This is a genomic window from Aeromicrobium sp. IC_218 (assembly GCF_004336805.1).
Taxonomy (GTDB): domain Bacteria; phylum Actinomycetota; class Actinomycetes; order Propionibacteriales; family Nocardioidaceae; genus Aeromicrobium.
On record NZ_SJXM01000012.1, the window covers coordinates 55,093 to 101,570 of the forward strand.

Consider the following 46,478-nt stretch of genomic DNA (forward strand, 5'->3'; position numbering starts at 1 on the left):
CATCTGGGCCGGCTCGAACGAGATCATGAAGGAGCTCATCGGCCGCGACCTCGGCCTCTGACGCACGTCCCCCGGCCACGGACGGCCAGCCCGCACCCCTCCCACACCGAAGGCAGGAACCATGCCGGAAGCAGTGATCGTCTCCACCGCCCGCTCGCCGATCGGGCGCGCGTTCAAGGGCTCGCTCAAGGACATGCGTCCTGACGACCTCACCGTCCAGATGGTCCGCGCGGCCCTGGACAAGGTGCCCGAGCTGGACCCGAAGGACATCACCGACCTCATGCTCGGCTGCGGCCTGCCCGGCGGCGAGCAGGGCTTCAACATGGGCCGCAACGTCGCGGTGCTGGCCGGCTACGACCACCTCCCCGGCACCACCGTGACGCGCTACTGCTCGTCGTCCCTGCAGACGACGCGCATGGCCTTCCACGCGATCAGGGCCGGCGAGGGCGACGCGTACATCTCGGCCGGCGTCGAGACGGTCAGCCGCTTCGTCAAGGGCAACAGCGACTCGATCCCCGGCCAGGACCTGCTCAACCCGCTGTTCGCCGAGGCCGTGCAGCGCACGGACGACTTCACGCACGGCGGCAAGACCTGGCACGACCCGCGCGAGGACGGCAACGTCCCCGACGTCTACATCGCCATGGGCCAGACGGCCGAGAACGTCCAGCAGGTGCTGGGCATGAGCCGCGAGGAGCAGGACCGCTTCGCCGTGCGCAGCCAGAACCTGGCCGAGCAGGCGATCGCCAACGGCTTCTGGGCCAAGGACATCACGCCGGTCACCCTGCCCGACGGCACCGTGGTCAGCGCCGACGACGGACCGCGTGCGGGCGTCACCTACGAGGCGGTCTCGCAGCTCAAGCCCGTCTTCCGCCCCGACGGCACGGTGACCGCCGGCAACGCCTGCCCGCTCAACGACGGCGCCGCCGCGCTCGTGATCATGAGCGACACGAAGGCCGCCGAGCTCGGGCTCACCCCGCTGGCGCGCATCGTCTCGACCTCGGTCACGGGCCTGTCGCCGGAGATCATGGGCCTCGGCCCGGTCGACGCCATCCGCGGCGCGCTGAAGCAGGCCGGCATGGGCCTGGACGACGTCGACCTGTTCGAGATCAACGAGGCGTTCGCCGTGCAGGCGCTCGGCTCGGCCCAGCAGCTGGGCATCGACGTCGACAAGCTCAACGTCAACGGCGGCGGCATCGCCGTCGGCCACCCGTTCGGCATGACCGGCGCGCGCATCACCAGCACGCTGATCAACTCCCTGCAGTGGCACGACAAGCAGATCGGCGTCGAGTCGATGTGCGTCGGCGGCGGCATGGGCATGGCGATGGTGCTGGAGCGTCTGTCGTGACGGGCCGCTTCTCCGGCCAGGTCGCGATCGTCACCGGCGCCAGCCGCGGCATCGGCCTGGGCATCGCCCAGCGTCTCGTCGACGAGGGCGCGCAGGTGTGCATCACCGCCCGCAAGGAGGCCGCTCTCGCCGAGGCCGCGGACGTCCTCGGCGACGGCCGGGCGATCTACGTCGCCGGCAGCGCGGACGACCCCGCGCACCAGGACGAGGCGATCGCCGCGACGCTCGAGCGATTCGGCCGCCTGGACCTGCTGGTCAACAACACCGGCATCAACCCGGTGTACGGCCGCGCGATCGAGGTCGACCTGGCCGCGGTCGAGAAGATCTTCCGGGTCAACGTCGTCAGCGCGCTGTCGTGGGCGCAGAAGGCGTACGCCGCGTCGCTGGCCGAGCACGGGGGTGCGATCGTCAACGTCGCGTCCATCGCCGGGCTCAAGCCGGCCCCGAACATCGGCATGTACGGCGCGTCGAAGTCCGCGCTCATCCACCTCACCGAGGAGCTGGCCGTCGAGCTCGGCCCGTCGGTGCGCGTGAACGCGGTCGCGCCGGCCGTCGTGAAGACCAAGTTCGCCAACGCGCTGTACGAGGGCCGCGAGGCCGAGGTCGCCGCCGAGTACCCGCTCAAGCGGCTCGGCGAGCCCGAGGACATCGCCGCCGTCGTCGCCTTCCTGCTCTCGCAGGATGCCGCCTGGGTCACCGGCCAGACGATCGTCGTCGACGGCGGCCTCACCCTCACCGGCGGCTCGGTCTAGGGCACCGGCCGCGGCGCTGCCGCGCTTCGTGACGACGAGGACCATCTCCGGCGCGGAGGTGGTCCTCTTCGTCACACTTCGGGGCGGCGCGAGCGGAGTGAGGCAGAAAACATGAGGAAACCCTCGGGATAAAGTTGAGGAACCCCTCATGTTCTGGGCATGATGGGGAGACCGACCCCTGCGAGAGGCCCTCACCCCGTGACGATCTTCGACACGCCCCTGTCCGCCAGCGCCACCAGCACCCCCCACCGCGCGTCCCTCGTCGACCGCCTGGTCGGCGGCGAGCCGTACGCCCTGGTGCTCGGGGGACAGGGAGCCGACTGGCTGCGTCCGTTCGCGGACCTGCTGGGCGACTTCGCGCTGACGGCCGAGCTGGACGCGGTGCTGTCGCAGGCCCGCGAGCTGCTCGCCCCGGTGGCCGCGGACCTCACGCGCACCGGACGCACGTTCGACCCGCTGGCCTGGGCCGACGTCCTGGCCGCCGCCCACTCGGCCGAGGACGACGAGGCGCCGGCCGTGCCGTCGGCCGACGCGCTCGCCACCCCGGCGGTGTCGGTGCCCGGCATCGCCCTGACCCAGCTGGCCGGCCTGCGCGCCCTCGCCCGTCAGGGCCTGGACGTCCGTGCCCACGCTCCGGCCGGCGTCGCCGCCCACTCGCAGGGCCGCCTCGCCGCGCCCGTGCTCGAGGGGGCGGACGAGGCCGAGGTCCTGGCCGTCGCGATCCTCGCCGGTGCCGCGATCGAGGTCGTCGGCCGCCGCAAGGGCCTGCTCGGCCGCACGATGCTGTCGGTCTCGCAGACCACCCCCGAGCGCGTCCGTGAGGTCGTCGCCTCCCTGCCCGAGAGCCTGCGCCTGGCGGTGCGGCTGCGCAACGGACGCCGGTCGGTCGTCGTCTGCGGCCCCGAGGCGTCCCTGCGGATCTTCGAGCAGCGCTGCGATGAGGTCGCCGCCGCCGACAAGACCGCGCGCGAGAAGAAGAAGACCGGCGGCGCTCCGTTCGCCCCGGTGATCGAGGCCGTCGACGCCCGCGTGGCCTTCCACCACCCCGAGCTCGAGGACGCCACCGCGCTCGTCGCGCAGTGGGCCGCGGCCTGCGGCCTGGACGGCGACGCCGCCGCCGCGCGCGTCCGCACTGCCCTCGTCGACGGCATGGACTGGGTCGAGGAGCTCGACGGCCTCGTCGCCGCTGGCGCCCGCTGGCTCGTTGACGTCGGCCCGGCCGACCTGGCCACGCGCCTGTCGTCGCGCGAGGTGCGCGGTCTCGGCGTCGGCCTGGTCGCCCCTGCGACCCGCGCGGGCCACCGCGAGCTCGTCTCGCCCGGCGCCGCCCGCAAGGTCGCGCCGGCCTGGGACTCCTACGCCCCGACCGTCGTCTCGCTGCCCGACGGCCGCACCTACGCCGAGACCCGATTCAGCCGCCTCACCGGCAAGTCGCCGGTGCTGCTGGCCGGCATGACCCCGACCACGGTCGACGCGCCGATCGTCGCCGCGGCCGCCAACGCCGGCTACTGGGCCGAGCTGGCCGGCGGCGGTCAGGTGACCGAGGAGATCTTCGCCGCCCGCATGGCCGAGCTCGGCCGCCTGCTCGAGCCGGGCGCGACGTTCCAGTTCAACTCGATGTTCCTGGACCCGTACCTGTGGAAGCTGCACGTGGGCGGCAAGCGCCTCGTCCAGCGCGCGCGGGCCGCGGGCTCGGCGCTCGACGGCATCGTCATCAGCGCCGGCGTGCCCGAGCTCGACGAGGCCGACGCCATCGTCGCCGAACTGCGCGAGTCCGGCCTGTCGCACGTCGCGTTCAAGCCCGGCACCGTCGCCCAGATCCGCCAGGTCGTCGCCATCGCCAAGCAGGTCGGGCCGACCCCGGTCATCGTCCACGTCGAGGGCGGCAAGGCCGGTGGCCACCACTCGTGGGAGGACCTGGACGAGCTGCTGCTCACCACCTACGCCGACCTGCGCGCCTGCGACAACGTCGTGGTGTGCGTCGGCGGCGGCATCGGCACCCCCGAGGCGGCGGCCGACTACCTGACCGGCTCGTGGTCGCGTCGCCACGGCTTCCCGGCGATGCCGCTCGACGGCGTCCTGGTCGGCACGGCCGCCATGGCCACGCTCGAGGCCACCACCAGCCCCGACGTGAAGCGCGCGCTGGTCGAGGCGCCCGGCACCCCGGACTGGATCGGGGCCGGACAGGCATCCGGCGGCGTGGCCTCGGGCCGCAGCCAGCTCGGCGCCGACATCCACGAGATCGACAACACGGCGTCGCGCTGCGGCCGCCTGCTCGACGAGGTCGCCGGTGACGCCGAGGCCGTGGCCGCGCGCCGCGCCGAGATCGTCGCCGCGCTCGACGGCACCGCCAAGCCGTACTTCGGCGACGTCGACGCGATGACCTACGCCGCGTGGCTGGGCCGCTACCTCGAGCTCAGCGCGGACGCGTCGGGCGACTGGCTGGACGTCAGCCTGCGCGACCGCTTCCACGCGATGCTCCAGCGCGCCGAGGCCCGTCTGCACGAGGCCGACCACGGCGAGGTGCCGACCCTGTTCGCGTCCGCGGACGAGGTCCAGGACGGCCGCGCCGCGCTCGCGACGCTGACCGCCGCGTACCCGGCGGCCGCCGACGTCGTCCTGCACCCGGCCGACGTGCCGTTCTTCGTCGAGGTCTGCCGCCGTCCGGGCAAGCCGGTGCCGTTCGTGCCGGTGCTCGACGCCGACGTGCGCCGCTGGTGGCGCTCGGACTCGCTGTGGCAGGCGCACGACCCGCGCTTCACCGCCGACCAGGTCTGCATCATCCCGGGCCCGGTCGCCGTCGCCGGCATCACGCGCGCCGACGAGCCCGTCGCCGAGCTGCTCGGCCGCTTCGAGGCCGCCGCGGTCGACTCCCTGCTGGCCGCGGGTGCCGCGCCGCAGCGTGTGCCCGGCCGCCGCCGGGTCAACTCTGGCTCCGAGGGCGCGCTGTCGCTCGTGCTCGCCGCCCAGGACGTCGTCTGGGCCGGGCGCACCGTCCGCAACCCCGTGCACCGCCTCGGCGAGGCTTGGGTCGTCGTCGACGGCTCGCGCGCCGAGCACGCCGAGACCGGTGCCGTGCTCACCGCCGAGGGGGACGTCGCCACGCTGGACGTCCCGCTGGGCGGCGGTCGTCGCCTGAGCATCCCGATCCACGCGGACGCGTCGGTCGTGCTCGGCTCCGCCCCTGTCGTGGGCACCGCCGACGCCGCCACCGCCATGCGCGGCCTGCTGACCGGCGCCGCGGGCGGCTCGCTCGCCGACGTCGCCGAGAGCCGCGCCGTCCTGGGCGCCGTGCTCGAGCCCGACCTGGTCGCCGACCACGCGGGCGTCACCGCTGCGTCCACCCAGGGCACCGTCCCGGCGCACGCCGTCCCGGACGTGCTCGTGGGCCTGTCCTGGCCCGCCGTCTTCGCGGTCCTGGGCGAGGCCCGCACCGCCGACGGCACCCCCGTGGTCGAGGGCATGCTCGACCTCGTCCACCTGGACCACCAGGTGGCCGTCACCGGCGCGCTGCCGACCACCCGCGCCGACGTCACCGTCGCGGCGACGCTGGCCGGCGTGCAGGACACCGAGTACGGCCGCGTCGTCGCGGTCGACGTCGAGGTCGCCACGACCGACGGCGTCCTGGCGACGCTGAGCGAGCGGTTCGCCGTCCGCGGCCGCGTCGGCGACGTCGCCCTGCCCGACCCGGCCCGCGCCGGCGGCTCGCTCGGCGACGTGAAGGACACCCCGCGCCGCTCGCGCGTCCAGACGTCGTTCGCCGCGCCGGAGGACCTGCGCGCGTTCGCCCAGGTCTCGGGCGACCACAACCCGATCCACACGAGCACCGCCGCCGCGCGTCTCGCCGGGCTCGGCGAGCCGATCGTCCACGGCATGTGGCTCTCGGCCGCCGCCCAGCAGGCGCTCGCCGCCGACGGCCGTCGCGTGGTCGGCTGGACGACGCGCTTCATGAGCCCGCTGCGCCTCGGCGCGACGGTCGAGCTGCGCGCCGACCGCACCGGCCTGGACGCCGGCGCCGAGGTCGTGGACGTGACCTGCCGCGTCGACGGCGAGGTCGTCATGGCCGCCACCGCGAAGGTCGCCGCGCCCCGCACGGCGTACGCCTTCCCGGGACAGGGCATCCAGCACCAGGGCATGGGCATGGCCGGCTACCAGCGCTCACGCGCCGCGCGCGAGATCTGGGACCGGGCCGACGCGCACACCCGTGAGGCGCTCGGCTTCTCGATCCTCACGGTCGTGCGCGACAACCCGACCGTGCTCGTCGCGGACGGCGTCACGCACAAGCACCCGGACGGCGTCCTGTACCTGACGCAGTTCACCCAGGTCGCCATGGCCGTGCTGGGCGCCGCCCAGATGGCCGAGCTCCGCGAGGCCGGCGCCTTCGTCGAGGGCGCGCTGCTGGCCGGCCACTCGGTCGGTGAGTACAACGCGCTGGCCGCGGTGTCGGGCGTCATCCCGCTCGAGGCCGTCGTCGAGGTCGTGTTCCAGCGCGGCTCGGTCATGCACACGCTCGTCCCGCGCGACGCGCAGGGCCGCAGCGACTACCGCCTGGCCGCCATCCGCCCGTCGCAGATCGGCCTCACCGACGCCGACGTCACGGCGTACGTCGAGGGCGTCGCCGAGCGCACCGGCCAGTTCCTGCAGATCGTCAACTACAACCTGGCCGGCTCGCAGTACGCCGTGGCCGGCACGGTCGCCGGTCTCGAGGCGCTCGAGGCCGACGTGGCCGAGCGGCGCAAGCAGTTCGGCGGCAAGGCCGCGTTCATCCTGGTGCCCGGCGTGGACGTGCCGTTCCACTCCACCGTGCTGCGCGGCGGCGTGCCGGACTTCCGGGCCCGCCTGGAGGAGCTGCTGCCGGCCGACGTCGACCCGGACGTGCTGGTCGGCCGCTACGTGCCGAACCTGGTGCCGCGGCTGTTCACGCTCGACCGCGCGTACGTCGAGGAGGTCGCGGCCCTGGTGCCGTCCGAGCCGCTCGACGAGGTGCTGGCCGACTGGGACGCGTGGGCCGCTCGCCCGCACGCGCTGTGCCGCCGCCTGCTCATCGAGCTGCTGGCCTGGCAGTTCGCCAGCCCGGTGCGCTGGATCGAGACCCAGGCGCTGCTGTTCGCCGCCGAGTCCGAGGGCGGCGCCGGTGTCGAGCGCTTCGTCGAGGTCGGCGTCGGCGGCTCGCCGACGGTCGCCAACCTGGCCAGCCAGACGCTCAAGCTGCCCGGCCGCATCGGCCCCGACGTGCAGGTGCTGAACGTGGAGCGCGACGCCGCCGCGGTGTTCTCCACCGACGAGGAGCCGGCCGCCGAGGTCGAGGACGTCGTCGAGACGGCGCCCGCCGCGGAGACCGCCGAGGCGGCCCCGGCCGCCGCGCCCACCGCGGCGCCGGCCTCGTCGGGCGGACCCCGCCCCGCGGATCTGACCTTCGACGCGTCCGACGCCACCCGCGTGCTGATCTCGTGGTGGACGAAGGTCCGCCCCGACCAGATCGGCGCCGCGGACTCGATCGAGGCGCTGACCGACGGCGTCTCCTCGCGCCGCAACCAGCTGCTCGTCGACCTCGGCGGCGAGCTGGGCCTCGGCGCCATCGACGGTGCCGCGGACGCGGACATGACCGCGCTCGGCACGACGGTGAAGGGTCTGGCCCGCGGCTACAAGCCGTTCGGCCCGGTGCTCACCGAGACGTTCGCCGACCACCTCAAGAAGGTGCTCGGCCCGACCGGCCGCAAGCAGTCCGCGATCGCCGAGCGCGTCACGGACGTCTGGCAGCTCGGCCCCGGCTGGGTGTCGCACGTGGTCGCCGAGACCGCGCTGACCACCCGTGACGGCGCGAGCGTCCGCGGTGGCGACTTCGGTGCCGCCGCGCCGGCGACCGCCGCCGACGTGGACGTGCTCGTCGACGCCGCCGTGCAGTCCGTCGCCGCCCGCCAGGGCGTCAGCGTCGACCTGCCGGCCACCGGCGGGGGAGCGGGCGCCACGATCGACGCGGCCGCCCTCGGCGAGTTCACCGAGACGATCACCGGACCCACCGGCGTCCTGGCCTCGGCCGCGCGCCTGGTGCTGGACAAGCTCGGCCTGGCCGACGCCCCGGCCCCGGTCGTGGACGATTCCGACGACGCCCTCGTGCTGGCCCGGGTCGAGGCCGAGCTGGGCAGCGACTGGCCCCGTCTCGTCGCCCCGGCGTTCGACGCGCAGCAGGCGTTCGTGCTGGATGACCGCTGGGCGTCCGCCCGCGAGGACCTGGCCCGCCTGGCCGCCGGCGACGACGTGCCCTGCACGTTCGCCGGCACCGGCGAGGTCGTCGCCCGTCAGGCCCGCTGGTGGGCCGACCGGGTCGACCCGGCGCTGCGCCCGGCCTTCGAGCGCGCCGCCGAGCAGGCGCTCGACACCACGCCGGGCGAGTGGGCCGGCGAGCTGGCCGTCGTCACCGGCGCCAGCAAGGGCTCCATCGCCGCCTCGGTGGTCGGACGCCTGCTGGCCGGCGGCGCGACCGTCGTCGCGACCACCTCGTCGGTCGACGGCTCGAAGCTGGCCTTCTACAAGCAGCTGTACCGCGACCACGCCCGTGGCGGCGCGGCCCTGTGGGTCGTCCCGGCCAACATGGCCTCGTTCGCCGACGTGGACGCGTTCGCGACCTGGCTGACGTCCGAGCAGACGCGCACGGTCCGCGGCGCCACCGAGGTCGTCAAGCCCGCGCTGACCCCGACGCTGCTCTTGCCGTTCGCGGCCGGACGCGTCGCGGGCGACCTGACCGAGGCCGGCTCGCGTGCCGAGGTCGAGATGCGCATCCTGCTGTGGTCGGTCGAGCGGCTCGTCGGCGCCCTGAGCGGCGGTCGCGACCACGACCTGGCCTCGCGCCTGCACGTCGTCCTGCCGGGCTCGCCCAACCGGGGCACGTTCGGCGGCGACGGCGCGTACGGCGAGGCCAAGGCCGCGCTCGACGCCGTCGTCAACAAGTGGCACGCCGAGAAGAGCTGGTCGCAGCGCGTCACGCTGGCCCACGCGGTCATCGGCTGGGTGCGCGGCACCGGGCTCATGGGCGGCAACGATCCGCTCGTCGAGGCCGTCGAGGCCGCCGGCGTCCGCACCTGGGCGCCGGAGGAGATGGCCGAGGCGCTGCTGAGCCTGTGCACCGGCGACGCGCGTCAGCAGGCTTCCGCGGAGCCGCTGCACGGCGACTTCACCGGCGGTCTGGCCGACGCCGACGTGAACCTGGCCGAGCTGGCCGCGTCCCTGGAGCGTCCGGCCCCGGCCGAGCGCACCGACGAGGCGACGATCGCCGCGCTGGCGCCGTCCCCGGCCCAGCTGGCGACCGAGACCACCGAGATCGACTGGGCCGACGTCCCGGCCGCGCCCGAGGACCTCGTGGTCGTCGTCGGTGCCGGCGAGCTCGGCCCGTACGGCTCGGCCCGCACCCGCTTCGAGGTGGAGGTCCACGACGAGCTGTCGGCCGCGGGCGTCCTGGAGCTGGCGTGGACGACCGGCCTGGTCCGCTACGAGGCGCCGGGCGGCTGGTACGACGTCGCGTCGGGCGACCCGCTGGACGAGTCGGACATCTTCGACCGGTACCACGACGCCGTCGTCGAGGCGTGCGGCATCCGCCGCTACGTCGACGAGGGCCCGATGGTCGACAACACCGCGCCGCTGCTGACGAGCGTCTACCTCGAGCAGGACCTGACGTTCACCGTCTCCAGCGAGGCCGAGGCGCGTGCCCTGGCCGCCGCGGACGCCGAGCGCACGGTCGTGACCCCCACCGCCGACGGCGAGTGGAGCGTCACCCGCAAGGCGGGCACCCAGGTGCGCGTCCCACGCCGGATGTCGCTGAGCCGCACCGTCGGCGGCCAGGTCCCGACCGGGTTCGACCCGGCCGCGTGGGGCCTGCCGGCCGAGATGGTCGAGTCGATCGACCGGGTCGCGGCCTGGAACCTGGTCTGCACCGTGGACGCGTTCCTGAGCAGTGGCTTCACGCCGGCCGAGCTCATGCGCTGGGTCCACCCGTCGCGCGTGGCCAACACGCAGGGCACCGGCATGGGCGGCATGCAGTCGATGCAGTCGCTCTACATCGACACCCTGCTGGGCGAGGCGAAGCAGAACGACATCCTGCAGGAGGCGCTGCCCAACGTCATCGCCGCGCACGTCGTCCAGGCGTACGTCGGCTCGTACGGCGCGATGATCCACCCCGTCGCCGCCTGCGCCACCACCGCGGTGTCGCTGGAGGAGGGCGTGGACAAGATCCGCGTCGGCAAGGCGGACGTCGTGGTCGCTGGTGGCTTCGACGACCTGAGCGTCGAGGGCATCGTCGGCTTCGCCGACATGAGCGCGACGGCCGACTCCGCGGCCATGGCGGCCAAGGGCCTGGACCCGCGCTACTTCTCGCGGGCCAACGACCGCCGTCACGGCGGGTTCGTGGAGTCGCAGGGCGGCGGCACGATCCTGCTGGCCCGCGGCGACGTGGCCGCGGCGATGGGCCTGCCGGTCCTGGCCGTGGTCGCCTACGCCGGTTCGTTCGCCGACGGCGTCCACACGTCCATCCCGGCTCCCGGCCTGGGTGCGCTGGCCGCCGGCCTCGGCCGCGACCGGTCGCCGCTGGCCCGGGCGCTGAAGCAGGTCGGCCTGACCGCGGACGACGTCGCGGTGGTCTCCAAGCACGACACGTCCACGGGCGTGAACGAGCTCAACGAGTCCGACCTGCACGAGCGGCTGGCGGCGGCGATCGGGCGCAGCGAGGGCAACCCGCTGTACGTGATCAGCCAGAAGACGCTGACCGGTCACGCGAAGGGCGGTGCGGCCGCGTTCCAGACCATCGGCCTGTGCCAGGTGCTGGCCTCCGGCGTCGTGCCCCCGAACCGCAGCCTGGACTGCGTCATGCCCGACCTGGACGAGCACGAGCACCTGGTGTGGCTGCGCAAGCCGCTGCAGGCCGCCGGCCCGCTCAAGGCCGGACTCGTGACCAGCCTCGGCTTCGGCCACGTCGCCGGCCTCATCGCGCTGGCGCACCCGCAGGCGTTCCTGTCGTCGCTGACCGACGAGGACCGCGCGTCCTACCGCCGCCGGGCGCACGCCCGCGCGGTCGAGGGACGCATGCGAATGGCCCGGGCGATGCTCGGCCAGGCCTCGCTCTACGAGCGTCCCGATGGACGCCGGCTGGGCACAGGCTCGGGCACCAAGGCGCTCGAGGCGGACCTGCTGCTGGACCCGGACGCGCGACTGGGCGACGACGACGTCTACGCGGGCCCGGCCTGCCGATGACGGTCGTGGGTGTCGGGGTCGACCTGGTGCACGTGCCCGGCCTCGCCGAGCAGCTGGGCCGCCCCGGCACCCGCTTCGCCCAGGCCTTCACGGCCGGGGAGCGGCGTGACGCCGTCGAGGCCGTGGACGGCCCGGCGCCGCACCTGGCCGCCCGCTGGGCGGCGAAGGAGGCGCTGGTGAAGGCGTGGTCGGCGTCGATCTTCGGTGAGCCGCCGGTCGCGTCCGAGCACGTCCACCACCTTGTCGAGGTGGTCAAGGACGCCTGGGGACGTCCGCGGCTGCGGCTCCACGGCGAGGTCGCCGAGCACCTGGCGGGGCTCGACGCGCAGGTCTCGCTCAGCCACGACGGCGACTACGCGACCGCCTACGTGGTCCTGTCACGCAGCTGAGCCCCTCGACAGGCCCGTCTGGTCTACCTGGGGCCCCAGGTAGACCAGACGTCCCCAGGTCTGCAGGCCTGGGGGCGTCGAGCACTCCTGGGGCGGTGAGCCTGTCGAAGGGCCCCGCGGCACGCGCGTCCCTGAGAGGATGCGGCGTGCCGATGACTCATCCCTCTCACCGGACGACGCGCGCACGCGCTGCCGTGGGCGGCCTGGCCGTTCTCGTCGCCGTCGTCGCGACCGGCTGCGCCGCCGACGTGGACGTCGACGACTCTCCGTCGTCGTTCCTGATGCGCGAGCTCGGGGACGTCCAGGAGGCGTTCGAGGACGAGGGGCTGGGCGTCTCCGACCTGTCGTCCCGCGTGGGCGGACGACCGGCGACGTACGAGGACGACGGCGACGGGTGGACGATCGTGGCCGCGTGCCGGATGCCCTCGGGAGCGATGAGCTTCGGGATCGTCCCCGAGGACGCGGTCACGTCCACGGTGCGCGGGCGGGCGCTCGACGGCGGGTACCGGCAGGCGCTGCGCCTGTGCGAGTGAGCCGAGACGCTCCCTGAGCCGGCTCCCGCCTACTAAGCCGCCTCCCGCTCCCTGAGCCTGTCGAAGGGACGCGCTATGCCTGGGGCCGGCGCGGCTTGGGCGCGTGCAGGTTCCAGTGCACGCCGGCCAGCCGGATGCCCAGGCACAGCAGCGCCGCGCCCACGGCCGGGGCCGCCCCGTGCAGCCCGGCCCGGTCGCAGACCACCACGACGAGCGAGGCGAGCAGCGCCGGGATGGCGTAGAGCTCGCTGCGCATGACCACCGGCACGCGGCCGATCATGACGTCGCGCAGGGTGCCGCCGCCGACCGCGGTGAGCGCGCCGAGCAGCACCGCCTGGCCCGGTCCCATGCCGAGCTCGAGGGCGCGGAGCGCGCCGGTCACGGCGAACAGGCTCAGCCCGGCCGCGTCCAGCACCTCGATCGAGCGCTTGAGCCGGTCCAGCGACGTGCCCCACGCGAACGCGACCAGGCTGCCCGCCGCGGCGACGGCGAGGTAGCGCCAGTCGTCGAACGTCAGCGGTGGCAGCGCCCCGATCAGCACGTCGCGCAGGATCCCGCCGCCGAGCGCGGTCAGCATCCCCAGCGTGACGACGCCGACGACGTCCAGGCGGGTCACGCGCAGGGCGGTCAGGGCGCCGTTGAGGGCGAAGGCGAAGACGCCGGCCAGGTCCAGCGTCAGCAGCAGGGTGCTCACGGGAGTTGTCTACCGTGCCGGACGCCCCGCGACGAAAACGCCTGCGTGCGTCCGGCAGACTCGGAGCATGGGACGAACGACGCTGGTGACCGCGATCCTCGCCGCCCTGCTGCTGGGCGGCTGCTCGAGCGCCTCGCGGAGCGGGTGCGCGGTGGAGATCGAGCTCGACGGCGTCCGGTACGAGGGCTACAACGCCGAGGACGTCGTCGCCGGCGAGCCGCTGGGGGAGGGCGTCATCGTCGCGTGCGAGGACGGCGCGGGGAAGGCCGAGGACGACCCGGTCGACCTCGTGTCCGTGAAGGGCGGCGACCCCGCCGAGGTGATCGCGCGCGACGGCGTCACCGACGAGCTGTTCCTGGCCCCGGGCGTCGAGCCGGACGACCTGCCGGCCGGGGTGCGGAAGATGCTCGGCCGCGGCTGACGCTAGGCATCGACCTGCTCGGCGCTGAGCAGGTAGGCGGCCAGCAGCCGCTTGAGCTCGATGACCGCCTCGGTGTGCTCCTGGCCGTCGCGGATGGAGAAGTTCAGCATCGAGTAGGCGACGTGGATGATGACCTCGGCCATGATCTTGCGCCGGGCGCGCGGCGTGCGCGGGGTGAGCGGAGCCAGGATGCGGGCCGCCTCGGCGGCCAGCTCGCGCTCGGTCAGCGCGGCGGTGGCGCGCGTCGCCGGCGTCGACTGCACGGCGTGCCAGACCGCCCGCCGCGACGGGTCGGTGACCCACAGCTGGGCGACGTGGTCGAGCAGCCGGTTGAGGAACTTCAGCCAGTCCAGCGACGGGATCTCGGCGGCGAACTCCTCCAGCGCCTCCTTGACCGGCACGGCGTCCTGGCGGTCCAGCTCGCACACGATGACGTACTTGTTGGCGAAGAACTGGTACAGCGTGCCGATCGGCAGGCCGGCGCGGCTGGCGACCTCCTCGCAGGTGAACGACTCGAAGCCCACCTCGAGGAGCAGCTGGCGGGAGACCTGCAGCAGCTGCTCGAACTTGACCCGGCTGCGCTCCTGCGTGGGGCGGCGCCGCGGTTCGAGGATCTCGGCCGTCATGGCCGCCACCGTACTAGGCGGGACGCCCCAGGGACGCCAGTCCGTACGCGACGAGGGGCTCGATCAGGTCGCCGATCCCGTCGAAGCCGCTGCCCAGCGTCTGGCCGTGGCTGTGCCGGAAGTGGATGCCCTCCAGGATCACGGCGAGCTTGAAGTAGGCCAGGCCGAGGTGGAAGTCGAGCGTGCCCACGTCGCGCCCGGACGCCGTGGCGTACCGCTGCACGACGTCCTCGCTGCTCGGGAAGCCCGGGGCGCGCGCCGCGTCGGTGACCATGGCCGCTCCGGCGCCACCGCCCGCGGACGCGAGCTCCTGGTAGGCCAGCAGGACGGCCAGGTCGGTGAGCGGGTCGCCGAGCGTGCTCATCTCCCAGTCGAGCACCGCCGTGACGGTGTCGGAGTCGTCGACGAGCAGGTTGTCCAGGCGGTAGTCGCCGTGCACGATCGTGCCGGGCCGGTCGGCCGGGACGGACGCGGCCAGGCGCGAGGCGAGCTCGTCGATGCCCGCGACCTCGCGGCTGCGCGAGGCGTCCAGCTGCTTGGTCCAGCGCCGCACCTGGCGCTCGAGGTAGCCCTCGGGCCGGCCGAAGTCCTGCAGCCCGACCGAGGCCGGGTCGACCGCGTGCAGCGTGGCCAGGGTGTCGACCATCCGGTCGGCGATCGCGCGGGTGCGCTCGGCCCCCAGGGCCTCCAGGTCGGACGCGCGGGCGTAGGGGGTGCCCTCGACGCGCTGCATGACGTAGAACGGCGCGCCGATGACGTCGACGTCCTGGCACAGGCCGTACGTGCGCGGCACGGGGACCTCGGTCGGCGCGAGCGCGGCCATGACGCGGTGCTCGCGGGCCATGTCGTGCGCCGTGGCCAGCACGTGGCCGAGCGGGGGACGCCGGACGACGAGGTCGGCCGAGCCGCCGCGCACGGCGTACGTCAGGTTCGACTTGCCGCCGGTGATCAGCCGCGCCTCGAGCGGTCCGTCGACCAGGCCGGGGACGGAGCGGTCGAGCCAGCCGGCGAGCGCGTCGAGGTCGAGGCCCTGGGGGGAGTCGGTCACGTCAGTCCTTCGGGCCGCCGGCGACGTAGATGACCTGGCCCGAGACGAAGCCGGCACCCTCGCTGGCCAGGAACGACACCGTGTGGGCGATGTCCTCGGGCTGGCCGACGCGCTGCACCGGGATCTCCTTGGCCGAGAACGCGATGAAGTCGTCGAACGGGACGCCGACGCGCTCGGCGGTGGCCGCCGTCATGTCGGTCTGGATGAAGCCGGGGGCGATCGCGTTGGCGGTGATGCCGAAGCGGCCGAGCTCGATCGCGAGCGTCTTGGTGAAGCCCTGGATGCCGGCCTTGGCCGCCGAGTAGTTGGCCTGGCCGCGGTTGCCCAGCGCGCTGGTGCTGGACAGGTTGACGATGCGGCCGAACCCGGCCTCGGTCATGTGCTTCTGCGCGGCCTTGGTCATGAGGAACGCGCCGCGCAGGTGGACGCCCATGACGGCGTCCCAGTCGGCGGTGCTCATCTTGAACAGCAGGTTGTCGCGGATGATGCCGGCGTTGTTGACCAGGATGGTCGGGGCGCCGAGCTCGGCGACGACGGTCTCGAACGCCGCGGCGACGGAGGCCTCGTCGCTCACGTCGGCGCCGACGGCGATCGCGCGTCCGCCCGCGGCCGTGATGGCCTCGACCGTGCCCGCGCAGGCCTCGGCGTCGAGGTCGAGCACGGCGACGGCGTGACCGTCGGCGGCCAGGCGCTGGGCGGTGGCGGCGCCGATGCCGCGGGCGGCTCCGGTGACGATGGCGGTACGGGACTCGGTCATGTCTCTCCTGTGGTGCTGAGCCTGACGGCGGTCGGTGCGGGGCCTCACGGCGCGCTAAGCGCTTGCTTAGGTCACGGTAGCGCACGACGAGGTGCAGGACACGGCGGCCAAACCCGAGGGGTTCCTCATGTTCGTGCTATGTTGAGGGAACCCTCATGTTTTGGAGACTCTCTTGACGCAGCCCGCCGTGACCACCGTCCAGGACACCGCCCCCGCGGGGCCCCGTGACGTCCTCCTGCAGCGCCGCGCCGAGCGTGCGGTGCGCGTCGAGCCGCGCGGCCGACGCGAGCACACCGCCCGCGAGCGCGCCGAGATGCTGCTCGACGCCGGCACGTTCGTCGAGATGACCCCCATGCGGTCGTCCGGCGGCGCCGGCTCGGGCGTCGTCGCCGGCTGGGGCCTGGTCGAGGGACGCCCGGTCGTCGTGGCCAGCCACGACGCCGCGGTCGCGTCCGGGGCCATCGGCCCGGTGCTGGCCGAGGGCGTCATGAAGGCGCAGCGCCTGGCCATCGAGCGCGGCTACCCGATCGTCTACGTCAACGACTCCGGCGGAGCGCGCATCCACGACGGCATCTTCGCCCTGCACGGCTGCGGCGGGATCTTCAAGCTCAACGTCGAGGCCCAGCAGGTCGTCCCGCAGATCTCGGTCATCGTCGGCCCCTGCGCCGGTGCCGCGGCCTACTCGCCGGCCCTCACGGACTGGACGATCATGGTCCGCGAGCAGGGACACATGTTCCTGACCGGCCCGGAGATCGTCCGCGCCGCGACCGGTGAGGACGCCACCGCCGAGGCCATCGGCGGCGCCGACATGCACGCGATCGAGAGCGGCGTGGCCCACCTGGCCGTCGACTCCGAGGCCGAGGCGCTGGACGCCGCGCGCCGCCTGCTCTCCTTCCTGCCCAGCCACAAGGGCGGTGCCCAGAACGTCCAGGAGGCGCGCCCGACCGACGAGGTCGCCGCGCAGGCGCTGCCGCACCTGGTGCCCGAGAAGTCCAGCATCGTCTTCGACATGCACAAGCTGCTCGACGGCGTGCTCGACGCCGGCGACCGGCTCGAGCTGATGCCCGACCACGGCCGCAGCATGCTCACCGTCCTGGGCCGGCTCGACGGCCGTCCGGTCGGCGTCGTCGCCAACCAGCCCGCCGCCCGCGGCGGCATCCTCGACGCCATCAGCGCGGTCAAGGCCGCCCGCTTCGTCGAGTTCTGCTCGCGCTTCGGCCTGCCCGTCGTCACGTTCGTCGACGTCCCCGGCTTCCTGCCCGGCACCGTCGAGGAGCGTCGCGGCGTCATCACGCACGGCGCCAAGATGCTCAAGGCGTACGCCGAGGCCACCTCGCCCGTGCTGACCGTCGTGGTCCGCAAGGCCTACGGTGGCGCTTACATCGCCATGGGCGCCAGCTCGCTGGGCGCGGACGCGTCCTGGGCCTGGGCCAGCTCCGAGATCGCCGTCATGGGCCCCGGTGGCGCCGTGGCGCTGCTGCACCGCCGCGCGCTGCAGGCCGCCGAGGACCCGGCCGAGCTCCGCGACCGCCTGGCCGCCGAGTACCGCGAGAACGTCGCCCGTCCGTACCTGGCCGCCGAGGCCGGCATCGTCGACGACGTCATCCTTCCCGAGGAGACCCGCTCCACCATGGTCGAGACCCTGCGCATGCTGACCCACGAGGCGGGCCACCGTGGCTGAGGTGCGCGCCGAGATCGTCGGCAACGTCTGGAAGCTGCTCGTCGCCCAGGGCGACGCCGTCTCGGCCGGCGACACGCTCGCCGTGCTCGAGTCGATGAAGATGGAGATCCCCGTGCACGCGCCGGTCACCGGTGTCGTCGGCGAGGTGCCGGTGGCCGAGGGCCAGATCGTGCAGGAGGGCGACGTCGTGGTCGTCATCGAGGGGTCCTCCACCGACGCGTGACGGGCTGCGGCAGGATGCCCGGGTGACCGAGCACCTCGTCCCGCTGCGCTGGTCGGACCTCGACTCCCTGCGCCACGTCAACAACGTCAAGTACGCGGTGATCGCCGAGGAGGTGCAGTCGCGCCTCGTCGCCGAGGGGCTGCTGCCCGCCGCGCGCACCGTGACGTCGGCCGAGGTGACGTACCGGGCGCCGATGCACCTGTCGACGCGTCCGGTCGTCGTCACCAGCACCCTGGACGGCGACGTCCTCGTGCAGGACCTGGCGATGGACGACGCCGACGGCGTGCGGCACGAGCACGCCCGGGTCGAGACCCGCTTCGGCGTCCGTGAGGACGTCGAGCCGTCCGCCCCCGACGTGGCGCTGCGGACGTCCTACCGGCTGCGCGAGGTCGACGGCGGCCCCGACGGGGTGCTGGGCGTCGCGGGGCTGCTCGAGCTCGCGCAGGAGAACCGCATCGCGTTCATCCACCGCTCGGGCATCGACACGGTCGGCTCGGTCGTGGTCGTCTCGACGGCCCTGCAGCTGCACGACGACCTGCCGGCGGCCGCCGGCGAGGTCACCACCGCCACCTGGATCGGGCACGTCGGCACGTCGTCCTACACGGTGGCGTCCGAGCTGGTCCACGACGGACGTGTGGTGCTGCGCTGCCGGGCCGTGCTCGTCGGGTTCGACCTGGAGGCCGAGCGCTCACGGCCGCTCGACGACGGGACGCGGGCCCGCCTGCTGGCGCTGATCGCCGGCTAGCTCACTCGTGCGTGTTGACCATGAAGGTCGCCGCGTGCTGCACGTACGCCCAGAACTGCGCGTCCAGTTCGGGGGAGAGGTTCGCCTCGTCCAGCCCGGCGCGGAAGTGCTTGAGCCACGCGTCGCGGGCCGCGGGCGTGACGGCGTAGGGCGCGTGCCGCATCCGCAGCCGCGGGTGGCCGCGCGTCTCGGAGTAGGTGCCCGGGCCGCCCCAGTACTGGGTGAGGAACAGCGTGAAGCGCTCCGCCGCCGGCCCGAGGTCCTCCTCGGGGTACATCGGCTTGAGCAGCGGGTCGGCCGCGACGCCCTCGTAGAACGTCGTCACGATCTGCTTGATCGTGTCGTGCCCGCCGATCGCCTCGTAGAAGCTGACCTCGTCGTTGGGGGTGGTCACTGCTGTCCCTCCGTGGCCATGGGGGCCGTGATGGTCGCCGGGATGCGGATGCCGGCGGCGTCGAACCGGATCTTGACCCGCTCGCGCAGCGCCCGTGAGACGTCCCACTGCTTCAGCGGGGCGGTCTTCACGAGCACGCGCAGCACCGGGCCGTCCTTGTCGAAGCGCTCGATGCCGGGCACCTCGGGCTCCTCCAGGATGTCGCCGGCGAAGGCGGGGTCCTCGTACACCTCGTGGGCGACCTGCTTGAGGATCGCCTGCACGTGGTCGAGGTCGGACTCGTAGCCGACGGTGATGTCCAGGACCGACCGCGCCCAGTTCTGGCTCAGGTTGCCCACGCGCAGCACCTCGCCGTTGCGGACGTACCAGACGGTGCCGCTGACGTCGCGCAGGCGGGTGACGCGCAGGCCGACCGCCTCCACGGTGCCGCTGGCCTCGCCCAGGTCGATGACGTCGCCGACGCCGTACTGGTCCTCCATGATCATGAAGACGCCGGAGAGGAAGTCCTTGACCAGCGTCTGGGCGCCGAAGCCGACGGCCACGCCGACGATGCCCGCGCTGGCGAGGAGCGGCGCGATGTTCACGCCGAGCCGGGGCAGGACCGTCAGCACCGCGATGGCGCCGATGACCCCGGTGACGATGCTCTTGAGCAGCGACCCCATCGCCTCCGCGCGCTGCGCCCGACGGGCGTTCGCCCCCGGGCGCAGCTCGTTGAGGAAGCCGCCGGCCTTGCCGTGGCGCAGGACGCCGGGCACCGCGCCCTTGGACGCGCGCCGGACGACGCGGTCGATCGCGCGGTTCAGCAGCCAGCGCGCCACGACGGCCAGGACCACGATGAGCAGCACGCCCAGGGCCCCGGCGGCGACGTCCTCGAGGGTCACCTTCCGGGACAGGTCGAAGTCGAGGTACGGCATGGCTCCACTCTACGGGCGGCTACGATGAGGCCCATGAGCACCAAGCGCCTCGCTGCCGTCCTGGCCACCGTCGTCGTCTCGCTCGTCGCCACCGCCGGCCCCGCCGCGGCCGACGCCCCCTCCACGTGGGAGGACGCGCCGGAGCAGTCGCTGCTCGACATGCTCATCCTGCTGTTCGGCATCCCGATCGCTCTGTTCGTCGTCATCGGTCTGCTGGCCGCCCTCATGTCGCGCAAGAACTACGTGCCGCCGGCGCCGGAGACCGCCCTCGTCCCCGCGGGCGACAAGGCCCCCGTCCAGCACCACTGAGCAGTCAGGCGTCACCTCCTCGCTGAGCGTGACGTTGTGTACGTATCGACCGGCGTGTCGCGTGCACAACGTCACGCTCAGTGCGTTGTGGACGTGGTCCGTCGTGGGGGACCGGACGCGGACACGATCAGACGATGGACCGGTCACGACGCGTCACCCGGCTCGAGGCTCTCGGCCTCACCCGACGTCAGCGCGATGCCGACGTCTGGGAGCGCCCGTACCGCGGTATCAGACGCCCCGCGTCGCTCGACCCCGCTGACCCGGACGTCCGCATCGCCGACGCCCTCGGCGCGATGGAGCCCGGGGCCGTCCTGACCGGTTGGGCGGGCGCCCGGCTCCACGGCGTCCTGGCGTTCGAGGGAAGGCATCGAGACGCGATGCAGGCCGTCACCGTCGTGAGTCGAGCGGGCCAGCAGCGCAGCCGACCGGGTCTCCAGGTGTCGCGACGTGTCCTCCACGACCACGAGGTGGAGGAGGTCGAGGGCGCCCGAGTGGCCTCGCTCGCTCGTTGCGCCTACGACATGGCGCTGGAGGCGCGGTCGCTCGGCGAGGCGGTCGAGGTCCTCGACGCGTGCTGCTCGACCGTCACGGCAGGCTCGCGCACCACACCGTCCCGCATCCGATCCGTGCTCGAGAGCCATGCCAAGACACGCGGCATCGCGACCATCCGGCGCGCCCTGCCGCTGGTGAGCACGCGATCGGCGAGTCCGCTCGAGTCGAGCACGCGGCTGGTCGCCGTGCAGGACGCGGGATATCAGGACGTCCGGGTCAACGAAGCGGTCTTCGACCTGGACGGGCGACTGCTCGGGATCGCGGACCTGCTGGACGCCGAGCGCGGCATCGTGGTCGAGACCGACGGTGACGACCATGCGTCTCGTTCGCGGCGGACCCGCGACAACCGCCGTCAGGAAGACATGACACGGGCCGGCCTGGTGACCGTACGGGTGACCGCGGACGACCATCGCGAGCGGCGTCGACTGGCCGCTCGTCTGGCGCGGATCCGGCGTGAGGCGGTCCCGAAGGGGACGCCTGGCTGGACCCTCGAGCGTCCGCCGTGGTGGTGGACCTGGGCACCCGGCCGCCGCTGGGACTGACCCCCAACGCGCTGAGCGCGACGTTGTGCACGCGACACGCCGGGAGAGGCGTACACAACGTCACGCTCAGCGAGGAGGTGACGCGACGGCGGACTCTCAGCGGTCGAGGACGCCCTGGGCGTGCAGCGCCCGGGCCAGGTCGTCGCGACCCTCCAGGACGTAGCGGCGCGAGGCGGCGCCGGCCTGGGTGCCCGCGAGCCACTCGTCGACCTTGGCGAGCGTCTCGACCGACGGGTTCGCCAGCGGGAACAGGTGGATCAGCGCCACCTGCCCGATCCAGACGCCCTGCTCCTCGATGATCGTCTCGGCCATCTGCAGGTACTGGTCGACGAACGGGTCGAGCACGTCCGCCTGGCCCGGCACCTGGAAGGCGCCCGCGATGGAGCGCCGGGTCTCGTTCGGCACCGACGGGTCCTGCGTGACCTGGCGCCATGCCTCGGCCTTGGCCGCGGCGTCCGGACGGATGGTGCGCGCCGCGGCGGCGTGCTCCTGGCCCGAGATGGTCGGGTCGGCCTCGAGCTCGGACGCGATCGCGGCCTCGTCGGCGGCGCCGAGGCGGGCCAGCGCGATGGTCAGCGTCCAGCGCAGGTCGGCGTCGACGGCCAGGCCGGGCAGCGCGCCGTCCAGCAGCGAGCGCACCTGCTGGGGGTCGCTGGACGCCGAGGCGTACGCGCGGGCCAGCGCCAGCTGGTGGTCGCCACCCGGCTCCGCGGCCTGCAGCAGCGCCAGCACGCCGGCCTCCCAGCGGGCGGCCAGCTCGGGCCGCGCGTCCGGGTGGGCGTACAGGTGCACGGCCGTGCCGGCCTGGCGCAGCAGCGACCCGACCGCGGTGAGGTCGGACTCCGAGCCCACGCCGGACAGGACGAGCGAGACGAACGCGTCGGCCGACAGCTCGCCGTCGCGGGTCATGTCCCACGCCGAGCCCCAGCACAGCGCGCGGGCCAGCGGGTCGGCGATCGTGGCGATCGACTCGATCAGCGTGGCCGAGGAACGCTCGTCCAGGCGGATCTTGGCGTAGGTGAGGTCGTCGTCGTTGAGCAGCAGGAGGGCCGGCTGCGGACGTCCGACGAGCTGCGGCACCTCGGTGCGCTCGCCCTCGACGTCCAGCTCCAGGCGGTCGGTGCGCTGCAGGCGGCCGTCGACCTCGTCGTACAGGCCCACGGCGATGCGGTGGCGGCGGATGGTCGGGAACGCCTCGATGGCGGACTGCTCGATCGCGAACGAGGAGTAGGCGCCGTCGGCGTCCAGCTCGAACGACGGACGCAGCGTGTTGACGCCGGACGTCTGCAGCCACTCCTTGGCCCAGGAGCCCAGCTCGCGGCCGGACGCGGCCTCGAGCTCGACGAGCAGGTCCTCGAGGGTGGTGTTGCCGTAGGCGTGCTTGGCGAAGTACGCACGCAGGCCGGTGAAGAAGTCGTCCTCGCCGACCCAGGCCACGAGCTGCTTGAGCGACGACGCGCCCTTGGCGTACGTGATGCCGTCGAAGTTGGCCTCGACCGCGTGCAGGTCGTAGTTGTCGGCCGCGATCGGGTGGGTCGAGGGCAGCTGGTCCTGGCGGTAGGCCCAGTTCTTGCGCGCCGCGGTGAAGGTCGTCCACGCGTCGGGGAAGCGGGTGTCGCCGTTGACCAGGGCGTACGTGGCCGCGAACTCGGCGAACGACTCGTTCAGCCAGAGGTCGTCCCACCACTTCATGGTCACGAGGTCGCCGAACCACATGTGGGCCATCTCGTGCAGGATCGTGTTCGCCCGCGACTCGTAGGCCGAGACGGTCTGGCGGCTGCGGAAGATCATCTCGTCGCGGAAGGTCACGCAGCCCGCGTTCTCCATCGCGCCCATGTTGTACTCGGGCACGAAGAGCTGGTCGTACTTGCCGAACGGGTAGCCCATCTGGAACTTGCCCTCGAAGAACGCGAAGCCCTGCTTGGTGATCTCGAAGATGTCGTCGGCGTCGAGGTGCTCGCGCAGCGACTGGCGGCAGAAGACGCCCAGCGGGATCTCGCCGTACTCACCGGCGTAGACGTCGCGGACCTCGACGTACTCGCCCGCGACGAGCGCGGTGATGTAGGTCGACATGCGCTTGGTCGGGGCGAAGTGCCACGTGGCGACGCCGGGCGCGGTGTCCTCCGGCGCGGGCGTGGGGGAGTTCGACACGACCGCCCAGTGCGCCGGCGCGGTGACGTGGAAGGTGAACTCGGCCTTGAGGTCGGGCTGCTCGAAGGTGGCGAAGACGCGACGCGCGTCCGGCACCTCGAACTGCGTGTAGAGGTACACGCGCTCGTCGACCGGGTCCACGAAGCGGTGCAGGCCCTCGCCGGAGCGCGAGTAGGCGCAGGTGCCCTCGATGCGCAGCTCGTTCTGCTCGCGCAGGCCGCTGATCGGGAGCCGGCTGTCGGCGTAGGCGGAGACGTCGACGGGCTCACCGTTGAGCGTCGCCGAGCTGATCTCGCCGTCGACGAGGTCGACGAAGGTGGACGCCCCGGGGGTCGCCTGGAAGCGGATGACGGTCGTGGACCCGAAGCGCTCGGTGGAGTCGACGGAGAGGTCCAGCCACACCTCGTAGGTGGAGGGCGTGACGACGGTGGCGCGCTCGACGGCTTCGGCGCGCGTGAGGTTGGTGCCTGGCATGCGGTCCATGCTGTCACGGGGTGTGGCACGTCACGAGAGCGGACCGTGCGACGTCAGGGGATTCGGGCAGGATGGTCGCCATGGAGATCCCCTTCGCCGCCTCCGAGCGGTCGACCCTGGGCATCGAGTGGGAGCTCGCCCTGGTCGACGCGGACAGCGGCGACCTGCGCCAGGTGGCGCAGACCGTCCTGGACGCCGTCGAGCCGCCGGGCGGGGGAGAGCACCCCACGATCCGTCAGGAGCTGCTGCTCAACACCGTCGAGGTCGTCACCGGCGTGTGCCGCACCGTCAAGGAGGCGGGCGAGGACCTGCAGCGCAGCATCGAGCGCATCCGCGAGGTCACCGACCCGCTGCGCGTCGAGCTCATGTGCGCGGGCACGCACCCGTTCGCGCACTGGGGCCACCAGAAGGTCACCGACAAGGAGCGGTACGCCACGCTCATCGACCGCACGCAGTGGTGGGGCCGCCAGATGCTCATCTACGGCGTCCACGTCCACGTCGGCATCGAGGACCGCGACAAGGTGCTGCCGATCAGCCGCGCGCTGCTGACGTTCTTCGGCCACCTGCAGGCGCTCAGCGCGTCGTCCCCGTTCTGGGGCGGCAAGGACACCGGCTACGCCTCGAACCGCGCGCTCATGTTCCAGCAGCTGCCCACCGCCGGCCTGCCGTTCCAGTTCGAGCAGTGGTCGCAGCTCGAGGGCTACGTCGACGACATGCTCAAGACCGGTGTCATCGACGTCTTCGACGAGATCCGCTGGGACATCCGGCCGTCGCCGAAGTTCGGGACGCTCGAGGTGCGCGTGTGCGACGGCATCCCGAGCCTGCAGGAGCTGCTGAGCGTCTCGGCGCTCATCCACTGCCTGGTCGAGCACTTCTCGCGCGAGCTGGACGCCGGCCGCGAGCTGCCCCACCTGCCGCCGTGGTTCGCGCAGGAGAACAAGTGGCGCGCCGCCCGCTACGGCATGGAGGCCATCCTCATCCTCGACCACACCGCCGAGGAGGAGCTGGTCACGACCCACCTGGAGCGCGTCCTGCCGATGCTCGAGCCGGTCGCCGCCGACCTCGGCTGCAGCGGGGAGCTCGCGGGCATCGCGAGGATGGTGACCGACGGAGCGTCCTACGAGCGCCAGCGCGCGGTCGCCGCGCGGCACCAGGGCGACCTCGGTCCGGTGGTCGGCGCGCTGGTCGAGGAAATGCGCGCGGGCCGTCCGGTGTTGCCCCAGTCATGACTGCCACCGAGAAGGTCGACTTCTGGTTCGACCCGCTGTGCCCCTGGGCCTGGATGACGTCCCGCTGGATGCTCGAGGTCGAGAAGGTCCGCGACGTCGAGACCGTCTTCCACGTCATGAGCCTGTCCGTGCTCAACGAGGACAAGGACGTCCCCGAGGAGTACCGCGAGATGATCCAGCGCGGCTGGGGCCCCGTGCGCCTGGCCATCGCCGTCGAGCAGCAGCACGGCAGCGACAAGGTGCGCGAGCTCTACACCGCGCTCGGCACCCGCAAGCACAACCAGGGCCGCGAGTACGACCGCGAGCTCTACGTCGAGGCGCTCGAGGAGGCCGGCCTGCCCGCCGAGCTCGCCGACGCCGCCGACGACGCGTCGCTGGACGACGCGGTGCGCGCGTCCCACCAGGACGGCATCGAGCGCGTCGGCCAGGAGGTCGGCACCCCGGTCATCTCGATCGGCGGCACCGCCTTCTTCGGCCCCGTGCTGAGCCCGGCCCCTAAGGGCGAGGACGCCGGCAAGGTGTTCGACGGCGCGCGTCTGCTCGCCGGCTACGACGGCTTTTACGAGCTCAAGCGGACGCGCGACCGCGACCCGATCTTCGACTGATCGCGGCCGGCGCTCACTACGCTGAGCGCCATGACGCTGCACCCCCAGTCCGTCGCGTTCCTGACCGACCTCGGCGAGCCGACGGTGCCGGACGCCGACCAGGTGCCGGCGGTGCGGGCCCAGGCCCGCGCCGCCGCCCTGGCGCAGAGCGACCGGATCGGTCTCGACGCCGTGCTCGACCTGGACGCCGACGGCGTGCCGGTGCGGCTGTACCGTCCGGCGCTCGGCGCACCCGCGGCGCTGTACGTCCACGGCGGCGGCTGGGTGCTGCACGACCTGGAGACGCACGACGCCTTCTGCCGCCACCTGGCCCACCGCACGGGCTGGGCGCTGCTGGCGGTCGACTACCGCCGGGCGCCCGAGCACCCGTACCCCGCGCCGCTGGACGACGTCGAGACGGCCGCCCGGTGGTTGCGCGAGCACGCCCGCACGCACCGCGTGGACGCGTCGTTCGTGCCGGGCATCGGCGACTCGTCCGGCGCGAACCTCGTCGCCGGGCTGACCGTGCGCGACGCCTCGCTGCTCGACATGCAGGTGCTGCTGTACCCGGCGACCGACCGCGAGGGCGTCCTCGACCCGGCCCTGGACACGAACGCGCTGACCGCCGAGCAGATGGCCTGGTTCTGGCGCCAGTACGCCGACGGCTCCGCCTCGCCCGAGGTCTCGCCGCTGCGCCACGCCGACCTGGCGAGCACGCCGCCCACCGTCGTGGTGACCGCCGAGCACGACGTCCTGCGCGACCAGGGCGAGGCGTACGCGTCGGCGCTGTCGCAGGCCGGCGTGCCGGTCAGCGCCTGGCGCGCACTGGGCGTCCCGCACTCGTTCTGGCGCATGCCCGACCGCTTCGACCTGTCGCGCGCGACGGTGCTCGCGGTCGGCGCGCTCATGGACGCCCGCCGCACCGCGCACCTGTAGGGCGGGTCGTCGCCGCGCCCCCGACCTGGGAGACTGACGCCATGCGCGTCCACATCGGTGCCGACCACGCCGGCTACGACCTGAAGACCCACCTCGTCGAGTGGCTGACCGCGAACGGCCACGAGCCGGTCGACCACGGAGCCCACGAGAACGACCCGGCCGACGACTACCCGCCGTTCTGCATCGCCGCGGCCGAGGCCGTCGTCGCCGAGCCGGGCAGCCTGGCCATCGTCGTCGGTGGCTCGGGCAACGGCGAGCAGATCGCCGCCAACAAGGTCAAGGGCGCCCGCGCGGCGCTGGCCTGGAGCGTCGAGACCGCGCAGCTGGCCCGCCAGCACAACAACGCGCAGGTCGTCTCGATCGGCGCGCGCATGCACTCGCTGGAGGAGGCCACGGCGATCGTCGAGGCGTTCCTGACCGCCGAGTGGAGCGACGAGGCGCGTCACCAGCGCCGCATCGACATGCTGCTGTCCTACGAGGAGACCGGCGAGATTGCCTGAGGGGCACACCCTCCACCGGCTCGCCGGTGACCTGCTCGAGCGGCTCGGCGGACACGCCGTCCGCTCGTCCAGCCCGCAGGGCCGGTTCGCCGCAGATCTGCTCGACGGCCGCGAGCTGACCGGCGCCGAGGCGCACGGCAAGCACCTGCTCGTGGCGTTCGCCGACGTCGCGGAGCAGGTGCACGTCCACCTCGGGCTCTACGGCACGTTCACGTTCCTCGACGGCACCGACCTGCCCGTGGTCGGGCAGGTGCGTTGGCGCCTGGGGACGTCCGACGTCACTGCCGACCTCCGTGGTCCCACGGCCTGCGAGCTGCTGGACCCGGCGCAGGTGGACGCGCTGACGTCGCGCATCGGGCCGGACCCGCTGCGCGACGACGCCGATCCCGACCGGGCCTGGACTCGCATCTCGCGCAGCCGGACGCCCGTCGCCGCGCTGCTGATGGACCAGGCCGTCCTCGGCGGCGTCGGCAACGTCTACCGCGCCGAGGTGCTGTTCCGGCTCGGGCTCGACCCGATGACGCCGGGCCGCGAGCTCGACCGCGCCACGTGGGACGCGATCTGGTCCGACCTCGCCGGTCTCATGCGCGAGGGCGTGCGTCTCGGCCGTATCGACACGGTGCGCCCCGAGCACGAGCCCGAGGCGATGGGCCGCGAGCCGCGGCAGGACGACCACGGGGGAGAGGTGTACGTCTACCGTCGCGAGGGGCAGCCGTGCCTGGTCTGCGGGACGCCGGTGCTGCGAAAAGATTTGGCGAACCGGAACCTGTTCTGGTGCCCGAGGTGCCAAAACTCCCACTAGAGTGCGGCCCGTGAACGTCGTCGCGCGCCGCCCGGGAGCCGTGGGCTCCTGGTTGCACCGCCAGGTGCTCGAGTGGCGTTCCGGCACGCGCGCGAGCCAGGTGACGGCGACCGTCGTCCTGCTCGCCGTCGTCGCGCTGTCGCTGGCGCTGTCCATCCACGACTACGCGCTGATGCCGATCGCGGCCTACTTCTTCTACCTGTTCGTGGCGATGATCGTCCTGCGGTTCTGGCCGCTCGTGGTCGTCAGCGTCGCCGCCACCCTGGCCGGGTTCCTGAGCGTCGAGCTCGGCGCCTCGCCGACGCTGGCCCGGACGATGGCGGCGTGCATCCTCGTCGCCTCGGCGCTGCTCGTCGTCTTCCAGGCCAGCCTGCAGCGCACCGGCCTGCCGAGCGTGCTGGGCCAGGCGATGCTCGCCGACCTGCGCGACCGGCTGCAGCGCCAGAGCCGCGTGCCGGTGCTGCCCGCGGCGTGGCACTGCGAGACGTCCATGCTCAGCGCGGGCGGGTCCGGCTACGCGGGGGACTTCCTGGTCGCCGAGCTGAGCGAGGACCGCCGGCACCTGGAGATGGTGCTCGTGGACGTGTGCGGCAAGGGCGTCTCGGCCGCGACGCAGTCGTTGCAGTTCGCCGGTGCGCTCGGCGGTCTCATCGGGGCGCTGCCGCCCCAGGCGCTGATGGCCTCGGCCAACGACTTCCTGCTGCGCCAGGACGCCGAGGACGCGCTCGCCACCGCGGTGCACGTGCTGGTGAACCTCGAGACCGGTGCCTACGAGGTGACGAGCGCCGGTCACCCGCCCGCCCTGCGCTGGTGCTCGAAGGAGAGCCGCTGGGAGGTCGACCCCGCGCGCGGGCTCGCGCTCGGGGTGGCCCGTCGGCCGGAGTTCCACCGCAGCACGGGGGAGCTCGCGCCGGGCGAGGCGCTGGCGTTCTACACCGACGGCGTCGTCGAGACGCGCGACCGCTCGTTGACCGACGGCATCGCCTGGCTCCAGGACGCCGCGGCTCGCGCCGTCGAGCCGGGGTTCGAGGGCGCCGCCGCCCGACTCATGAAGCGCGTGCCGAGCGGCGACGACGACCGGGCCGTGCTCGTCCTGTGGCGCGACCCGGCCTGACGGTCACCAGGTGCGGTCGACCTTGCGGTGGAACCGCTGGCCGGCCTTGCCGCCCAGGACGGCGAACACCAGCATCACCGCGAGCGCGGCGACGATCGTGATCGCGCCGCCGATGCTCAGGTCGTCCGTCGGGATCGGGACGTCCGGCACGTCGATGCGGTCCAGGACGTTGTACTGCGCCCCGAAGATCGCACCGACGATGGCGGCCACGATCACGACGAGCAGGCCGACGAGGAAGACGCCGACGCCCTGCTTGCCGCCGTCGAAGCGGGCCATGCGCCCGGCCACGTAGCCGCCGGCGAAGTAGCTGATCGCCAGCACCACGAGCAGCACGACGGCCGCCCCGATGCCGATGGTGCCGCTCTGGCGCTCCAGGTCGGACTGCGTCACGTCGTTGGCGTTCCCGACGCCCGTGGCGATGGCGCCGACGATGCCGGACAGGATGATCGCCAGGCCCACGGCGACCAGCCAGCCGAAGAAGGCGACCACGAGGTGCATGCCGCCGAAGCGCTCGCGGCGTCGTTCGTGGACGTCCGCCTCGACGCGGCGTGCGTCGACGGCGGGGTCGCGGTGCGCCGGTGCCTCGTGGGCACCGTGCCGGCCGTGGTCGTGGGCGGTGGTCTCGGTCGGGGGCACGTCCGTCGTGCGGTCGTCCTGCCGGGGGTCGTCGTGGGAGTGGGTCGTCATGGTGGCCTCCGGTGCCTCGGGCCGCGTGCGCGGCTTGTGCTCCGCAGGACGTACCCGATGGGGAGCGGCGTAATCAGCGGCCCCGGGAACGACGAACGCCGGCCCCTTGGGGGACCGGCGTTCCGTGGAGCGGACGACGAGACTCGAACTCGCAACATTCTGCTTGGAAGGCAGAGACTCTAACCAATTGAGCTACGTCCGCGTTGCTGCCGAGGCAGCGCGACCATGATGCCACATGGCCCCCGGGGCGCTCGTCAGGCGGTCGCCACCACGAGGTCCGCGGCCTCCCGAGTGCGCTCGCGGGCGAAGTGCTCGCGCTCCTGCTCCGCCCACACGTCCCACCACGGCTCGTACGTCGCTCCGTCGCGCTGCAGCGCCCGACGCTTGCGGACGGCCTCGGGCGCCTCGAGCCACAGCAGCCCGGACAGGTAGGTGCGGGCCAGGGACGCGCCGGACCCCACGCCGTCCAGGATCAGCACGCCGCCGGGCTCGACCGGCACCGGCTCGCCCGGAGCCGACGCCTCCCAGTCCCAGCGGCGGAAGGTCGCGGTTCGGTCCTCGGCCAGGCAGCCCAGGATCTGCCCGACCAGCACGGGCGTCGACGCGTCCAGCCCCTGCCAGCCGCGGTACAGGTCCTCCATGCTCAGGACGCGGGCGTCCAGGCGCGGCGCGAGCGCGGCGACGACGTCGGTCTTGCCGCTGCCGCTCGGGCCGTCGACGGCGATGACCGTCGTGCTCCCGCAGCGGGCCCCGCGCAGGTCGGCGAGGAGGGTCAGGGGTGCCGCCAGCTCCTCGTACCGTGGTGGTGCTGGGGGCAAGACGGGTCCTCTAGAGTGAGACGCCGGCTCGGCCGGCACCGGGATGTAGCGCAGCTTGGTAGCGCATCCGCTTTGGGAGCGGAGGGTCGCAGGTTCAAATCCTGTCATCCCGACCAGAGGGCCCGAGGAGGGGTCCGTGAGTGGTTGCGGCCCCGCACCGCCCCCGAAAGGCTCAGGGATCGGTCCGCCCCTCGGGGCTCGGGCGAAGGAGCCTTCGACAGGCTCAGGCAGCGCCCTTCGACAGGCTCAGGGATCGGGAATCAGGCGGGTTCGAGGGCCCGTGGTTGGTGCTTGACGTGGCGGGCGTGGCGCAGTGGGCGCTGTTGCGGGTCGATCCGTGACGGCGGGATGACTTCGACGACTCCGTCCGGACTCAACCTGGCTTGCCAGTCTGAGTCGTGGAGCAGGTGGTGGTGGAAGAAGCAGAACAGGGCCCCGTTGTCGATCGACGTCTCGCCGCCTTCGCTCCATGGTCGGAGGTGGTGTGCTTCGCACCAGCCGGGTGGTCGGTCACAGCCCTTCCACGAGCAGCCACCGTCCCGTTTCGCCAATGCGATGCGCTGGGACCTGTCGTGCAGGCGCTTCTGCTGACCGACGTCGAGCGGCTGGCTCGCGCCGTCGAGAACCATGGGGATGAGGTTGGCGCTGCAGGCGAATCGGCGGGCCTCGCTGGCGCTCATCGTGGCGCCGGTCGAGAGCGTGGCCCGCGAGATCCGGTCACGAAGGTCGTCCAGGTCGATGTTGATCGTGACGGTGGCGGCGACTCCGCCGGCCTGAGGGAAGCACTCACTGGGCAGGTGCTCGACGAGCTCGCAGAGGGCGAGTCCCATGCGACGGGCGTGGTCGAGGCGGCCGAACTCCTGGTCGGAGTGCTCGCCGTCGACGTCGCGGAAGATCGCGCCGTCGCGTCGGGGTGAGGCGAGGCCTTCGAGGACGGTCTTGAGCATGTCGGCCTGCACGTCGGGCAGCACCCCACGGATGCTGCTGCGGCCCTTGCCCATGCGGGTGATCGACAGGTGGGTGTCGTCCCAGGCCTGTTTCTCCTGGCGCTCCAGCTGCGCGCCGATGATCTCGTCGGCCGAGTCGGGGTCGACGACCTCCACGATCCGGTTGGCCAGGCGGCGCAGATCGTCGGCCCCGAACTCGGACGCGTGCTCCAGGAGGGTGGCCTCGGCGTCGTCGTGCTGCTCGTCCACGAACCACTCCGGCAGAGCATCGAGAGACTTCAGGATGATCGAGGCCTGTTCGGTCGTCAGTCGGCCCGTGCTCCAGCGCTCCTGCGTGATGCGTCCCCGGGTCGGATCGAGACGAGTCAGTGAGACGAGCTTGGAGGCTTCCCGCTTGGAGACGTTCGTGGTGCTGGCCAGCCAGACCGTCGGCGACGTGCAGCCGTCCTCACGGGGAAGGCCGCGATCCTCGGCCGCAGCCGTCAGCTTCACCGTCAACGCTTGGAGCGCGGACGCAGCCTGAGCGGCCGCCTGCAGCTCGGCACGGATCTCACGGTCGGTCAGCGTCCACGGCTCGAGCGCGCTGGACTCCGCCAGCAGTGCCTGAACCTGGTCGCTGATCATCCGAGACCCCCCGTGTCGAACGTTTGTTCTAGTCTACCTCGTGAAGGTGGCAGGAGCAACGCGATATCCACTGAAATCACAGTCTTTTTGGCGCTTCGACAAGCTCAGCGAGCGAGGGTCGGGCGATCCGACGAACCAACCCTGCACGCACCCAACCCCTTCGTCGTCAGCCCCTCGGGTGACCGAGCACTGAGGCTCCTTTTCGACAAGCTCAAACAGCGCTCGCAGCCCGCACTTCCCGCGGTGACTGTCCCCACCAGCGGCGGGCGCACCGGGTGAGGGCCGACTGCTCGGACAGGCCGAGCGCGGCGGCCACCTGGGTCATCGGCATGTCGGTGGTCGTCAGGTAGGTCCGGGCCCGCTCGCGGCGCAGGCCGTCGAGGACGCGGGCAAACGTCGTGCCCTCGGCCTCGAGCCGTCGCTGCAGGGTGCGCGGGTGGACGGCGAGCAGCGAGGCCACCGCGGCGACGTCGACGGTCGTCGTGCCGAGCGACTCCTCGAGGACGGCGCGGACGCGCATCGTCACGTCCGAGCCGGGGGAGTCCGCGTACCGGCCGAGGTGCTCGAGCGCGAGGGTGCGCACCGTGACGTCGGCGTCGTCCAGCGGCCGGGTCATGAGGCTGGCCGGGACGCGCAGCAGCGCCTGGGCCTCGCCGACCCGCACGGGCGCGCCGAACCACTCCTCGTAGCGCGAGACGGGCGCGAGCGGCCGGTGCGGAAGCTCGACGCCGCGCAGCCCGTACCCGCCGCCGTGCAGGGCGCAGATCGAGCGGTGCAGGAAGCCCAGCCCCACGTCGGCCCCCTGGCGGAAGACGTCGCCGGCCGGCGTCCCGTAGCGCAGCGCCACGAGCCCCGGCGTGCCGTGCGGGTCGGGCACGGCCTCCAGGCTCAGCCCCCGGGCGTGGACGAACAGGTAGCGCGCGCTGCAGGCCAGGGCGTCGCCGAGCGTGGGCGAGTTCTGGATCGCCACGGCCAGCGGCCCGAGCATGGCCAGGTCCTGGCGCTCGGCCAGGCGCAGGCCGAGGTCGGGCAGGTCGAGCTCGGCGGCGGCGAGCTCGAGCACGCGGGCGAGCGCGAGGTCCTCCACCAGCAGCTCGTCGTCGTGCAGGGCCTGGAGCGGGAGCCGGGCCCGGCGGGCCATCGCCTCGGGGTCGCCGCCGTGCTCGGTGACCAGCCGCGCGAACCCGCGCAGGCCGGCGGAGCGGATGTACGACATGTCGTCCAGGGTCAAGTAGTTGTCGCGCAGGGTCAAGTGCCACCCGACGCCAGCCACGCATGCTGGAACCCATGAGCGAGAGCACGCAGCACGTCGACGTCGTCATCGTCGGAGCCGGCCTGTCCGGTGTCGGCGCCGCCTACCGCCTGCAGACGCAGGCGCCGGGACGCACCTACGCGATCCTCGAGTCGCGCGAGGCGATGGGCGGCACGTGGGACCTGTTCCGCTACCCGGGCGTCCGCTCGGACTCGGACATGTACACGCTCGGCTACGCCTTCAAGCCGTGGCGCGACGGCAAGTCGCTCGCCGACGGCGCCTCGATCCTGCAGTACATCCGCGACACCGCGGACGAGTTCGGCATCGCCGACCGGGTCCAGTACTCCAGCAAGGTCGTCGGTGCCGACTTCGACACCACCACCTCCCGCTGGACGCTGACCATCGAGGACCCGCGCACGGGCGAGACGCGCACCATGACGTGCGGCTTCCTCTACTCCTGCGCCGGCTACTACGACTACGAGCAGCCGCACGCCCCCGTCTTCGAGGGCGTCGACGACTTCGCCGGCGAGGTGCTGCACCCGCAGTTCTGGCCCGAGGACGCCGACCTGGGCGGCAAGCGCGTGGTCGTCATCGGCTCCGGCGCCACCGCGGTCACGCTCGTCCCGTCGATGCTCAAGGGCGAGAACCCGGCCGCGCACGTGACGATGCTGCAGCGCACCCCGACCTGGATCAGCGCCGTCCCCTCGACCGACAAGAACGCCGAGCGGCTCAAGAAGGTGCTGCCGCCCGCGCTCGCGCACCGCGCCGTCCGGGCCAAGAACATCGCCTTCAGCACCGCGTTCTACCAGTTCTGCCGCCGCCGGCCCGAGACCGCGCGCAAGCTGCTGACCGGCCTGGCCACGAAGGTCGTCGGGGACGCGCAGACCGTCGCCGACCACTTCACCCCGACGTACGACCCGTGGGACCAGCGCCTGTGCGCCATCCCCAGCGGCGACCTGTTCCGGGCCGTCAAGGCCGGCGACGCGTCCGTCGTCACCGCCCACGTCGACCGGTTCGTGCCCGAAGGCATCCGCCTGACGTCCGGCGAGGTGCTCGAGGCGGACGTCGTCGTGACCGCCACCGGGCTCAGGCTGCTCGCCTTCGGCGGCATCGAGCCGCACGTCGACGGCGAGCGGGTGCCGCTGGCCGACCAGTACGTCTGGAACGGCGCCATGATCACCGGCGTGCCGAACTTCGCGGTCTGCATCGGCTACACCAACGCGTCCTGGACGCTGCGCGCCGACCTCACCCACCGCCTGGTCGCGAAGGTCCTGAGCTGGATGGAGGAGCGCGGCCACACCGCCGTCGCGCCGCAGCCGGACGCCTCGCTGGCCCCGCAGCCGCTGCTCGACCTGGCCGCCGGCTACGTGCAGCGCTCGATCGACGCGTTCCCGCGCCAGGGCGACAAGCGGCCGTGGCAGGTGCGCCAGAACTACGTCCTGGACTCCGTCCACACGCTGCGCACCGACCTGGACCGGACCCTGGGCCCGGTCTCACCGCGCCCGGCCACCACCGACCCCGCCACCGACCCCGTCCCCGTCGGCGCCTGACTGAGAGGCCCACCATGGCTCTTCCTCCCTTCTCCTTCGGCGGTGCCCGCGCCGTCGTCACCGGTGCCGCTAGCGGCATGGGCGAGCAGATGGCGCTCCAGCTCGCCGACCGCGGCACCCACCTGGTGCTCGTGGACCGGGACGGGCCGCGGCTCGATGACGTCGCGCGCCGCCTGCGCACGGCCCACCCGGCGCTCGAGGTGACCACCCACGTAGCCGACCTGGCCGACGCGGACGCCGTGCAGGCGCTCGCCGCGGACGTCCTGGCCGCGTCCGACCGGCTCGACCTGCTGGTCAACAACGCGGGCGTCGCGCTGGGCGGTGGGTTCCTCGACGTCACCAAGGAGGAGTTCGACTGGGTGATGGCGATCAACTTCCAGGCCCCGGTCGACCTGACCCGCGCGCTCCTGCCCGCGCTGCTGCGCTCGTCCGGTGGCCACGTGGTCAACGTGTCCAGCCTGTTCGGGCTCATCGGCCCGGCCGGGCAGTCGGCGTACTCGTCGAGCAAGTACGCGATCCGCGGCTTCAGCGAGGTGCTGCGCCACGAGCTCGAGCCGCACGGCGTCGGCGTCACCACGGTGCACCCCGGAGGCATCAAGACCCGCATCGCCGAGACGGCGCGGGTCGCCGCCAGCGCCACGGAGGAGGAGGCGGCCCGCGGCAAGCGCGCCTTCGCCAAGCTGCTGACCTACCCGGCCGACAAGGCCGCCGCCCAGATCCTGCGTGGCGTCGAGCGGCGCAAGGCGCGCGTGCTCATCGCCTACTCCGCCGTGGTGCCGGACGTGCTGGCCCGGCTCATGCCCACGGGCTACGGACGCGTGCTGGGCACGGTCGTGAAGGCGCCCACCGCGACGCGCGCGCCGGAGCCGGCCGAGCCGGTGGCCTGAGCGGCTAGTCGCCCTCGGCGCCCCAGCCGTCGTACTCGCCACCGTCGACGTGGGCGGCCAGCGACTCGAAGAACGTCCGCGCCTCGGGGACGGTGGAGGCGTCGACCGGCAGGTCCGCGCGGCTGGCGACGATGCCGTGGCCCGACGCGACGGCCGCGACGTCCCACCCGGCGTGCCGGGCCCGCGCCTCCAGGAAGCGCTGGCCGGCGGCGTCGGCGCAGTAGAGGAAGTGCTCCCACAGCCGCGGCCGCGTCAGGTCCACCCGCAGGCGGACGAGCTGGGCGAGGGTCGCGTCGTCCCCGGCGTGCCCGGTGACCGGGGCCGGCGGGCGGCGCTTGAACAGTCCCATGGCGCGCGACCCTAGCGCCGTCCGGTGCCGCGCGGGCCGGATTCGGCCCGTCCGTCCGGTCCCGTACACTGGATCGTCGCCCGTGTGAGCCGAGATTCCACGGCGCCCGAACGCATCCGACCAACAGGAGTCCACATCGTGAAGAGCAGCACCGAAACGCTGAGCCCCACCCGGGTCAAGCTCACCATCGAGGTGCCCTTCGACGAGTTCCAGCCGAGCCTCGACGCGGCGTACCGCTCGATCGGCTCGCAGGTCACCGTCCCCGGCTTCCGCAAGGGCAAGATCCCCGCCGCGATCATCGACCAGCGCGTCGGCCGTGCCGCCGTGCTCGACGAGGCGATCAACAGCGCGCTCCCGAACTGGTACAACGAGGCCGTGCAGGAGCAGGACCTCATGCCGCTCAGCCAGCCCGAGATCGACCTCACCAAGTTCAACGACGGCGAGCCGATCGAGATCACCGCCGAGCTGGACGTCCGCCCGGCCATCGAGCTGCCCGACATCTCCTCGATCGAGGTCACCGTCGAGACGGCCGAGGTCGCGGATGCCGACGTCGACGAGCAGGTCGACGGCCTGCGCGAGCGCTTCGCCACCTTCACCGAGGTCGACCGCGCCGCCGCCGAGGGCGACGCGCTGACGATCGACCTGTCCGCGGCCAAGGACGGCGAGCCGATCGAGGCCGCGCAGGCCGACGGCATGCCCTACACGGTCGGCAAGATCACGATGCTCGACGGCCTCGACGAGGCCGTCCAGGGCCTCAAGGCCGGCGAGAGCGCGACCTTCTCCACCCAGCTCGCCGGTGGCGACCTGGCCGGCGAGGAGGTCGAGGTGACCGTCACGGTCAAGGACGTCAAGGAGCAGCACCTGCCCGAGCTCGACGAGGAGTTCGCGCAGATGGCGTCGGAGTTCGACACCGTCGAGGAGCTGCGCGCCGACCTGGTCGAGCGCCTCACGCGCGGCAAGCGCCTGGAGCAGGCCGCCGAGGCCCGCGACGCGGTGCTCGAGAAGATCGTCGAGCAGATCGAGGTCCCGCTGCCCGAGGACCTGGTCACCTCCGAGATCGGCGCCCGCCGTCAGCAGATGGAGGCCGAGCTGGCCGGCATCGGCATGACGCTCGAGGACTACCTGAAGGACCAGGAGAACGGCCAGACGGTCGAGGAGTTCGAGGCCGAGCTCGACCGCAACGTCCGCGACGCGATCGTGGCCCAGTTCGTCCTGGACGAGATCATCCGCCGCGACGAGATCCAGGTCGACGACGCCGAGCTGACGCAGCACATCCTGCGTCGCGCGCAGCAGTCCGGCCAGGACCCGCAGTCGTTCATCCAGCACATCATGGAGCACAACCACGTGCCCGAGATGATGAACGAGGTCATGCGCGGCAAGGCCCTGGCCCAGCTGGTCGAGAACGCCAAGGTCGTCGACGGCAACGGCGACAGCCTCGACCTGGCCCGCCTGCAGGCCGACGGCTCGTACGCCGACGAGGAGTCGACCGAGGCCTGATCCTCGCCGCATCTCACGAAGGGAACCTCGCTCGCGCGGGGTTCCCTTCGTCGTTCCCGGCGGGCAGGATGACCGCCATGCCCGCCCGCACCCCCGACGCGCTCGCCTGGCTCGCCGACCAGGGGGAGCGGCGCCTGCTGCCCCGCGTGCGCGACGCCCACCTCGGGCTCGCCGACCGGCTGCTCGCCCCCGTCCCGCCGCTGCGTCACCTGCACGAGTCGGCGGCCGGCACCGCGTACGCCGCGGGGTCCCGGGGGTTGCGCGGGTCGGCCGCCGGCCTGCGGCTGCTGGGCCGGCACGGCGTCGGTCCCCGCCTCGACGGACGCGCGTCCGGCCTGCTGGCCGCGCTCGACGCGCTCGACCCGGCCGCGCCGCTCGGCCCCACGATGACGGTCCGCGCCGACGGACGCGACGTCCCGCTCCGGCCGGACGCGCTCGCCGCCGCCTTCCCGCGCCCGAGCGGGCACGTCGTCGTGCTCGTCCACGGCCTGCTCGAGCACGACGGGTCCTGGGGCCCGGGCTCGGGCGCCTGCTACCCGGCCGCCGTCGCCGCGCGTACCGCGGCGACGCCGGTCGTCGTCCGCTACGCCACCGGGCGCGCGCCCGGCGAGACCGGACGTGAGCTGGCCGGCCTGCTGACGTCCCTCGTGGGTGCCTGGCCCGGCGGCGTCACGCGGCTGAGCCTGGTCGGCCACGGCCTGGGCGGACGCGTCGTCCAGGCCGCGGCGCGGCACGGGCTGGCCTCGGCGGCCGACTGGCCGGCCCTGGTCCGCGAGGTCGTGCTGCTCGGCGAGCCCGAGTCCGGGGCGCCGGGGGAGAAGCTGGCCCGGCTCGCCGAGCCGCTGCGTCCCGCACCGGCCCGAGCGCTCGGCGCCGGCCGCGCGGCCCTGCTCGTCGGTACCCTCACCCCGACGGCGGTGGAGGGGGCCGACGCCGTCACCGCCTGGGGTCCCGACCGTCGCGCGGTCGCCCCGCTCCCACGCACCACCGTCCACGTCGCCCGGCGTCCCGGGCACCGCCTGCTGCACGACCCGCGCGTCGCCGACCTGCTCGTCAGGTGGCTCGGCCCGCGTCCTGCGCCCATGCTGGGCCCCACCCCGACCGAAGGAGAACCAGATGGCCGAGCGTGAGCTCATCGAGGCGAGCACCGAGGTCGACGCGTCGCCCGCGTCGGTGTGGGAGGTGGTCGCCGACCTGCGCCGCATGGGCGAGCGCAGCCCGCAGTGCAAGAAGATGTTCATCCTGCGCGGCCCGGTCAGCGAGGGCACGGTCACGGTCAACCTCAACAACCGCGGCCCGCTGTGGTGGCCCACGACGTCGAAGGTCACCCGGTTCGAGCGCGAGCGCGTGCTCGCCTTCCACGTGCCGATCAACGGCACGACGTGGACGTACGAGCTCGAGCCGACCGCCACCGGCACCCGCCTGACCGAGAGCCGCCGGGTGAAGGCGCCGGGCAAGGCGATCTCGAACTTCCTGATCAACCGCTTCATGGGCGGGGTGCCCGCCTTCGAGGCCGAGCTGCAGCGCGGCATCGAGGACACCCTGGCCCGGATCAAGGCCGAGGCCGAGCGCGCGCCTACCACCGCGTAAGGTGGGCGGGCCGTCGCGACGCCGCGACGGCGCACGCCCCCGATCGACGGCACCCGCCTGATCCACCAAGGAGCACCACCCATGACGAAGCTGAAGCTCGCCGCGGCAGTCCTCGCCGCCGGCACCCTGCTGGGTGCCTGCAGCGGCACGGGCCAGGAGGAGACCGGCGCGTCCACCGAGACCGGCGACCTGACCTACGCGGTCATCACGCACGCCGCCGCCGGCGACACGTTCTGGGACCGGGTCAAGTCCGGCGCCGAGCGCGCGGGCGACGACTACGGCGTCAGCGTCGACTACTCCAGCTCGAACGACCCGGCCGAGCAGTCCCAGCTCATCGACAACGCGGTGGCCAAGGACGTCGACGGCATCGTGGTGTCGATGGCCAACCCCGAGGGCCTGCAGTCCAGCATCGAGAAGGCCGTCGCGGCGGGCGTCCCCGTCGTGACGATCAACTCCGGCCAGGAGAGCTCGAAGGCGTTCGGCGCCATCACGCACATCGGCCAGTCCGAGACGATCGCCGGCACCGAGACCGGCGAGCAGCTCAAGGCCGCCGGCTGGAAGAACGCCCTGTGCGTCATCCACGAGGCCGGCAACGTCGGCCACGAGGCCCGTTGCAAGGCGGCGGCCGAGGCGCTCGGCGCGAAGATGACCAACCTGCAGGTCGACGGCACCAACGACGCCGAGGTCAAGGCCACGATCAAGGCCAAGCTGCAGTCCGACACGAGCATCGACGGCGTCCTGACCCTCAGCGGCCAGTACGGCATCGACGCGGTCGGCGCGGTCGACGAGGCCGGCTCGCAGGCCCAGGTCGCGACGTTCGACATCACCGAGGACGTCATCACGGCGATCGAGGACGGCTCGATCCTGTTCGCGGTCGACCAGCAGCCCTACGTCCAGGGCTACCTCGGCGTGACCACGCTGTACCTCAAGGACATCAACGGCAACGACGTCGGCGGCGGCCAGCCGGTCAACTCGGGCCCGGCCTTCGTCACCAAGGAGAACGTCGGCCAGGTCGCGGAGTTCGCCAAGAACGGCACGCGCTGACGCATGACCGACGCCTCGCTCACGTCGAGCACCTCGCCGGTCCGCCGCCTGCTCGCCCGTCCCACGACGGGCGCGTGGGTGGCGGCCGTCGTCGTGCTCGTGTTCTTCAGCGTCCAGACCGACACCTTCATGACCGCCGCCGGCGCCGGCGTGTGGCTGGAGTCTGCCTCGCGGTTCGGCATCATGGCCGTCGCGGTGGCGCTGCTCATGATCGGCGGTGAGTTCGACCTCTCGGCCGGCGTCATGACCGGCTTCACCGCGCTGTGGGTGGGCGTCTGCACGACGCAGTACGGGCTCAACGTGTGGGTCGCGGTGCTGCTCTCGCTCGTCGTCGCGCTGGCCGTCGGAGCGCTCAACGGCGTGCTCGTCGTCCGCACCGGGCTGCCGAGCTTCATCATCACGCTGGGCACGTTCTTCGTGCTGCAGGGCGTCGACCTGGCCGTCACCAAGGCGCTCACGGGCGAGGTCGCGATCCAGGGCATGACGAAGGTGCCGTACTACGACTCGGTGCAGCCGATCTTCGGCGGCTCGGTCGAGATCGGTGGCGGGACGTTCTACGTCTCGATCCTGTGGTGGCTGGCGTTCACCGCCCTGGCCAGCTGGGTGCTGCTGCGCACGCGCGCCGGCAACTGGATCTTCGCCGTCGGCGGCGACCTGCCCGCGGCCCGCGCGGTCGGCGTCCCGATCATCAAGACCAAGATCGGCCTGTTCATGCTCACCGCGGGCGCCGGCTGGCTGGTCGGCATGATCTCGCTGTTCCGCACGTCCACCGTGCAGGCGAACACCGGCGTCGGCCAGGAGTTCATCTACATCATCTGCGCCGTGGTCGGTGGCTGCCTCATGACCGGCGGCTACGGCTCGGCGGTCGGCGCGTCCCTCGGCGCGCTCATCTACGGCATGACGTTCATGGGCATCAACGCGGCCCAGTGGGACAACAACTGGCTGCGCACGTTCCTCGGCGCGATGCTGCTCGGTGCCGTGCTCATCAACCTGTGGGTGCGCAAGCAGGCGGAGGCGACCCGATGACCACTCCCTTGATCGAGGTCCGCGAGATCGGCAAGCGCTACGGCGGGGTCACCGCGCTGGAGGGCGTCTCGACGACCGTCCACGCCGGCGAGGTCACCTGCGTGCTGGGCGACAACGGCGCGGGCAAGTCGACGTTCATCAAGATCCTGTCCGGCGCCCACCAGCACACCGACGGCGAGCTGCTCGTCGACGGCGAGCCCACGTCGTTCGCCAACCCGCGTGCGGCGCTGAACGCCGGCATCGCGACCGTCTACCAGGACCTCGCGGTCGTCGGGCTCATGCCGGTGTGGCGCAACTTCTTCCTCGGCTCCGAGCTCACGAAGGGCCGCGGCCCGTTCCGCCGCCTCGACGTCGAGCGCATGAAGCGCGTGACCCTGGACGAGATGGCGTCCATGGGCATCCAGCTGCGCGACGTCGACCAGCCGATCGGGACGCTGTCGGGCGGCGAGCGCCAGTGCGTGGCCATCGCCCGCGCCGCGTACTTCGGCGCGCGCGTGCTGATCCTGGACGAGCCGACCGCCGCGCTGGGCGTCAAGCAGTCCGGCGTCGTGCTGCGTAACGTCGCCGCGGCGCGTGAGCGGGGCCTGGGCGTCGTGCTCATCACGCACAACCCGCACCACGCCTACCCGGTCGGCGACCGCTTCCTGCTGCTGCGCCGCGGGCGCAGCATGGGCGAGTACGCCAAGGCCGACATCACGCTCGAGGAGCTCACCTCGATGATGTCCGGCGGCGCCGAGATGGAGGCGCTGACGCACGAGCTGCAGCGGCCCGGAGCGCCGGTCGTGGCGCCCGCGTCCGACGAGGCCTGAGCGTCGTCTGCCGACAGCGAACAGGCGCGGGTCTCGCGTGTGTTCGGGAGGGTGGCCGTCTAGGGTCGACAACGTGAACCCTGAGACGACACCCCGCATGGCCGCCGACGCCGGCCCCTCGGACCTCGACGGCCACATCTACAACCGTCTGCTGAAGGAGCGCATCGTCTTCCTCGGCTCGGAGGTGCGCGACCAGAACGCGAACGCGATCTGTGCGCAGATGCTGCTGCTGAACGCCGAGGACCCGACGGCCGACATCTTCCTGTACATCAACAGCCCCGGTGGCTCGGTCGACGCCGGCATGGCGATCTACGACACCATGCAGTTCATCTCGAACGACGTCGCGACCGTGGGCATGGGCCTGGCCGCCTCCATGGGCCAGTTCCTGCTCGCCGCCGGCACCAAGGGCAAGCGCTACGCCCTGCCGCACGCGCGCATCATGATGCACCAGCCCTCGGGCGGCATCGGCGGCTCGGCCTCCGACATCCGCATCCAGGCCGAGCAGAGCAAGCTGCTCAAGAAGCAGCTCACCGAGCTGCAGGCTCAGCACACCGGCCAGAGCGTCGAGCAGATCGACCTCGACTCCGACCGCGACCGCTGGTTCACCCCGGCGCAGGCGAAGGAGTACGGCTTCATCGACCACGTGGTCACCCGCGCGGCCGACGTCACGACAGGAGAAGTGCAGTGAGCTACTACATCCCGCAGTGGGAGGAGCGCACCTCCTACGGCTTCCGCCGCATCGACCCGTACGCGAAGCTCTTCGAGGACCGGATCATCTTCGTCGGCACCCCGATCAGCGACGACGTCGCCAACGCCGTCATGGCCCAGCTGCTGTGCCTGCAGCAGATGGACCCCGACCGCGACATCCAGCTGTACATCAACAGCCCGGGTGGCTCGTTCACCGCGATGACGGCGATCTACGACACGATGCGCTACCTCAAGCCGGACGTGCAGACCGTGTGCCTCGGCCAGGCCGCCTCGGCCGCCGCGGTGCTGCTGGCCGCCGGCACGCCGGGCAAGCGCTACGCGCTGCCGAACAGCCGCATCCTCATCCACCAGCCCTACACCGAGGGCACCGGCGGACAGATCTCGGACCTGGAGATCCAGGCCAACGAGATCCTGCGCATGCGTGAGCTGCTGGAGTCGATGCTGTCCGAGGCGACCGGCAAGGACGCCAGCGAGATCAGCCGCGACGTCGAGCGCGACAAGATCCTGACCGCCGAGCAGGCCGTCGAGTACGGCATCGTCGACCAGGTCTTCGACTCGCTCAAGGTGCCGGCCGTCTGAGCCGAGCCACACCGAACGAAGGGCCCCGGACGTCACCGACGTCCGGGGCCCTCGTGCGTCAGACCGCGCAGGGCGCCGCCGCGGTCGGTGCGAGCGCGAGCCCGAACGGTGCCGGACGCCGGTCGTCGCGCACCGCCCAGGTGCCGCCGTCCTGCACGTAGTCGCCCTGCACGTCGCCGGCCACCCAGGCCCGCACCCCGTCGAGCAGCCGCCGCACGTCCGCGGCCGAGCTCGCCAGCCCGACGCTGGCCCGCACCGCGCCGGCGCCCCAGCCGAGCGAGTCCAGGAGCGGGTGGGCGCAGAAGCGTCCGTCGCGCACCGAGACCCCGTGCTCGGCGGCGAGGTAGGCCGCGAGCAGTCCCGGGTCGGTGCCCTCGAGGGCGAAGGTCACCACGCCGACGCGGGCGGCCGAGTCGGGCCAGAGCCGGGCGACGCGCACGCCGGGCACGGCCGAGAGCCCACCGACCAGGTCCTCGACCAGCGCCTGCTCGTGCTGCTGCGCCTCGGCGCCGTCGAGCGCCGCGAGCGCGTCGGCCGCGGCGGCCAGGGCCACCGCGCCGAGCAGGTTCGGCGTCCCGGCCTCGTGGCGGGCGGGGGCGTCCGCCCAGGTGACGTCGGTGGCGGTCACCCGGCGCACGGCACCACCGCCGGCCAGGTACGGGGGAGCGGTGTCCAGCCAGTCGCGGCGACCGACCAGCGCGCCGGAGCCGAACGGGGCGTAGAGCTTGTGGCCCGAGAACGCGACGTAGTCCGCTCCCGTGCCGGCCAGCGAGAAGCGTCGGTGGGCGAGCAGCTGCGCCCCGTCGACGACGACCCGGGCGCCGTGCGCGTGGGCCGTGGCGACGACCGCGTCGAGCGGCAGCGCCTCGCCGGTGACGTTGGACGCGCCGGTGACGGCCACGAGCGCGTGGCCGCCGGCGACCAGGGCCGCCTCGAGCCGCTCCAGGGTCTGCGCGACGGTCGGCGCGGTGGCGAGCGTCTCGACGCCGCCGGCGGCGTCGCGCCACGGGAGCAGGTTGGCGTGGTGCTCGAGGTCGAGCACCAGCACCCGCCCCGGCACGGCCGAGGCGAGCAGGTTGAGCGCGTCGGTGGTGTGGCGCACCAGCACGGTGACGTCGTGCGCGCGGGCCCCGACGAACGCGCCGACCGTCGCGCGGGCGTCCTCGTAGAGGCTCGTGCTGACCTGGGACGCGTAGCCGGCCCCGCGGTGGACGCTCGCGTAGTAGGGCAGGGCCGCGGTGACGCGCTGGGCGACGGACTCCAGCGCCGGGGCGCTGGCCGCGTGGTCGAGGTTGACGTGCCGCACGCGCCGCCCGTCCAGGAGGGGGACGTCGACGTCGGCGCCGACGACGGACAGCAGGGGTCGGGACATGGCAGGGGCCTTCCGCTCGCGCTTGCCCACGCCGGTCGGCGCGGGCCGGGTCGTCACCCGGAGCACCCCGCCGCGAGGGAGGGTTGCCGACCAGCAAGCCGGGGCTGTGCGTCGTAGGACGCCGCTGGTGCTCATGACCTGGGAGGACCCTGCCACGCGCGACACGCCGGACGCAATCGGATTGTGAGACACCTTCCCACGATGTGAGACGAACGCCGAACCGGTTGACGCACCGACACGCTTCACCTCGTCCGGCGGTCGCACCCGCTCCGCCGGCGCGGCACCGGCCCCACCACGGCCGGGCCGCCGGACGAGGAGGAGCACGCACGTGGAGCAGTGGAACCTGATCGGGCTGGGGCTGGCCCTCGGCCTGTTCGCCGGCCTGTACGTGCTGGGCCGGGTGGGCGTCGGCTTCACGACGCGCACCTTCCTGGCGCTGTTCGTGGGCGTCGGGCTGGGCATCGTGCTGCGCGACCACGTCGACTACCTGCGCCCGCTGGGCCGGGTCTACATCAACCTGCTGCTCACCATCGTCGCGCCGCTGGTCGTCGTCTCGATCCTGGCCAGCATCACCGCGCTCGGCTCGACCCGCGCGCTGCGCAGCATCGGCACGCGCTCGGTGGTCTGGCTGCTCGGGCTCAACCTCATCGCGATCCTGCTGACCCTCGGCCTCGCGCTCGAGGCGGGCGTGGGCAAGGGCGCCGACCTGGCCTCCCAGGGTGTCGACACCCGGTCGCTGGACGCGATCAAGAAGCCGTTCTCGGAGGTGTTCATCGGGTTCTTCCCGACCAACGTGGTGGAGGAGGTCGCCGACAACGACATCATCCCGATCATCCTCATCAGCGTCGTGGTGGCGATCGCGTACGCCCTCGTCGCCGAGCGGACGCCCGAGAAGGTGGCGCCGTTCAAGGCGCTGATCGACGCCGCGCGCGAGATCGTCTACCGCGCGGTCGGCTTCGTCATCGCGCTCACCCCCTACGCCGTGCTCGTGCTCACCGCCGTCGCCGCGTCCAGCGCGACCGGGCGCCGCGACCAGCTGCTCTCGCTGCTCGGCCTGCTGGTCGTCTCCTACGTGGCGTGCTTCGCCAGCGCGTTCGTCGTCAACGCGATCGTGCTGCGCGTGGCCGCGGACGTGTCGCCGGTGCGCTTCTTCCGCAAGATCGCCCCCGCGCAGCTGACCGCGTTCACGACTCAGAGCAGCGCCGGCACGCTGCCGCTCACGACCCGCCTGCTCGTCCAGCGCGTGGGCGTGCCCGCGGACGTCGCCGGGTTCACCGCGCCGCTCGGCACGACGATCGGCATGCCCGGCTGCGCCGGCGTCTGGCCAATCGTCCTGGCCGTCTACGCCGTCAACGGGCTCGGCCTGGACTACGGCCTGCGCGACTACGCGCTCCTGGTCGTGCTCGGCCTGCTCGTGTCGGTCGGCACCGCCGGCGTGCCCGGCACCGCGACCGTCACCGCCACGACCGTCCTCACGGCCGCCGGCCTGCCGCTCGAGGTCGTCATCCTCACCCTCCCGATCAGCGCGATCGTCGACATGGCCCGCACGATGAGCAACGTCACCGCCGCCGCGGTCGCCGCGACCGTCGTCGCCCGCCGCGTCGGCCGCCTCGACGACGCCGTGTTCGACGCGCCCGACGCCGACGACACCGAGGACGAGCCCGCCGGCCGTCACGCGGCGTCCTCCAGCCTCCCGTCCGCCCCGGTCACGATCGACCCGTCGGTGCCTGTGGGTGCCTGCGCGATCGACGACCGTCCCGCCACCCCCGCCCGCGCCCGATGAG

General features: G+C 72.9%; 42 protein-coding genes, 2 tRNA genes and 1 riboswitch (1 of these 45 running past the window's edge). Of the genes, 30 read left to right on the forward strand and 14 right to left on the reverse strand.

The features are described from left to right. The 6 genes from E0W78_RS13095 to E0W78_RS13120 form a co-directional block, all read left to right on the forward strand. Nucleotides 1-61: the 3' portion of an acyl-CoA dehydrogenase family protein gene (locus E0W78_RS13095; protein ID WP_131404399.1), read on the forward strand. It extends 1,085 nt beyond the left edge of the window; the window shows 61 of its 1,146 coding nt (coding positions 1,086-1,146); the start codon falls outside the window, past its left edge; its stop codon occupies nt 59-61. 60 nt (nt 62-121) lie between these two features. Then, nucleotides 122-1,345 (forward strand): acetyl-CoA C-acetyltransferase, encoded by a 1,224-nt coding sequence (locus E0W78_RS13100; RefSeq protein ID WP_131404400.1) that lies wholly within the window; start codon nt 122-124, stop codon nt 1,343-1,345. Beyond that, a complete protein-coding gene (locus E0W78_RS13105; RefSeq protein WP_131404401.1) occupies nt 1,342-2,097 on the forward strand; it encodes an SDR family oxidoreductase in 756 nt (251 codons plus the stop codon). The genes E0W78_RS13100 and E0W78_RS13105 overlap by 4 nt, the downstream gene beginning before the upstream one ends. Before the next feature lie 198 nt (nt 2,098-2,295). Then, nucleotides 2,296-11,337, forward strand: coding sequence for a type I polyketide synthase (locus E0W78_RS13110; RefSeq protein ID WP_242686350.1), 9,042 nt, complete (start codon nt 2,296-2,298; stop codon nt 11,335-11,337). Further along, nucleotides 11,334-11,726: a holo-ACP synthase gene (locus E0W78_RS13115; protein WP_131404402.1), complete on the forward strand. Its 393-nt coding sequence runs from the start codon at nt 11,334-11,336 to the stop codon at nt 11,724-11,726. Before E0W78_RS13110 ends, E0W78_RS13115 begins: the two co-directional genes overlap by 4 nt. Nucleotides 11,727-11,878: 152 nt before the next feature. Further along, entirely contained in the window at nt 11,879-12,259 is a 381-nt protein-coding gene (locus E0W78_RS13120) for a hypothetical protein (protein WP_131404403.1), read from the forward strand. Nucleotides 12,260-12,332: 73 nt separating this feature from the next. On the opposite strand, the gene E0W78_RS13125 is transcribed toward E0W78_RS13120, so the two are convergent. Further along, the gene (locus E0W78_RS13125; RefSeq protein ID WP_131404404.1) at nt 12,333-12,953 is read right to left on the reverse strand and encodes a trimeric intracellular cation channel family protein; all 621 of its coding nucleotides are present in this window, start codon (nt 12,951-12,953) and stop codon (nt 12,333-12,335) included. A 67-nt stretch (nt 12,954-13,020) separates the two neighbouring features. Between E0W78_RS13125 and E0W78_RS13130 the strand changes: the two genes are divergently transcribed. Next, complete coding sequence (locus E0W78_RS13130) at nt 13,021-13,374, forward strand: DUF6281 family protein (protein ID WP_131404405.1); 354 nt, start codon at nt 13,021-13,023, stop codon at nt 13,372-13,374. Nucleotides 13,375-13,376: 2 nt separating this feature from the next. Here E0W78_RS13130 and E0W78_RS13135 read toward each other — a convergent pair whose 3' ends face one another. The 3 genes from E0W78_RS13135 to fabG are packed head-to-tail and all read right to left on the reverse strand — an operon-like array spanning nt 13,377 to nt 15,805. Next, on the reverse strand, nt 13,377-14,000 hold the full coding sequence (locus tag E0W78_RS13135; RefSeq protein ID WP_131404406.1) for a TetR/AcrR family transcriptional regulator: 624 nt from the start codon (nt 13,998-14,000) through the stop codon (nt 13,377-13,379). Between the two features lie 13 nt (nt 14,001-14,013). Beyond that, nucleotides 14,014-15,048, reverse strand: coding sequence for a phosphotransferase family protein (locus E0W78_RS13140; protein WP_131404407.1), 1,035 nt, complete (start codon nt 15,046-15,048; stop codon nt 14,014-14,016). 1 nt (nt 15,049) lies between these two features. After that, entirely contained in the window at nt 15,050-15,805 is a 756-nt protein-coding gene (fabG, locus tag E0W78_RS13145) for a 3-oxoacyl-ACP reductase FabG (protein WP_131404408.1), read from the reverse strand. 187 nt (nt 15,806-15,992) lie between these two features. Here fabG and E0W78_RS13150 point away from each other — a divergent pair, with 187 nt between their 5' ends. From E0W78_RS13150 to E0W78_RS16625, 3 genes are read left to right on the forward strand one after another with little or no spacing between them, the layout of a single operon-like run. Continuing rightward, nucleotides 15,993-17,486 (forward strand): carboxyl transferase domain-containing protein, encoded by a 1,494-nt coding sequence (locus E0W78_RS13150; protein WP_242686351.1) that lies wholly within the window; start codon nt 15,993-15,995, stop codon nt 17,484-17,486. Further along, entirely contained in the window at nt 17,479-17,709 is a 231-nt protein-coding gene (locus tag E0W78_RS13155) for a biotin/lipoyl-binding carrier protein (protein WP_131404409.1), read from the forward strand. The genes E0W78_RS13150 and E0W78_RS13155 overlap by 8 nt, the downstream gene beginning before the upstream one ends. A 22-nt stretch (nt 17,710-17,731) precedes the next feature. Next, nucleotides 17,732-18,454 (forward strand): acyl-ACP thioesterase domain-containing protein, encoded by a 723-nt coding sequence (locus E0W78_RS16625; protein ID WP_165570509.1) that lies wholly within the window; start codon nt 17,732-17,734, stop codon nt 18,452-18,454. Between the two features lies 1 nt (nt 18,455). Here the strand turns inward: E0W78_RS16625 and E0W78_RS13165 are convergent, their stop codons facing one another. Together E0W78_RS13165 and E0W78_RS13170 are read right to left on the reverse strand one after the other, a co-directional pair. Beyond that, nucleotides 18,456-18,848 (reverse strand): globin, encoded by a 393-nt coding sequence (locus tag E0W78_RS13165; protein WP_131404410.1) that lies wholly within the window; start codon nt 18,846-18,848, stop codon nt 18,456-18,458. After that, nucleotides 18,845-19,762, reverse strand: a complete 918-nt coding sequence (locus E0W78_RS13170) for a mechanosensitive ion channel family protein (protein WP_131404411.1) — start codon at nt 19,760-19,762, stop codon at nt 18,845-18,847. Before E0W78_RS13170 ends, E0W78_RS13165 begins: the two co-directional genes overlap by 4 nt. Nucleotides 19,763-19,795: 33 nt before the next feature. Between E0W78_RS13170 and E0W78_RS13175 the strand changes: the two genes are divergently transcribed. Both E0W78_RS13175 and E0W78_RS13180 read left to right on the forward strand, forming a co-directional pair. Continuing rightward, nucleotides 19,796-20,071, forward strand: a complete 276-nt coding sequence (locus E0W78_RS13175) for a hypothetical protein (protein ID WP_131404412.1) — start codon at nt 19,796-19,798, stop codon at nt 20,069-20,071. Between the two features lie 467 nt (nt 20,072-20,538). Beyond that, nucleotides 20,539-21,165 carry a hypothetical protein gene (locus E0W78_RS13180; protein WP_165570510.1) on the forward strand — a complete coding sequence of 209 codons (627 nt, stop codon included), beginning with the start codon at nt 20,539-20,541 and terminating at the stop codon, nt 21,163-21,165. Between the two features lie 96 nt (nt 21,166-21,261). Here E0W78_RS13180 and pepN read toward each other — a convergent pair whose 3' ends face one another. Continuing rightward, the gene (gene pepN, locus E0W78_RS13185) at nt 21,262-23,790 is read right to left on the reverse strand and encodes an aminopeptidase N (protein WP_131404414.1); all 2,529 of its coding nucleotides are present in this window, start codon (nt 23,788-23,790) and stop codon (nt 21,262-21,264) included. 80 nt (nt 23,791-23,870) lie between these two features. On the opposite strand from pepN, the gene E0W78_RS13190 reads away from it, so the two are divergent. Genes E0W78_RS13190 through E0W78_RS13215 form a run of 6 tightly spaced genes read left to right on the forward strand, consistent with a single transcriptional unit; the run spans nt 23,871 to nt 28,955 of the window. Beyond that, nucleotides 23,871-25,019: a glutamate--cysteine ligase gene (locus tag E0W78_RS13190; protein ID WP_207392762.1), complete on the forward strand. Its 1,149-nt coding sequence runs from the start codon at nt 23,871-23,873 to the stop codon at nt 25,017-25,019. Next, a complete protein-coding gene (locus tag E0W78_RS13195; protein WP_131404416.1) occupies nt 25,016-25,624 on the forward strand; it encodes a DsbA family protein in 609 nt (202 codons plus the stop codon). Before E0W78_RS13190 ends, E0W78_RS13195 begins: the two co-directional genes overlap by 4 nt. A gap of 30 nt (nt 25,625-25,654) precedes the next feature. Next, the gene (locus tag E0W78_RS13200) at nt 25,655-26,539 is read left to right on the forward strand and encodes an alpha/beta hydrolase (RefSeq protein ID WP_131404417.1); all 885 of its coding nucleotides are present in this window, start codon (nt 25,655-25,657) and stop codon (nt 26,537-26,539) included. A 41-nt stretch (nt 26,540-26,580) separates the two neighbouring features. Continuing rightward, on the forward strand, nt 26,581-27,039 hold the full coding sequence (locus E0W78_RS13205; RefSeq protein WP_131404418.1) for a ribose-5-phosphate isomerase: 459 nt from the start codon (nt 26,581-26,583) through the stop codon (nt 27,037-27,039). Next, on the forward strand, nt 27,032-27,841 hold the full coding sequence (locus E0W78_RS13210; RefSeq protein WP_131404419.1) for a DNA-formamidopyrimidine glycosylase family protein: 810 nt from the start codon (nt 27,032-27,034) through the stop codon (nt 27,839-27,841). Before E0W78_RS13205 ends, E0W78_RS13210 begins: the two co-directional genes overlap by 8 nt. Nucleotides 27,842-27,851: 10 nt before the next feature. Beyond that, the gene (locus E0W78_RS13215; RefSeq protein ID WP_131404420.1) at nt 27,852-28,955 is read left to right on the forward strand and encodes a PP2C family protein-serine/threonine phosphatase; all 1,104 of its coding nucleotides are present in this window, start codon (nt 27,852-27,854) and stop codon (nt 28,953-28,955) included. 3 nt (nt 28,956-28,958) lie between these two features. On the opposite strand, the gene E0W78_RS13220 is transcribed toward E0W78_RS13215, so the two are convergent. The 3 genes from E0W78_RS13220 to E0W78_RS16630 all read right to left on the reverse strand — a co-directional run bounded on the left by E0W78_RS13220 (nt 28,959) and on the right by E0W78_RS16630 (nt 30,460). Continuing rightward, nucleotides 28,959-29,642, reverse strand: a complete 684-nt coding sequence (locus E0W78_RS13220; protein ID WP_131404421.1) for a YIP1 family protein — start codon at nt 29,640-29,642, stop codon at nt 28,959-28,961. Between the two features lie 125 nt (nt 29,643-29,767). Then, nucleotides 29,768-29,844, reverse strand: a tRNA-Gly gene (locus E0W78_RS13225). Between the two features lie 52 nt (nt 29,845-29,896). Continuing rightward, the gene (locus tag E0W78_RS16630; RefSeq protein ID WP_165570511.1) at nt 29,897-30,460 is read right to left on the reverse strand and encodes a (d)CMP kinase; all 564 of its coding nucleotides are present in this window, start codon (nt 30,458-30,460) and stop codon (nt 29,897-29,899) included. Nucleotides 30,461-30,499: 39 nt separating this feature from the next. Here E0W78_RS16630 and E0W78_RS13235 point away from each other — a divergent pair. Then, nucleotides 30,500-30,576, forward strand: a tRNA-Pro gene (locus tag E0W78_RS13235). Nucleotides 30,577-30,720: 144 nt separating this feature from the next. Here the strand turns inward: E0W78_RS13235 and E0W78_RS13240 are convergent. Then, nucleotides 30,721-32,031, reverse strand: a complete 1,311-nt coding sequence (locus E0W78_RS13240; protein ID WP_131404422.1) for an HNH endonuclease signature motif containing protein — start codon at nt 32,029-32,031, stop codon at nt 30,721-30,723. A gap of 211 nt (nt 32,032-32,242) precedes the next feature. Further along, entirely contained in the window at nt 32,243-33,304 is a 1,062-nt protein-coding gene (locus E0W78_RS13245; RefSeq protein ID WP_207392763.1) for an AraC family transcriptional regulator, read from the reverse strand. A gap of 14 nt (nt 33,305-33,318) precedes the next feature. Between E0W78_RS13245 and E0W78_RS13250 the strand changes: the two genes are divergently transcribed. After that, nucleotides 33,319-34,833: an NAD(P)/FAD-dependent oxidoreductase gene (locus tag E0W78_RS13250; RefSeq protein ID WP_131404423.1), complete on the forward strand. Its 1,515-nt coding sequence runs from the start codon at nt 33,319-33,321 to the stop codon at nt 34,831-34,833. A gap of 14 nt (nt 34,834-34,847) precedes the next feature. Continuing rightward, nucleotides 34,848-35,720, forward strand: coding sequence for an SDR family NAD(P)-dependent oxidoreductase (locus tag E0W78_RS13255; protein ID WP_131404424.1), 873 nt, complete (start codon nt 34,848-34,850; stop codon nt 35,718-35,720). A 4-nt stretch (nt 35,721-35,724) separates the two neighbouring features. On the opposite strand, the gene E0W78_RS13260 is transcribed toward E0W78_RS13255, so the two are convergent. Then, complete coding sequence (locus E0W78_RS13260; protein WP_131404425.1) at nt 35,725-36,069, reverse strand: ribonuclease E inhibitor RraB; 345 nt, start codon at nt 36,067-36,069, stop codon at nt 35,725-35,727. A gap of 138 nt (nt 36,070-36,207) precedes the next feature. Between E0W78_RS13260 and tig the strand changes: the two genes are divergently transcribed. From tig to E0W78_RS13300, 8 genes are all read left to right on the forward strand, one after another. Then, nucleotides 36,208-37,566 carry a trigger factor gene (gene tig, locus E0W78_RS13265; protein ID WP_131404426.1) on the forward strand — a complete coding sequence of 453 codons (1,359 nt, stop codon included), beginning with the start codon at nt 36,208-36,210 and terminating at the stop codon, nt 37,564-37,566. Nucleotides 37,567-37,643: 77 nt separating this feature from the next. Further along, nucleotides 37,644-38,696, forward strand: a complete 1,053-nt coding sequence (locus E0W78_RS13270) for a hypothetical protein (RefSeq protein WP_131404427.1) — start codon at nt 37,644-37,646, stop codon at nt 38,694-38,696. Next, a complete protein-coding gene (locus tag E0W78_RS13275) occupies nt 38,683-39,156 on the forward strand; it encodes an SRPBCC family protein (RefSeq protein WP_131404428.1) in 474 nt (157 codons plus the stop codon). Before E0W78_RS13270 ends, E0W78_RS13275 begins: the two co-directional genes overlap by 14 nt. Before the next feature lie 81 nt (nt 39,157-39,237). Then, nucleotides 39,238-40,200 carry a sugar ABC transporter substrate-binding protein gene (locus tag E0W78_RS13280; protein ID WP_131404429.1) on the forward strand — a complete coding sequence of 321 codons (963 nt, stop codon included), beginning with the start codon at nt 39,238-39,240 and terminating at the stop codon, nt 40,198-40,200. A gap of 3 nt (nt 40,201-40,203) precedes the next feature. Beyond that, a complete protein-coding gene (locus E0W78_RS13285) occupies nt 40,204-41,226 on the forward strand; it encodes an ABC transporter permease (RefSeq protein ID WP_131404430.1) in 1,023 nt (340 codons plus the stop codon). Next, nucleotides 41,223-42,035 (forward strand): ATP-binding cassette domain-containing protein, encoded by an 813-nt coding sequence (locus E0W78_RS13290; RefSeq protein ID WP_131404431.1) that lies wholly within the window; start codon nt 41,223-41,225, stop codon nt 42,033-42,035. The genes E0W78_RS13285 and E0W78_RS13290 overlap by 4 nt, the downstream gene beginning before the upstream one ends. Nucleotides 42,036-42,132: 97 nt before the next feature. Then, nucleotides 42,133-42,723: an ATP-dependent Clp protease proteolytic subunit gene (locus E0W78_RS13295; RefSeq protein ID WP_019146047.1), complete on the forward strand. Its 591-nt coding sequence runs from the start codon at nt 42,133-42,135 to the stop codon at nt 42,721-42,723. Further along, nucleotides 42,720-43,322 carry an ATP-dependent Clp protease proteolytic subunit gene (locus E0W78_RS13300; RefSeq protein ID WP_019146048.1) on the forward strand — a complete coding sequence of 201 codons (603 nt, stop codon included), beginning with the start codon at nt 42,720-42,722 and terminating at the stop codon, nt 43,320-43,322. Before E0W78_RS13295 ends, E0W78_RS13300 begins: the two co-directional genes overlap by 4 nt. A 58-nt stretch (nt 43,323-43,380) precedes the next feature. Here E0W78_RS13300 and E0W78_RS13305 read toward each other — a convergent pair whose 3' ends face one another. Then, complete coding sequence (locus E0W78_RS13305) at nt 43,381-44,694, reverse strand: aminotransferase class V-fold PLP-dependent enzyme (RefSeq protein WP_131404432.1); 1,314 nt, start codon at nt 44,692-44,694, stop codon at nt 43,381-43,383. Between the two features lie 13 nt (nt 44,695-44,707). Next, nucleotides 44,708-44,833: riboswitch (SAM riboswitch) on the reverse strand. A 189-nt stretch (nt 44,834-45,022) separates the two neighbouring features. Here E0W78_RS13305 and E0W78_RS13310 point away from each other — a divergent pair. Continuing rightward, nucleotides 45,023-46,477 carry a dicarboxylate/amino acid:cation symporter gene (locus E0W78_RS13310; protein WP_131404433.1) on the forward strand — a complete coding sequence of 485 codons (1,455 nt, stop codon included), beginning with the start codon at nt 45,023-45,025 and terminating at the stop codon, nt 46,475-46,477. Nucleotide 46,478 lies beyond the last annotated feature (1 nt).

Bases quoted from the DNA above. Each gene is read 5' to 3' on its own strand.
- E0W78_RS13100 (WP_131404400.1), top strand. From the start codon at position 122: ATGCCGGAAGCAGTGATCGTCTCCACCGCCCGCTCGCCGATCGGGCGC.
- E0W78_RS13115 (WP_131404402.1), top strand. From the start codon at position 11,334: ATGACGGTCGTGGGTGTCGGGGTCGACCTGGTGCACGTGCCCGGCCTC.
- E0W78_RS13120 (WP_131404403.1), top strand. From the start codon at position 11,879: ATGACTCATCCCTCTCACCGGACGACGCGCGCACGCGCTGCCGTGGGC.
- E0W78_RS13130 (WP_131404405.1), top strand. From the start codon at position 13,021: ATGGGACGAACGACGCTGGTGACCGCGATCCTCGCCGCCCTGCTGCTG.
- E0W78_RS13135 (WP_131404406.1), bottom strand. From the start codon at position 14,000: ATGACGGCCGAGATCCTCGAACCGCGGCGCCGCCCCACGCAGGAGCGC.
- fabG (WP_131404408.1), bottom strand. From the start codon at position 15,805: ATGACCGAGTCCCGTACCGCCATCGTCACCGGAGCCGCCCGCGGCATC.
- E0W78_RS13170 (WP_131404411.1), bottom strand. From the start codon at position 19,762: ATGCCGTACCTCGACTTCGACCTGTCCCGGAAGGTGACCCTCGAGGAC.
- E0W78_RS13175 (WP_131404412.1), top strand. From the start codon at position 19,796: ATGAGCACCAAGCGCCTCGCTGCCGTCCTGGCCACCGTCGTCGTCTCG.
- pepN (WP_131404414.1), bottom strand. From the start codon at position 23,790: ATGCCAGGCACCAACCTCACGCGCGCCGAAGCCGTCGAGCGCGCCACC.
- E0W78_RS13190 (WP_207392762.1), top strand. From the start codon at position 23,871: ATGGAGATCCCCTTCGCCGCCTCCGAGCGGTCGACCCTGGGCATCGAG.
- E0W78_RS13195 (WP_131404416.1), top strand. From the start codon at position 25,016: ATGACTGCCACCGAGAAGGTCGACTTCTGGTTCGACCCGCTGTGCCCC.
- E0W78_RS13200 (WP_131404417.1), top strand. From the start codon at position 25,655: ATGACGCTGCACCCCCAGTCCGTCGCGTTCCTGACCGACCTCGGCGAG.
- E0W78_RS13205 (WP_131404418.1), top strand. From the start codon at position 26,581: ATGCGCGTCCACATCGGTGCCGACCACGCCGGCTACGACCTGAAGACC.
- E0W78_RS13220 (WP_131404421.1), bottom strand. From the start codon at position 29,642: ATGACGACCCACTCCCACGACGACCCCCGGCAGGACGACCGCACGACG.
- E0W78_RS13240 (WP_131404422.1), bottom strand. From the start codon at position 32,031: ATGATCAGCGACCAGGTTCAGGCACTGCTGGCGGAGTCCAGCGCGCTC.
- E0W78_RS13250 (WP_131404423.1), top strand. From the start codon at position 33,319: ATGAGCGAGAGCACGCAGCACGTCGACGTCGTCATCGTCGGAGCCGGC.
- E0W78_RS13255 (WP_131404424.1), top strand. From the start codon at position 34,848: ATGGCTCTTCCTCCCTTCTCCTTCGGCGGTGCCCGCGCCGTCGTCACC.
- E0W78_RS13260 (WP_131404425.1), bottom strand. From the start codon at position 36,069: ATGGGACTGTTCAAGCGCCGCCCGCCGGCCCCGGTCACCGGGCACGCC.
- E0W78_RS13270 (WP_131404427.1), top strand. From the start codon at position 37,644: ATGCCCGCCCGCACCCCCGACGCGCTCGCCTGGCTCGCCGACCAGGGG.
- E0W78_RS13275 (WP_131404428.1), top strand. From the start codon at position 38,683: ATGGCCGAGCGTGAGCTCATCGAGGCGAGCACCGAGGTCGACGCGTCG.
- E0W78_RS13280 (WP_131404429.1), top strand. From the start codon at position 39,238: ATGACGAAGCTGAAGCTCGCCGCGGCAGTCCTCGCCGCCGGCACCCTG.
- E0W78_RS13285 (WP_131404430.1), top strand. From the start codon at position 40,204: ATGACCGACGCCTCGCTCACGTCGAGCACCTCGCCGGTCCGCCGCCTG.
- E0W78_RS13290 (WP_131404431.1), top strand. From the start codon at position 41,223: ATGACCACTCCCTTGATCGAGGTCCGCGAGATCGGCAAGCGCTACGGC.
- E0W78_RS13295 (WP_019146047.1), top strand. From the start codon at position 42,133: ATGGCCGCCGACGCCGGCCCCTCGGACCTCGACGGCCACATCTACAAC.
- E0W78_RS13305 (WP_131404432.1), bottom strand. From the start codon at position 44,694: ATGTCCCGACCCCTGCTGTCCGTCGTCGGCGCCGACGTCGACGTCCCC.